This window comes from Saccharibacillus kuerlensis DSM 22868 (genome assembly GCF_000378145.1).
GTDB lineage: Bacteria > Bacillota > Bacilli > Paenibacillales > Paenibacillaceae > Saccharibacillus > Saccharibacillus kuerlensis.
The window spans coordinates 1-57671 of the sequence record NZ_KB899299.1; the positions used below are offsets into that span (position 1 = coordinate 1).

Here is a 57671-nt window from a genome sequence, read left to right on the forward strand (position 1 = left end):
CGGTCGCGTGTTGAAATCGAGAAAAGGGATTAAATTTTATTGGAATTTTCTCGATTTCAAAGGCGAACGCTGGCGCTCCTTCACTGAATTTCCTCTTCCACTCATTGGATTCTCACAAAAAAAGACTTTCTCAACACGTTGAGCCTTTTGAACAAGGCTTTTTCTATGCATTTCGCAACTGTTTGATAGCCTTACTTCCGCAATGAACGCAAGCGATACCTGTATCGAATTGTGTTTCACGGATTTCACCGACCATATTCTCTAAACCTGTTTAGCTTCGGGGAATAAAGTATTCTTAAAAGGAACGTAAATATCTTTCTTTTCGTAATCCCCTTAATCATGCTTTTAAGGAGGAGACTTCATGGAAGGAATTCTGCTGATCATTTTGTTTATCGTAAATGTGCCGTTGGTGAGTCTGTTATCGCGGGTTTTGTTTCGTGACAAAGAAGACATGAGCCAAGCCGTCAAAGATACGTATACGCCCAGTTGGTACGCTGCGCTTAAAGGACGTTATTGGAGTCATAAAATGAATGAAGCACAGATTACGCTAATGCTTGGGCTGTGTGCAGCTGCTATCGTAGGCGAATACGTATTGATTCTCAAGCTGTTCGATTGGCTCGGAATAACAGGAGGCTGATAAATAGTGGGATGACGAACTAATGCAAAAGTTCGACTGGCCGTAACCAATCGCTTCCAGCACCGAGGTTGACTTGCCTACTCCCGCCCTCTAGCATAGAAGGCAGTAGTCACATCAAATAATGCAGCAGTCACATAAAAGCAGTGGCAGTATAGAGCAGGGCAGCCTTGGACGCAGCCGGGAGGGGTTCGGAATGATCAACCACATGACAATGCTTGGATTTCAAATGCAGGATGAAGAAGACTTTTTGAAATTGGCTGACCATGCCTATAAGAACGGTACGCTTATACAGACACCGCAGGGCGCTTACGTACAGTTTCAAGCCGGAGGCGGCGCGGAGCTGTGGCTTCAGCTTAACCGCGAAGGCGTAGCGATCGGCATGCATCCGCATTTTACCGGAGCCGGTCTAATGCAAATTGGTATCGAAGGCGAGCTGCAGCATGAAGAAGCGAATGAGCTGGACGGTACATTCTATGCTTGGGCGGGAGCGAAGCCAGGCCATCCGGGAGAAGGTTTGTATGCATTCCTGTTTGATGTGCCGGATCGGGACCGTTACGGTTCAATCACCACCTCGATGATTCGGCAGGTTCAGCTGTCGGCGTTCGCGCATGAGCTGAAAGTCTTTTCCAATGAAGCCGATTATTTTGCCTATCAATTGGAGCGTTCGGCGGGCGGATTGATTCTGACAACGGAGACATTCGAGTCGACCGGCCTGAATGATCAGGGCGGCGAACCGGGTTCGACGGCTGCTTTTACGGGACGCGTGCTGCGAGCCGGCTGGGTCAGGAACGAAATGACCGGATTGTACTTCCAATGGGCACTGGTGCGTACGCTCGGCGGCGACATCGACGTGGTGGCGGACGAGCGGTTGGTCGGCGAGCGTGAGATTCAGGAAGGCGATATTTTGAGCGGCAGCTTTTGGCTGAGCGGACGGCTGGTCATAGAAGAGTAGACGAACAGAAAAATCCGGGACGTGAAAAGGAGAGCGAAATGGATGGAAACGATCGGCGTCATCCCGATTTTGCGTATCTTCGACGAAGCTCTGGCCAAACAGTTTTACGTGGATTATTTGGGCTTCAAGATTGACTGGGAACATCGCTTTGAAGCGGATATGCCGCTGTATCTCCAAGTCTCCAAAGGACCGATCACGCTGCATTTGTCCGAGCATCATGGAGACTGTACACCTGGTTCGGCGATTCGGATTGGAACCCCGGACATAAGAGAGCTTCATCGCGAATTAACGGCCAAGCCTTATCGGTTCCTGAATCCGGACGTGGAACAAATGCCGTGGGGCGGATTGGAAGTTATACTGATCGATCCGTTCGGTAACCGCGTGATCTTTTACGAGCCAAGTTAAAAGGCACAGCCGGATTTGTATACGCATACATCTTGAACAGCGAAAGGACGATGAGCGATGACCCAAGCCCATACTCCTGCAGCGATGAAAGCCGCCGCTATGCACAATCTGCGCGAGATTACGATTGAGGACGTTCCCGTGCCGGAGATCGGTCCGAACAAGGTGCTGATCAAAGTAATAAGCCAATAAATCCGCCTTCGATAAAGGAGAAACGAAATGAATCAATCGATCGTACATATCGCACTTGTCGTAAACGATTATGATGAAGCTATCGAATTTTACACGAAAAAATTACATTTTACGCTGGTGGAAGACATTTTTCAGCCCGAGCAGGATAAACGTTGGGTCGTTGTGGCGCCGCCGGGATCAGCAGGAACGACCCTTTTGCTGGCTCGTGCCTCAAAGCCGGAACAGGAGCCTTTTGTCGGTAATCAAGCGGGCGGACGGGTATTCCTTTTTCTGAATACGGACGACTTCTGGAGAGATTATAAAGAGATGAAGGAGAACGGTATCGAATTCGTGCGTGAGCCTAAAGAAGATTCGTATGGAACGGTTGCCGTATTCAAAGACTTGTACGGAAATTTGTGGGATCTGCTTCAGCTGAAAGGGGACCATCCCATCATGCGGCGCATGAAGTGAAAATCAACAGACAGAAAAAAACAATTCTCAAAAGAGAGAATATCCATGCCAAGCCGCAAATATGAATGGCGAAGATGATCTATCCCTTAAAAGGAGACGATACAAGTGTCGAACACGGTTGAAGAACGACTGCAGGAACTGGGAATCGTACTGCCTGAAGCAAGCTCACCGGCCGCAGCCTATGCAAATGCGGTCATCGTGAACGGATTGATGTTCGTTGCGGGCAAAGGACCAGCCGGCGGTCCGCAGGGCAAATTGGGACGCGAATATGATACGGAGCAGGGATTCGAATTTGCCCGGCAGGCCGGAATTGAGATTCTGGCCGTACTCAAAAGTGAACTGGGTTCGCTGGATCGGATCAAACGCGTGGTCAAGCTTCAGGGATTCGTCAATGCGACGGCGGAATTCGACGAGCATCATAAAGTGCTGGACGGCTGCTCCAAACTGATGACCGACGTATTCGGCGAACGTGGACTGCATGCGAGATCCGTATTTGGTGCAGTGTCGGTTCGTAACAATCTGCCGATTATCGTCGATTCGATTTTTGAAGTGGAAAGCGAGGGAGAAAACTGGTGACGAAACAGATGGAAAAACAAACATACTCGACGGGTTCTCCCTGGGAGCCGATTGTCGGTTACAGTCGTGCAGTGCGCGTGGGTCATACGGTAGAAGTTGCAGGCACAACGGCAATGAAGGACGGCGAAGTGATCGGAGTGGATGACGCTTACCGGCAGACGAAGGAGATTTTACATACAATCGAAGAAGCGCTGGAGAACGTAGGTGCCAAGATGGAACATGTCGTCCGCACGCGAATGTTCGTAACCGATATCTCGAAATGGGAAGAAATCGGCCGTGCCCACGGCGAAGTGTTCCGCGATATTCGTCCGGTGTCGACGATGGTCGAAGTCAAAGCGCTTATCGATCCCAAGCTCATGGTGGAAATCGAAGTTCAGGCCATTGTACCGGAAGCGGAGGAATTCTACCCATGAAAATCGCGTTTCTGATCATCGACATGCAGACCGTACAGTTGGAAGGTGTGCCGCAGTCCAAAATCGACGGAGTTTGCGAATATATCAATTACGTATCCCGTATGATGCGTACGGCGGGACATCCGATCATTCATATCCAAGATATTGAGGGTATGACAGAAGAGACACGCGAAATCTACAGTACGATTGAAGAGGTTTCCATGGAGCAATCCGATCTTTTCGTGACCAAGGAATACTCGAACGCTTTCTGGAAAACAGAGCTGGGAGATCTTCTTGCAAAGAAGGGAATCGAGCAGTTGATCCTGGCGGGATTTGCAGCCGAACACTGCGTGCAGTTTACGTACAACGGGGCGATCGAACGGGACTTAAGTCCGGCACTGCTGCAAAATGGCATTCTCAGTCGGCATGACGACGCAGTCGCCGCTGCTTACCGGGACCGCAATCTTATCTCGTATCCGGTGGTGGAGTGGCTGACGAAGGAAGAGACCCTTCAGCCGTAAAGCCTAAACCATAAAGCTTGAATGCCGTATGGAATCCTTTCCGATTCTCCTCTGCAGCATGTCTATATTCTCTTATGAATTTGTCCGATTGGCTTCCTTATTATGACTTTAAAATTGTCTGCAATGAGTGCGAGAAGACAGGGTTTATATGCCGAACAGGAGGGATATACTCATGCGTTCAACAATGGTAACGGAACTGCGCTGCGAATATTTGAAAAATCCGATGGGACTGAACGTCCCGCATCCTCGCCTAAGCTGGAAACTGCTGACGGATCGACGCAATGTGCGGCAGATGGCTTACCGGATTCAGGTGTCGCTGGGAGGCGAGAACTTTGCCGAAGAGCAGCTGGTCTGGGACAGCGGCCGGGTGGAGTCGGATGAGAGTGTGCACGTCGAGTATGGCGGAGCGAAGCTGAAGTCCGCTGCCCGCTATATGTACCGCGTTCGTGTATGGGACGATCAGGGCGAGGAGTCACCTTGGAGTGATAGCGCTTTCTGGGAGACGGGATTGTTAGAAACCGACGACTGGCAGGCCGGGTGGATTACGCCGTCGGCGGATGCGATCGAACCGCAGACCAAGGAAGCTTTTTATCTGCGTAAAGCCTTCGAGTTGAACGGAAAAAGAGTCGTTCACGCAGCCGTATTCGCAACTTCGCTTGGCCTTTACGAGCTGGAGCTGAACGGTGCAAGAGTCGGAGACAGCTTGTTTACGCCGGGCTGGACGAGTTACAACCATCGACTGCAGGTTCAGGCTTACGATGTAACGGAGCAGCTGCTGAACAGTCAGGAGCACGTTATCGGAGCAGTCCTCGCGGATGGTTGGTACAAAGGCCGGTTGGGCTGGCAGGATCGCAGCGGCATCTATGGCGATCGGAGAGGCCTGCTGCTGCAGCTTCATGTCCGCTATGACGATGGGACAGAGCAGATTATAGCGTCGGACGAATCTTGGGAAGCGTTCGCGGACGGTCCGATCAGGATGTCCGGCATTTATGAAGGAGAAACGTATGATGCTTCGCGTGAAATTCCGGGCTGGAGCACACTGGGATTCGATGACTCGGTCTGGCATCCCGTAGAGACGTTGGAGCAGTCCAAAGACATGCTGATTGGAGAGCAGAGCGAGCGGGTCAAGGTGACGGAAATCATCAAGCCGGTATCCCTTATCCATACCCCAGCCGGAGAAATTGTATTAGATATGGGACAAAATATGGTTGGCCGCATGCGCTTCACGGTTCAGGCTCCGGCAGGTGCGAAGCTGACGCTGCATCATGCGGAAGTGCTGGACAAGGAAGGCAATTTCTATACCGGCAATCTGCGGACCGCCGCGCAGGAAGTGACATACTTGTGCAAAGGCGGCGGAGAAGAATCGTATCAACCTTCGTTTACGTTCCAAGGATTTCGTTATGTGCGTCTTGCGGGGTTCCCGGAACCGATTGATCTCTCACACTTTACGGGCGAAGTTATTCATACGGATATGCAGCCGACCGGCTTTTTCGAATGTTCGCATCCGCTGATCAATCGGCTGCAGCAAAATATTGTCTGGGGGCAGCGCGGCAACTTCCTCGATATTCCAACAGACTGTCCGCAGCGGGACGAGCGGCTTGGCTGGACGGGGGATGCGCAGGTGTTTATTCGCACGGCGGCGTTCAATTACGGCATCGCGCCCTTTTTCACCAAATGGTTGAGAGATTTGGCGGCGGAGCAGCTGCCAAATGGCGGTGTACCTTTTGTTGTGCCGGACATTTTGGACGAAGGTTCGCATTCTTCGGCGGCTTGGGGCGATGCGGCAGTGATCTGTCCATGGACCCTTTATCAGTACTATGGCGACAAACGCATTCTGGAGGAACAGTACGACAGTATGACCGGTTGGGTGGAATACATTCGTTCGCAGGGCGATAATGAGCTAATCTGGAACACCGGATTCCACTTTGGCGACTGGCTGGGATTGGACGCCAAAGAAAACAGCTATATTGGCGCAACACCGCGCGACTTGATCTGCACTGCCTTTTTCGCGTACTCGACATCTCTAGTATCCAAAACGGCCGCTGTTCTCGGTAGGGAGGAAGATGTCGAGAAATATGGTGATCTGCACCGGCGTATTGTACAGGCATTCGCCGATGAGTTCATTACGCCAAACGGCCGGCTGGCTGCTCATACACAGACTGCACATGTACTGGCGCTTATGTTTGATCTGGTCGAAGGAGAAACGCGGAAGCGGTTAGCGGACACGCTGGCGGAATACGTGCGCAGCGAGAACATGCATCTGACGACCGGTTTTGTAGGAACGCCGTATTTATGCCATGTGCTGTCGGAAAACGGCTACCACGATATTGCCGTGCAGCTGGTGCAGCAGGAGGAATATCCTTCCTGGCTCTATTCAGTTAAGCAGGGTGCAACGACGATCTGGGAGCATTGGGACGGCATCAAGCCGGACGGCTCGTTCTGGAGCGACGACATGAACTCGTACAACCATTACTCGTACGGAGCGATTGGCGATTGGCTGTACCGGGCAGTAGCAGGTCTGGATATCGATGAGAAGATTCCCGGCTGCAAACGCCTCGTGCTGCGACCGAATCCGGATTCCGGTTTGACGTACGCCCGCGCGCAGTACGATTCGCTGTACGGCAAAGTGTTCAGCGGCTGGAGTAAGCGGGAAGACGGAAGTGTTGTTTACGAGTTCCAGCTTCCTCCGAATATGACGGCACAAGTCCGCCTTCCCGCTGCGGCAGGAAAATCCGTACGTGTTGATGAGCGCGATCCGGCGGAGGTGCTCATGACGGCCCCTATGCAGCAGGAAGACGGAATCGTAATGTTGGAACTAGGATCGGGACGATATACGGTAAAGGTAGGCTGACAAGACCTGCGCATTCAACGAACAGCCCTTGTACCTTGTACAGGGCTGTCTTTTTATGAAGAAATGACGATATGGAAATACGGTATAAAAGTTGATAAAAGGGATGAAGCGAGAAGACAGCGGTCAGACATAGATGCTGGAATCAACGATTGAACAGGTAGTGGAACGGAAGTGAAATGAAAACAGGCAGGTACTGCGCAAAACGCAGCCTGCCTGTTTTTGCTGCTATTCCTGCTGCCAGCTTACCCGGATCTGCTGGGCCATCGCTTCGGCAATCTGCTCCGGATTCTGCGCATCGACCGCTATTGTATAGTGGTTATCGGCATAGACGATTTTACGGCTGTTGAACAGTTCTTCGATCTCTTCAAGCGATTTGCTCTGCAAAAGCGGTCGGGTGCCGATCAATGCTTCGAAGCGCTTCAGCCACTCTTCCCACTGCAGGTCAAGGTGGTATACAATGCCGCTGCTCAAGCAGGCCTGCCGAATTTCGTCCTGCATAAACGATCCGCCTCCCAGGGACACAACCTTAGAACGCGAATTGTGGCACAGTTTGGTCAGATAATCTTTCTCTATCTGCCGAAAAGCGGGCTCGCCCATACACTTGAAAATTTCCGTCACCGGCATGCCGTATTTCTGTTCGATCTCCTGATCCGCATCAAGGAAAGGCCGATCAAGCTTGTTCGCCAGCAGCTGGCCGATTGTCGTTTTGCCCGCTCCCATAAAGCCGATTAGAATGATATTTTTCTCACTAAGAGGAATTTCGGTATTCATCGCAATCATCACCGTGCTCCTTTGCCGCTTTAAATGGAATAAGTATATTTATTATAGGATGTGGAATTTGTCTGGGCAAGGAAAGGATTGCCGCTTGCCCAAAACTTTTGGTGGAGATAGAGGTCCAATCGGTTGTGCCGGAGAAGGATTGCAGAATAAAGAGCAGCAGCAAAGAGCCGTTTCCCTTAAGAGGAAACGGCTCTTTATTATCATTCTATTGTGCAGTAATGAGAATTCGTTTATTTACTCTCGGATTTCTCTCTGGCCACTTCGTCAGACACTTCCGTAAAGCGTCCCAGCAGCGTCCGGAATTCAGGGGAAGATTTCAGACGGTATTTGGCAGCCGTCACTTCCTTGCCAATCTTGATGGAGTAGGCGCCTTCCGGTAGTGCCGCGAACATGTCTTCATCTGTACGGTCATCACCAGCACCGAAGACGAAGTCATATTCGCCTTGATTCAGGATTAGATGTGCGCCATGCCCTTTGTTGACGCGAGTATCCTTCACTTCGATAACCTTATTGCCGTCCAAGACGCCAACTGTCATCGATTGTGTCACCGACATAAGGGCTTCCTTCAGCTCGTTGCGCTTCAGGGCTGCGATCTCCGGTTCGGATTGACGGTAGTGCCAAGCGATCGAATAATCTTTCTCTTCGATCAGGGAACCCGGCGTACGGTCGGTATACGTCTCCATAATCGGACGAATTGTTTCTTTCCACTCGTTATCCATGTTGAGTGTCATGACCCATTCTTCGCCCGGTACGCGCAGCCATAGGCCGTGAGCGGCGACGATGTGCACATTCAGATCCCCAAGCCATTTATTCGCTGTGATGCGATCGCGGCCGGTAATAATGACGACCGTATTTTTTGGATCTTCGGTCAGCTTTTGGAGCAGCTGCTTAAGTTCCTTATCTGGACGGGCTTGATCCGGTGTCGGCTTGAATCCGACCAATGTACCGTCATAGTCAAGGAACAGTACGCGATTTTCCGCTGTCCGATAGGCAATCTCGAGATCTGACGAACCGGATGTCAGATTAGTCAGCGGTTCTGTAGCAATACGATCTTCCGGTGCGGCCCAGAGTGTATTGAGGAACTCCTCGGCCCAGAATTTGACGTTGTAGCGCGAAAGACGGCGGTGCATATTTTTGTTGCGGTCCATTTTGTCGTCTTCCGGCATCTCGAGCGCCATCTTGATTCCGTTCGCAATCGCTTCGTGATCGTTCGGATTGACGATAACGGCTTCACCAAGCTCGCTGGCCGCGCCGGCTGTTTCGCTCATGACCAGCATGCCTTTGTTGTCGGTACGAGCCGCGACATACTCCTTCGCTACGAGATTCATACCGTCGCGCAGAGGCGTTACAAGCAGCACGTCACTGTTGCGGTAGAAGGCAATCAATTCATCCTGCGAAACGGTACGGAAGAAGAACCAGACCGGCATCCAGCTGAATGTACCGTATTCGCCGTTCACTTCACTGACCAATTCTTCGATCTCGCGCTTAAGGTTATCGTATTTCTCGATGCCTACGCGGGACGGTGCGATAATCAGGTTCAGACGTACCTTTTCATGATACTCCGGGTATTTGGCCAGAAAATGCTTGAATGCCTTGATGCGATCCGGAATGCCCTTTGTATAATCGAGTCGGTCTACGGAAATAATATTGCGCAGGTCTTTCGTGCTTTCAATGAAATCGAGCGATTCTTGCGAAATGTTCTCTTCAGTCGGCGACTTGGAGAAGTAATCGTAATCGATACCCATTGGGAAAGCGTCAACTTGAGTGAGGTGTGTTTCGAACTGGATTTTGTACAAGTTATGTTCATGGCCGAGCAGACGACGAACAGTGCTCAGGAAGTGGCGCACGTAATCGTAAGTATGGAATCCGATCAGGTTCGCGCCAAGCAGACCTTCCAGCAGTTCGTTACGCCAGATCAGCAGGCGATAGGTTTCGAACGATGGGAACGGAATGTGTAGGAAAAAGCCGATCTTGACGTCAGGATGTTTTTCCCGAATCATTTGCGGCAGCAGCATCAACTGGTAGTCGTGAATCCAGATGGTGTCTCCTTCTTCAATCAATGGATCGACTGCGTCAAAGAAAGTACGGTTAACGCGCTTATACGCTTCCCATGTCTTTCTGCGATATTCAACGGCGCTCGTAAAGTAGTGGAACAGCGGCCAGATTGTTTCGTTGCAGAAGCCATAGTAATACATTTCAATATCTTCCGACGTCAACGGTACAGAGAGACATTTATAATCATTTTTGAGAGTGGACGCGACGGAAGCAACTTCTTCTTCGCTCAGATCGTCCTTCGCAACGCCCGGCCAGCCGGCCCAAATGGTGTCGCCCTGCTCATGATAGTTTTTAAGTCCGGTAGCCAGACCGCCTATGCTTTCCTTATAGTCCAGGCCGGATTCGCTCTTGCTTACAGTAACGGGCAGGCGATTGGATACAAAAATTGTTTTACTCATAGAATGGACCAGCTCTCCTTCTTTTATGAAAATTAATGAAAGAATTTGCATTTTCCTCAACATTTCTTTCACTTATTACCCTAAATCGGTCGCAAAGACTCAAATTCGGGATAAAGCGGCACTCTAGGGCAGGTAAAACGAGCTTTCTGTAACGTTTTCCAGGCAGGATTCGTTTAATAGATGAAATTCTAAGAAATTTAGGTGAGAGGAGCTATATCATGCGGAGAAGTATGCAAATTGTGCTGGCATTCATTCTGCTTCTGATGCCAATAAACATGTTGCTGCCATCGGAAAAAGCATTGGCCTGCAGCTGCATAATTCCCGAAAGTGCGGAGAAGGCAAAAGAGCAGGCAGCAGCCGTTTTTACGGGAACGGTGCGAAGTATTGGAGAATTTGAAAGCGATAGAAAAGAAAAGTATTATGCCGTTACGCTGGCTGTCGACGAAAGCTGGAAAGGTGTGAATGAATCGGAAATCGTCGTTTATACCCGTTGGAGCAGCTGTCAGTTCGACTTTGAGAAGGGCAAGCGTTATCTGCTGTATTCATATGAGAACGATGGACGATACGAAGTCGTGAACTGCGGACGATCGGGCGAGATTCATCAAGAGAATGCCGGAGCTGCCGCAGATCTCGAAGAACTCGGAGCGGGTACGAAATTTGAAGCGCCGCCGGAGAGTGGGGGAGAGGCAGACAGAGGAATAGACGGTGGTACAGTTATAAGATGGATCGCAATCTCGGTTGTAGCACTGGTGCTTGCGGCTGCGCTTGGGTTATGGCTAAGACATAAACGAAAAAAAGGGAGCTTTTGATCTGAATGCTCAAGGTTAACCGCTTCTGAAAAACGGCATCAGCCGGATGGATTAAATCGTACTGTTCGCTGGAGGGTGAAAACAATGAAACAAATTATCGCAATGGGCGGCGGAGGATTTTCGATGGAGCCGGAGAATCTGCTGCTTGATCGGTACATATTGGAACAATCGGAGGCAGAGCGGCCTAGGATCTGCTTTGTAGGAACGGCAAGCGGAGACTCGCCGGGTTATATCGAGCGTTTCTATACAGCCTTCGGCAGTTTATCGTGCGAACCGACACATCTGTCGCTGTTCAAACTGCCGGAAGGCAGCTTGGAGGATTTTGTACTGAATCAGGACATCATTTACGTCGGCGGCGGCAATACCCGAAGCATGCTGGCGCTGTGGCGGGAATGGGGATTGGATCGAATTCTGCGCCGGGCTTACGAAAAAGGCATCATCCTCGCGGGTCTGAGTGCCGGATCAATCTGCTGGTTTGAGCAGGGCGTAACGGATTCCGTTACCGGTCAACTGGGCGTCATTGAAGCGCTCGGTCTGCTGCCGGGCAGCCACTGCCCACATTATGACGGTGAAGCGGAGAGGCGGCCCGCTTATCGGGAAATGCTAGAGAAGGGTGAGATCGAATCAGGCATTGCAGCCGATGACGGCGCTGCCCTTCATTACCGGGAAGGGGAGCTGTACCAGGTCGTATCCTCCCGAGAGCAGGCCGCAGCGTATCAGGTAATCAACCGCAGCGGAAATGTCTGTGAAGACAAGTTAGAGTCTGTGTTTTTAGGTGTGAACCTTTAAATTCCTGTCCGCTGCACCTTACTTGAAATTCTAACGAATCTACATATCGCTATTTGCCGATTTTTAGCTGTTTTAAGAATCTAACGAATCCTCACATCTCTATTTGCCGCAATTAGGTCGATTTAAGGCTGAATTGGCTTAAATAGCGTGACTACGATTCGTTAGAATGCGCAAAGGCCATCTGGAGAGCAAATAGCGTGATTACGATTCGTTAGAATACGCAGAGGCCATCTGGAGAGTCCATAGCATGACCACCATTTGTTAGAATGTACAGAGGCCATCGGGCGAGCGAATAGGAGGATCGTGATTCGTTGGAATCGTCAGGCTGTGGAGATGTTCTCGAGGAAATATTCTCAAAAAGAAAAAGAAGCCCGGCTTACCGCCCGGCTTCTTTTTCTTTTTCGCCCGATTGCGAAGCTTCCGTTCCGAAAAAAGGATCCCCATCTCTCAGACGGTCCACGAATCCCTGCAGCCACATGTAATACTGTTCTGCATGCTGCAGCTTATGCAAATCGCGCAGTGCCTGCTCGCGTTCTTCCGGCGTCGTCTGCTGCGCAAGTACGATTTCCGACAAATCCGGCGTGACCTCGCGAATGCTTGACAGCATGACATCGACTTCCCGCTGCAGCTTGGCGCCGAAGAAGCTGCGAAACGTGTGGAAGAAGTCCGTTTCGGCAATGTACTGATCCTTGCGGTCTTTTTTCTCGTCAAGTTTGTAAATCATCTGCGACTCGGTCAGCGCACGCACCGCATAGCTCATATTGCTCTTGCTCATGTTCATATAATCTTTCATTTCTTCCAATGTCATCGGACGATCTTCGAAATACATAATGCCGTAGAGTTGGCCAAATGAATGATTGACCCCGTACAGATCCATCGTCGTTGCGATCGATTCGATTACTTTCTCCCGCAGTTCGCGCCTTTTCGGCGATACGGAAGAACCGGTTTCCCGGGCGGATTCATTTTCCACACTGTCACCTCTGAAGCGAAAATTCGAATTTGGCTTACCTATTGAGCAGGTATGTGTTCGGTGATTGGAACAATTTGTATCCGATTTGTTCTGTCCATATTTTACACGATTCCCTGACAATTTAACACCGGGATAATCCCCATTTTTCAATTCGAATGTACAATCATGTTTGTACGAAAGAATAGATAAGCGGAATTAGTACCACAAAAAATCCGTTTTTCAAAAAAAATTGAACATAGAGGAGTTGAGCGTTTGCGTCTGAAAACGTTCCGTGAAGGAGAAGCGGTTCTGTTCACCCTACCGGCTCTGATCCCGCTGTTGATCTTCTGGCTGGGTCCGCTTGGCTACATTGTTTACCTCAGCTTTACCGAATGGGACTTTATGAGCCCAGAGAAACTGTTTGTCGGTCTGGAAAACTATACATATCTGCTGACGCACGCCGACTTCTACCAGGCACTCAAAGTGACGCTGATGTTCGGACTCGGTACGGTGATTCCGATCATCGTCGGCGGTCTCGCGCTCGCGCTGCTGATGAACAGCAAGCTTCGGTCGACCGGCATATTCCGCGCCATGATGTTCTCGCCGTGGGTTACGCCGACCGTCGCCGTATCGATCGCTTGGTCGTGGATCTTCGAACCGGAAGTCGGTCTTGCCAATCTGGCGCTCGGCTGGTTCGGTATTTCGCCGCTCGGCTGGCTGCAGGATCCGAATTGGGCGCTTGTCGCCGTTATGATCGTTACGATATGGAAGTCAATCGGCTGGTCAATGGTGTTCTATCTGGTCGCGCTGCGCAACCTGCCGGCGGATCTAATGGAAGCTGCTTCGATCGATGGAGCGGGAGCTTGGAACAAGTTCCGTGGAATCACGCTGCCGCTGATCTCGCCGACTACGCTGTTCCTGTCGATCATCCTGACGATTCAATCGCTCCAGGCCTACGACCAGATCAACGTGATGACGCAGGGCGGTCCTGCGGGCTCAACGCGTACACTGCTGTACATGTACTACCAGTCGGCTTTCGAGACCTTTAACGTCGGCGAAGCCTCGGCGATCGCCGTTATTATTATTCTGATCTGCGTACTGCTGTCGGGACTGTCGTTCCTGCTCAGCCGGCGCCTGGTACATTACTCATGAACATAACTGAAGCGAGAAAAGTGGAGAAGAAACGGGAGCTGGGCCGGGGTGCCGGAGGAGAAACGACGGGGAAATTCGTTCCGCTCGGCGAACGGTTGAGCCGGATCGCACGTTATATCCTGCTGGCCGTCATTAGTCTGGCCCTGGCGTTCCCTTTCTATTGGATGGTGACAAGCGGCCTGAAAACGAACGATGAAATTTGGCAGTTTCCGCCGACGTTCTGGCCGGAGTCGATCAATTGGAGCAATTACAGCGATGCGTGGAATTCGGCACCGTTCGCCCGTTACATGTTCAACAGTATTTTTGTGGCGATTTCGATCTGTGTACTGCAGGTGATCAACGCCAGCATGATGGCGTATGCGCTGACACATATGAAGTTTCGGCTTAAGGGCGCTTTTACAGGGATTATCTTAGTCGGCTATATGATTCCGAGTACGGCCGTATACCTGCCAAGTTATATGATCCTGAACGAGCTGCATCTGCTGGACAGTTATGCGGGACTGATCTTATCCAACTGTGTGAGTGTATTCGCGATCTTCCTGCTGCGCCAGGCCTTCCTGCAGGTGTCGCATGAGCTTGTCGAAGCCGGTCAGCTGGACGGCGCTTCGCATTTCCGGATTCTTTGGACCATTATGGCGCCGCTGATCCGTTCCTCGTTCGCCGTTATGATCCTGATTACGTTCATCGACCAGTACAATAACTATTTCTGGCCGATGCTGATTACAAAAGATCCTGATCTGCGGCTTGTATCCGCGGGTCTGCGCAGCTTCTTTGTAGAAGGTGGAGCCTACGGGTTGGCTTGGCCGCAGATTATGGCCGCCAGCGCCTTTACGATTGCGCCGCTGCTGATCTTGTTCCTGTTCGCGCAGAAAACGATCATGCAGAGCGTCAACATATCGGCCGGCGTCAACAAGAGCTGATTTAACCCGCTTCAGATTCAACTGACATGGACTCTATCAAAATCAGACTCAACCCACACCAGATTCACCTAACATCAGATTCAAACTATGCCTGTATACAAGCAATGCCATTCCACTACCCCCATTGGAGGAGACTATCGAATGACACAAGGAACGAACAACGCACGTTTTGCTGGGAAATCGCCGCTTGGCCGCAAATGGAACTGGAAAGGCGGCATGTCGATGCTGCTCGCGGCAAGCTTCACGCTGCTGTCCGCCTGCGGTTCGCCGTCAGCTGAGACGCCGGCTGCTTCCGCAAGCGCCACACCTGCGGCAGCCGAGTCTGGGAAGCCAGTCGAGATCGAGTTCTGGTACGGTCTGGGCGGCAATCTGGGCGATAACATGAAAGCAAAGATTGAGGCGTTCAACGCTTCGCAGGACGAAGTGATCGTCAAAGGCATCGCTCAGGCGGATTACACGGAAACGGAACAGAAGCTGCAGGCGGCAATCGCATCGAACAGCGTACCGGCGGCGGTGCTCAGCTCGAATATTGATTGGGCGCGCAAAGGCTATTATGCTTCTCTGGACGAATTGATCGCAGCCGATCCGGAGTTCAAGAGCGAAGATTTCGTTCAGACCTTCCTCGAACAGGGCAAAGTGGACGGTAAGCAGGTCTTCCTGCCCATGTACGGCACAACACAAATCATGTACTACCGTCAGGACGCTTTTGAAGAAAACGGTATTGATCCGGCCAGTCTGACGACGTGGGAAGCACTCGGCGAAGCGGCTGCCAAAATGACGAAGAAAGAAGGCGGCAAGACAACGTTCTACGGCTGGGAACCGATGTGGGGCTATGAGAACATGGTCGATGCCGTGTACAGCAAAGGCGGCAGCATTCTGAGCGAAGACGGCAAAACGGTAACGATCGATTCGCCGGAATGGATTGAGACGTGGGAGCAGTTCCGCAAATGGATTCACGAAGATCAGATCATGCGTATTCACTCCGGCGGGCAGGGCTGGGAGTATTGGTACAAAACGATTGACGACGTGATGAAAGGCAAAGCAGCCGGTTACACCGGTTCCAGCGGCGACCAAGGCGACCTGGACTTCGGCATTGTGGCAGCGATGCAGCAGCCGGGTTGGGAAGGTGTCGGGGAAGGCAGACCCGTCGCCAGTGCAATTCAAGCGGGCATCCCGGCCAAAGCGACTCCTGAGCAGCAGCAGGCGGCATTCAAATGGTTCACGTACTTCATGGAGCCGGAAAATACTGCCGATTGGTCCATGAAAACAGGTTATATCGCAGTGCGTCAATCGGCTCTTGAAGATCCTGCATTCAAGGAGTTTAGCGAAAAGAATCCGCAGATCAGCGTACCTCTGCAGCAGGCTTCGCACGCATCGGCTCCATTCCAGGACCCGACCGGCGGGAAGATCGGCGACGCGCTCAAGGTTGCGGCCGATCAAGTGCAGATTAACAATGTGCCGGCCGAGCAGGCGTTGAAGGAAGCGCAGGCTAAAGCACAGAGCGAACTGGATCGCGTAACAAAGTAAGTCGATCTTGGGCAGCGTAGACTTATCGAGCGGCGCAAGGGAGATAAAGGCGGTTCGAGGTGCGGTTCACACGCATACGGGACTGCTCCTGATTTATCAACCGCAGGGAGGGCGCATACTGCGCCGCCCTGCGGTTTTCTTTTAACGACCGCCAAGAGATGGGAAAGCGAACGGCTGCTGATTTGTAGAAGAATGAACATTGTAGGAGCATGAACATAGAGGAGATACAAATGGAGAACATGAATAGGGACGGCTGTAAGCTTGGGGAGGAACCGAATATTTTGCAGGCGGATGCCATTTTGTTTGACAAGGATGGAACGCTGCTCGATTTCACTTACATGTGGGGATTCTGGACTGACCGTGTAATTGAAAGTTTCCGTGAAAGGCTTGCCGAACGGGGGCTTACAATTGCGGATAAGGATCTTCCATGGATATGGGGAACGGAGCATGACGCAGCGGGCTTTATGAACGGGTATGACAAGCGGGGACCGCTGGCGATGGGAACAATGGATGAGATGTATGCTGTACTGAACTGGCACGGTTATCGGGCGGGATTGTCCTGGGCTGAAGCGAAAATGATGGTGCGCGATTGTCTGGAACATGCGGAGAAAGAGATGGAAGCTACTCGTCCTGCACGGCTGCTGCCGGGAGCCGGGGATTTCCTGGATCGCTGCCGCAGCGCCGGTGTTCGGATGGGAGTGGTCACGGCCGATGAGACGGAAAGTGCACGGAGGCATCTGCGTTGGCTGGAGATCGAGGAGTATTTTGACGTTGTAATCGGCACGGATATGGCGGAGCGCGGCAAGCCGTTTCCGGACCTGTGCCTGCTGGCATGTGAACATCTTGGCGTAATGCCGCATAGGGTAGTTGTGATCGGCGATACCGACGGCGATATGGAAATGGGGCGTGCGGCCGGGGTACTGCTTAAGGTCGGAATTGGCGAGGAAGGCGTGCTTAAGCTGGCAGACTTTACCGTACCCTCTTTCGAGTCGCTGCTGGAGAATGGGGTGAACGGATGAGTCAGAACACAGGCGCCGGCTGGGGACTGTTGGCGCTGGCGATCATTCTGGAATTGAGCGCAACAATCTTGATGAAGGTATCCGGAGGTTTTACTAGGCTGTGGCCTTCGGTATTCATGTTTGTATGCTATGGCGCCAGCTTTACGCTGCTGAACTTTTCGGTGAAACATATTCCTCTCGGTGTCGCCTATGCGATCTGGTCGGGCGTCGGGATCACGATGATCGGCATTGTCGGGCATTACTTTTTCGAGGAGCGGTTGAAGATCACTTCGCTGCTCTGGATGAGTTTTATTTTGATCGGTATTGTCGGGTTGAAATGGAGCGAGTCTTGAAAGCTGAGATCCAGCATCCGAATCGATGGACGCAAGATAAGTGCAAGATAAATGTAATAGAAGCGATGCAGAAGAATAGGATTTCAACACGGGAGGGGAAATGAAACAAATGGAACGATACGAGGAAAAGCCGCTGGCGACTTTTCAGGTCATTACGGATACGCATATTCGGGACGATGCCGGTCATATTCATAATCGTCATTTCGAAGCGGCGCTGGAAGATATGGCTGATTTCTGCACAGATAGTCTGGGCATTATGCACGTGGGGGATGTGACCGATCGCGGAATGGCAGCGGAATACCGAGAGTTCAGTCGGATCTGGGAGTCGCGTCCGTCGAATCTGCCGCATCTGTACGTCACGCTCGGCAATCATGATATCGGAGCAGTGCTGTGGGAAGAGGGAGGTACGCCCGTTGATTTGACCTCTCTGTCGGGCTTTGAGATCGAAGACGCGCTGGACGGACGGTTAGTGGAGGGATGGAAAAGAGACCGGTTAAAGGATAAGGAAGAATCAGAGGATTGGAAAAAGAATGCTGCTGGGGATAGCGGCATGTATACCGGTAGCGATATCAACATTGATACCGAAGCCAATGCCGAGACCGATATTGATATCAACATCGATACTGAAACCGAAACCGAAACCGAAACCGACTCTGAAGAAAGCGCGAACCCGCAGAATGCGGCTGAATCTATCGCCGCCGCTGCCGCCGAAGCGGGGCTCGATCTGTCCGGCTTGGCGGCGCGGCTGTCCAGTACAGGAGAAGATGCCCTTCGGACCCGGGAGCTGTGGGAACGCCGGATGCGCCGCTTTGCCGAAGCGACCGGAGAAGCTGCGCCGTATCACGATCACTGGCTCGGCGGTTATCACTTTATTTTTCTTGGCAGTGAGACTCCGCATCCGAAAGACTGCGATCTATCGGCCGCACAGCTGGAATGGCTGAAGGAACGTTTGGCTGAAGAAGCTTCGCCGGATCGGCCGGTGTTCGTCTTCCTGCACCAGCCGCTGATGGATACCGTGGCCGGCTCGATGCAGGAGCAGGGCTGGTATGGGGTTAATCAGGATGCTGAGCTGAAGAAAGTGCTGACCGAATGTCCGCAGGCGATTCTGTTCTCCGGACATACGCACTGGCAGCTAGAAGCGAAGCGGACGATGTACGATGGACAAGGCGTTATGCCCTCCATGTTCAACGCTTCATCGGTCGGCTATCTCTGGACAGATCAGGACGACCATCTGACAGGCAGCGAAGGGCTGCAGGTTGAGATTTATGAGAATCGAGTCGTTGTACGCGGACGGGACTTCGTACGGCGTTCCTGGATTGAGAGAGCAGAATACACGGTGACTTATCCGGTGAGAGTCCCGCTGCAGGCTGATCCGCGTTCTTGATTGTTATCGCGCGATCGGAATGAATGCTTCCCGCCGCTATTAGATTTTCATTTTCAACAGGACTTTCTTATCCATTAGAGCCTTCTCGAAAGAGCCTTCTCGAAATTCCAAGACCTTTCGCTTCCAGCGGAAGGTCTTTTTGGGCTTCGGCAAACTTTCTCGCCTGCCACCGGGAATGTGTCTTGTTATATGGTAAAAGAATGCGGTAACGTTATAGATCTAAAGTGTGACTAAAAGTCGGTATGTACAGATAAATCGAAGGAGGACAAAGCAATGAAGATGTATATCACAGATGCATTTGCCGAAAAGGCTTTCCAGGGCAATCCAGCGGCTGTTTGTATATTGGATGAAGAACGTCCGGACTCATGGATGGGACGGGTTGCAGCGGAGATGAATTTGTCGGAGACGGCTTTTTTGTTAAAAAAGGAAAACGGCTATTCGCTGCGCTGGTTCACGCCGGAAGCGGAAGTCGATCTATGCGGACATGCGACATTGGCAAGCGCACATGCACTGTGGGCCGAGCTTGGCGAAACGTCGGAGAAACTGGCATTTGATACGCGCAGTGGCATCTTGACAGCAGTGCGTACCGAAGACGGCATCGAATTGGATTTTCCGCTTGAGCCGGTACAGCCCTGCGAGGCGGAGCCGGAACTGTTGGCGGCTCTCGGCTTAAGCACATCGCCCGCCTATGCCGGTGGCAATCGGATGGACCGGCTTGTTCTGCTTCCGGATGAAGAATCGCTTACCGCCCTGAAGCCCGATTTTTCCATGCTGCGGAACGTACCGGCAAGAGGAGTGATCGTAACGGCCCCATCCAGCAGACCGGGCATCGACTTTGTCTCCCGCTGCTTCTATCCGGGGATCGGAATCGACGAGGACCCGGTCACCGGTTCAGCGCACTGCGGCTTGGGTCCGTTCTGGAGTGAGCGTCTCGGACGCAGCGAGTTAACTGCGCTGCAGCTGTCCAAGCGGCAGGGGCTGCTGAAGCTGCACGTCGGATCGGAACGAATTCGGATTGCAGGCCGCGCTGTGACCGTGCTGCGTGGAGAGCTGGCCTGATCTCTTGGATTTCGCAGCTGAGATCTGGCTATTCTGCACGCTTACCTAAAGCAAAAAGAGCGTTTGATTGAAACTGGAATAACTTAAATTTGAAGGCGGGAATTTCTGGAGACGGACATCACCGCCTTCTTTTTCGTGTAAATATAGGATTGAGGATACAAGCAGTTGTCAGATTAGGGTCCTACACCGCATGAACCGTGTAAAGGGAGGCAATATCACAATGAGCGAATGGTATGAAGAGAGTTTTGGCGAAGATTATTTGAGGGTGTACAATTATCGGGACGAACAGGGCGCAGCGCATGAAGTGCACGAGATGATCTCCTGGCTGAAGCTGGAGAAGGGCGCGAAAGTGCTGGATCTATGCTGTGGAATGGGACGGCATTCGCTATCACTCGCGGAGAAGGGCTACGAAGTTACCGGTATGGACCTTTCCGATGTGCTGCTGGACGAGGCGAAGAAGGAAGACGGAGCGGATCGGATTCGATGGGTGCAGGGCGACATGCGCGAACTGCCTTTCGAAGACGGGGAGTTTGATGCAGTAGTCAATTTGTTCACGTCTTTCGGTTATTTCGAAGAAGATGCCGAACATATTCGGGTGCTGAAGGAAATTCAGCGTGTGCTGCGTCCGGGCGGACAATTTATTATCGATTTTATGAACCCGCCGCATGTGAAAAGTCATCTGAAGCCTTATACCGAGCGCGAGGAAGAAGGGCTGAAGATCGAAGAACGCCGCACGATCGAGGATGGATTTGTCAAAAAGCATATTACAATCATTCCGGAAACGGAAGATGGCGGAGAGCAGCGCGAATACGACGAGCGTGTTAAATTGTATACACTGGAACGTTTTACGGATATGCTGGATGAGGCGGCTTTGAAAGCCGAAGACGTACGCGGAAGTTACGATCAGAACAAGTATAAGGCGGATTCACCGAGGATGATTTTTGTCGGAAAAAGGTTCTAAGCAGGCAGGCCTCGGGTATATAGCACTATTATGCTTGCTTAAGAGGTGTATATAAATGTCAACAAAAGAAGATCTTAATCGAAAAATTGAAGAACTGGAGCGCGAAAACCGGAACTATAAAATAGAAATGGATCGGCTGGAGCACCTGCTTGGCGAAGAACGCAAGGCACGTCAGGAAGCCCAGCAGGAATCGAAGAATAAGGCACACTTTGTAGCGGTGCTTAGTCATGAGATTCGTAATCCGCTTAACGGCATTGTCGCTATGAGCGATCTGCTGCAGGAAACCGAACTGACGGAAGAACAGCAAAACTATATGGACATTATTCAGAGCAGCAATGAGTCGTTGTTGGAACTCGTTAACGGCATTCTCGATATGAGCCGCCTGGAAGCGGGGAAAATGACTGTAGCCTATAACCCGTTCGATCTGATCAATACGGTTGAAAACTTAATTTATACACTTGCTCCTCAAGCTTTCGGTAAAAATGTTGAAGTTATTTTGAAAGTCGAATCGGAAATTCCGCTGTTCGTTGTCGGAGACGCATTGAAAGTACGGCAGATTTTCCTGAATTTGATGCAGAACGCAATCAAGTTTACGCATGAAGGAGAAATTTCGTTCGAGCTCAAACGTATTCCTACTCTGGAGGAGAACAATATTTCGGTTAGTTTTGTCATTCATGATACTGGTATCGGGATGTCGGAAAAGCAGCTGAAGCACATTTTCGACGTCTACACCCAGGTGCATGAATCATCGCAGCATACTTATGAAGGAGCCGGACTCGGCATGTCTATTACGAAAAACCTGATTGAGCTGCTGGGCGGAGAATTGGAAGTATCAAGCGAAGAAGGTAAGGGAACAACGATCGAGGTCATGCTGTCATTCGAGCGCTACACGGACCTGCCTTCCATTCCGTTTGAGAATGACGTATTAGAAGGCATGCGCTTCCTCGTTGTAGATCGGCAGGCGACCAGTCGAAACACGATTGTCGGCATGCTGGAAGGTTGGGGCGCTCACGCGGAATCTTCTGAAGAAATGGACAAAGAGTTGGTAGAACGGGTTGGTATGGGCTCGTTTGACGTTGTGTTTATTGACGGGAGTACGCTTAAGCGCAATGAAGTATTTCGTGAGTTGCAGCAAATTCCGGATCTGAATCTATTTCTGCTTGCATGGCTTGGCGAAAAAATAGAAGATGGAGAACGAATCTTTTTCCGGTCGATTGTGCCCAAGCCGATTCGCAAGCTGCATATGCTAAACGCGATTTTGGCCATGGAAAAAAACGATAGATATTTAATTCGCGATTCGGATCGCAAAAAATGATGGGTTCTACGGCATATACGTTCTGATCAGTGAACGGTAAGGAAGGGACGAGAGGCTGCAGATGAGTCAATCACGAGTGACAGATTACGGCGAACTGACACGGGCACGGATGAGCATGTCTTTTCCGCTGCGTTGGGTCAACAGCTATATGCTGCCGGGAGAAGAGGGATGGACGATTGTCGATCCCGGCCCGCGTTCGGCGGAAAATGAAGCAGCCTGGGATGAGGTGCTGAATGAACTGGGCTTCTCTTACGAAGAAATATCTTCGATTGTACTAACGCATCATCATCCAGATCATTATGGTTTGGCCGGCTGGCTGCAGGAGCGAAGCGGAGCGCAGGTCTGGATGTCGAAGGCTGCAAGCGAAGCGGCTCGGCGCAATTGGGGAGGCACAGAGTTCCAGCCGGAAGGGAGCTTTGATGCGGCGACGATCGATCTGTATCGTCGTCACGGCATGGGTGACGATCGTTTGGCTCAACTCCCGGAGCATCTGTCGGGTTTTCGAACACAGATCGAGCCTCAGCCGGAGATTACGATCATCGAACCGGGACTGCCGATTCGCTTCGGCGGGCGTCTGTGGCGGCCGATCGAGACAGGCGGTCATGCGGAAGGACATTTGTCTTTCTATGAGGAGGAGACCGGCCTAATCCTATGCGGCGATGCGGTACTGCCGCGTATTTCGCCGAATATCTCCTACAGCCCGGGCGGCGATCTCCATCCACTGCGTTCGTATCTGAACGGGCTGCGGACGCTTGGAGCGCTGCATGTAACCCAGGCATTTCCCGGTCATCGCGATCCGTTCAAGAACTTTACGGAACGGACGGAGCAGCTGCTCGAACATCACGAGCAGCGCTTGGACCGGATGGAGGAGCTGCTGCGCAGCGAACCTCGCAGTGCCTATGAGATCTGCACGACTCTGTTCGGCACTTCGCTAGGAATTCATCAGCTGCGTTTCGCCTTGTCGGAGACTCTCGCGCATCTGGTAGAGCTTGCGGATCGCGGCCGGGCGTACTGTAACCAAGAGGGAGACGTCATCACATTCGGTTCTTTGACCGTGAACCAATCACCTTAACGTGAACCAATTACTTTAGCCCCCGCTGCTCAAACAGTACGTTTTCGCCGGACTCGAATGAAAAGGTTGTTAAAGAAATCACGACGAAGCCCGTTCTCTTTTTAGAGAACGGGCTTTCAACGTGTCGAGAAACTCCAATTCAAAGTGAAGCGGATGTGCGAAGGGAGAAATTCAGTGAAGGAGCGCCAGCGTTCGCCTTTGAAATTGAGAAAAAACCAATTCAAAGTTTAATCCATTTTCTCAATTTCAACACGCGACCTAAAGCTTTTCGAAGAAAGGCACATCGTAAGCATCAGCTAACGAATTTCTCTCGCAGCCATTGAGTTTGCACAGCGAATAGGACTTTCTCGACAGCCTGTCCGTTCTCTTTTAGAGAACGGGCTTTTTGATTTGTGTGTAAAAAACATAGGTCGGATTCAAAGGATATCGATCAAGCCCCAAAAAAGATTATTTTAAAAATTAAAAATAGAGTGATCCAAATTCATGAACCCTGCGTTTCACCCAATGTAAGCGAGAGAAACAAGGGCAAACAAAACATAGAAGAACACCTAATCACCAAAATGATACACACACACACAACTGGAGGGATTAAGATGTTTAAAATGTTCAATGTAAAAAATCTCGAAACAAAGAAGTTCAATGTTAAGAAGTTGGCTGTTCCGGTACTTGGCTTGGCTCTGATTGTTCCGACAGTAGCAGGATTCGCTCCGGCACAAGCTTCGGCAGCAGCAACGAACATTGCAGCAACAGCAGCGCAAATGTCAACCATGAAGGCATCGGCTGCAACACCTGCAGTCGAATTGAGATCGGCGCTGGACCTTCTCCTTTCCGAACATTATCAACTGGCGGTCAACGCGATGATTACAGCGTATGAAGGTTCGCCTGACGCGGCTGCCGCATATGCGGCGCTGGATCAGAACGCGAAAGACATGCTTCCGGCGATCGAATCGCTGTATGGCAAAGAAGGCGCAGCCGAATTCGGACGCATCTTCAACGCCCACAACAAAGCGACCGACGATCTGGTAAAAGCACAAAAAGCCGGCAATACTGCAGCTGTGCAAGCAGCTGAAGCGAATCTCGAGAAATTCATTAAAGAATTCTCCGCATTCCTGGGTACAGCAACAGGCGGCAAACTGCCTCAGGCAACAGCTGAGCAAGTACTTCGCCTTCACGAAGGCCAAGTGCAAGAAGCTTTCGATAAGCATGTAGCAGGCGACTTCAAGGGAGCTTACACTTCTTACCGTACAGGCCTGAGCACTATGTTCACGATCAGCGAAGCGCTGTCGACCGCAATCGTGACGCAAATGCCGGAGAAATTCCAGAACACGAAATCGGATACGCCTGCAGGTGATCTAAGATCGGCGCTGAACTATCTGTTCGCTGAGCACTTTGCTCTGGCTACTCTGCAAATGAAAGAGCAGTATAACGGTATGAGCGCAAGCAGTAATGCACTGGTTGCAGCAGAAGCGGCTAACACCAAAGATTTCAAAGCTGCGATTGCTTCGGTCTACGGTGCAGCAGGTGCGGACCAGTTCGAGAAGCTCTGGACGACTGACCACATTAACGTACAGGCTCAATATGTAGCAGCTGTGAAGAGCGAGGATCAGGCGGCAATTACAGCAGCTAAGGCTCAAATCACAAAGTTTACAAAAGAAATGGCGGCATTCCTGGCTGCGGCAACCGAGAACCGCATTCCGGAAGCCGGAGCGCTTGAAGGACTGACCGCGCACGAGAACCAAGTGCAGCAGGTTCTTGATCAATACGCAGCCCAAGATTACACAGGTTCTTACAAAACGGAACGCGAAGGTTACGCTCTGATGTTCGGTGTAGGCAAACTGCTCAGCGGCGCACTTGTCGACCAGTTCAATTCGAACTTCCAAGAACCTGCAATGACTCCGGCAAAGCCTGATCCGGCGAATCTGAACATCATGACGGTTAAACTGCAGGTGGGCAGTCCAAACCTGACACTTAACGGCAAAACGACCAAGATGGATACAATGCCTCGTGTCTGGAGCGGCACAACTTATGTACCGCTGCGCTTCCTGAGCGAAGGCATCGGTGCGGACGTGAAATACGATAACAAGACCAAAGCCGTAACCGTTAAAGCAGGCAGCGATACGCTGAAATTCTGGCTGAACAAAGACTTCATGGAAGTTAACGGTAAGAGACAGCCGGTAGGACACAAAGTATTCGCGGATGAGAACGGCAGAACAGTGGTGCCACTGCGCTTTATCACAGGTCTGCTGGGTTGGGACATTGCCGTAAACAGCAGCAATTGGACAATCACACTCACTAAATCGATGTAAGACATTTAAGGTATAATTGCCAACAAAGAGTCAGTACAAGAATAGGCTCGAAAAACGCAATAATTTGCCGCGGCGCCCGCTTAGATTGTGGGAGCCGCGGTTTTATTTCGTTTTACCGCTCGCAAGCAGGTCTTATCGATTTTGACAGCATGTTCAGCCACTGATAGGCTAGCGATAGATAAACAAAACTTCATTAAGAGGAGGAATTCCGATGCTGGAAAGAAAAATTCCGATTCTGGAAAGAAAATCCGACCTTTATGAAGAATGGTATGACTATGACGATTATGTGGACGACGTGCTTCGCGGATACATTGGACCGAAAGACACGGGATTCGAAGAAGTTCGTATTCGAGAAGACGAAGAGGCGGAGAAAAAGTCGGTATAAGCCTTTTGTCCTCTACAGTAAGTTAAAGTAGGACCGCAGAAGGGTTTCCTGGAAAGGGGACCCTTCTTTTTTGATTTTTAAGGTTAAACTGGTATAAAATATCCAAAGAAACGTTTTTCAGATTGTTTTTCGGAAAAGTATGGATAAAAATGTATTTGCGGCTAAAATTTGAATCCTTTAAATTCAAGACAAAAAAGGAGGGGGATTATGGGATTCGAACCTCGAAACGAACTGGAGCGGACTTTGGCTGCCGCGGTGCATGATCCGTCGCGAAGAAAGGAATTTTACGAGGAGCTGCAGTGCTCGGAGATTTATACTCTGCATATGGGTGGAGATGCACCTGGGGAAGATGGCATTTTACAGGAAAAAATGAAGGTGCGTTTGCCCAGTGTAGAGATCGCCGGAAAGACGTATTTGCCCGTTTTCACTTCGCTGCCTATGCTGCAGAACTTTATTGACCGGGAAATGCGTTATCTGTCAATGAATGCGATCGATCTGTTCGGACTTGTGCGCGGTTCGGACGTTTGGCTGAATCCGGGCGGAGAATTCGGAAAAGAATTTTCGGCTTCGGAGATTGAATCGCTTCTCGATGGAAGCCTGCTCGGTGTGCCGGAGAGCTATACGGTCGATTGCGAAACCCAGGTCATGCTCGGCAGTCCGAGTACTGTACCGAATGACCTCTTGAACGAATTAGCGGAAGTGTTCGACAAACTGCCGAACGTCATGTTGGCGTATAACGCACATTACTACAATCCGGCTACCGGAGAACCCCCGCATACCTTGATTGCAGTAGAGGCAAAGGGAAACTGGGAACAGGTCGTTCGGGCGGCGAGCCTTCGTTCTTCGTCAGCCCATGTGCCGGAGCCGCCTGTCGACTTTCTTCGATTGGACGGAACCAGCGGCTTTGAGACCTATTTCGAATCGAACTGCGAACCTTTTTATCAAAAACATAGACGACAAAGTTTATACGCGCGGTGAAATGAATACGGATTTAAGCATCATGACGAAAGACGGCAGCCCACCGGGGCTGCCGTCTTTTTCAAACAAAAATAGAGAGAGGCAAATGTTCAATCGTCTCCCGGTTCCTTGGGCATCTGAATTTCGACTTCGCGTTCACTCTGCTTATTATGCGCGATACGGCTGCTGGCTGCGGCAGCGATCGCGCCGACAATATCGTCGAGAAACGTATGAACCGGACCTTGACTCTTATCGTTCAGCTGTTCCAGCACGCCTGGCTTCAGCTTGTCGATGTAACCGAAGTTGGTCAGTCCGATGCTGCCGTAGACATTAACGATCGATAGGGCAAGAATTTCGTCAACGCCGTATAGGCCTTCGTCGTTCTTAATCATCTCCTGCAGCGGAGACAGCAGTTTGCCTTCTTCCGCAAGTACATCAAGTTGAATACCGGTCAGGACGGCATTTTGTACCTCGCGCTTCTCAAGTACTTTTTCGACATTATGCATACATTCTTCCATTGTTAGATTCGGGTAGTATTTGCTTTGCAGGAAAAGTACCAGTTCAGCAATCTCTTCGAGCTTGATGCCGCGCTTCTGCAGCCACCGTCTTGTCGCTTCAGCTACTTTGCGGCTGTCGAGCGAATAGGCCTGACGTTCAGGCATGCCCATCTTTTCTTCTTGCGTAGTCGGTTTTTCCGGAGTTTGCATCGTCATCACCTCTAATTTGGAATAGGAGTACGGCTTTCTATCTAACCTGTGTACATAATTGGCGTTCATGAATCAAATTTTCTTCATAAGTGTAACAAGGTGTGCGCTCAGCGGCCTATTTTGCTAAAATGAGGGGAACGAAGCGTCGAACAGACGAATACGGGAGGACAACGAAGTGAGCCGAAACGACAGAAAGCCGGATGAGATTCGTCCGGTCAAGCTTGAGATTAATACGAACAAATTTGCAGAAGGCTCGGTTTATATCGAGGTAGGAGATACCAAAGTCATTTGTAATGCGACGGTGGAGGAGAAAGTCCCACCATTTATGAAAGGGCAGGGGCGCGGATGGGTAACTGCAGAATATTCCATGCTGCCTCGTGCGACACATACACGCAATATCCGTGAAGCGGCAAAAGGCAAGCTGGGCGGACGGACAATGGAGATCCAGCGCCTAATTGCCCGTGCGCTGCGGTCGGTCGTTGATCTGCAGGCACTTGGCGAACGGTCGATCACGGTCGACTGCGACGTTATTCAGGCGGACGGAGGAACAAGAACGACTTCGATTACCGGAGCTTTCGTAGCGATGTGTCTGGCACTCGACAAGCTGGAGGCACAGGGCAAGCTCAAGCGCTATCCGGTGACCGATTTTCTGGCTTCGGTCAGCGTAGGCGTTGTCGACGGCGAGGCGCTGCTTGATCTGCGTTATGAAGAAGATTCTGCAGCGAAGGTCGATATGAACATTGTCATGACGGGCTCCGGTGAGTTTGTCGAACTGCAGGGGACCGGTGAGGATCGACCTTTCAGTCGTCAGGAGCTGAACGAATTGTTGGAGCTTGGTGAGACGGGAGTACGTCAGATGATCGCCATTCAAAAAGAAGCGCTTGGCGCAAGTTCACTGAAGATCGGCAATCATGGAACCGGAGGGTTGGCATGAGCGAAGGACAAAGCGTAACCGGTAAAGACATTATTGTTGTGGCAACGCGCAATATGGGCAAAGTACGCGAATTCCGGCATGCATTTGCTGCACTGGGCAAAGAAGTGCTCAGCCTGCACGAATATCCGGAAGCGCCGGAAGTCGTGGAAGACGGCTCTACTTTCAGGGAAAATGCATTCAAGAAAGCCAAGCAAATCGGCGATTTCCTGAACCTGCCTGTACTGGCGGACGATTCAGGATTGTGCGTGGAGCTGCTGGACGACGCGCCGGGCATCTATTCGGCTCGCTACGCGGGCGAACACGGCAACGATGCCGCCAACAATGCCAAGCTGCTGGAGGAATTGATTCGAATTCGGCAGGGTGACGATACGGAACAACCGCTGCTCAGTCCAGCCCGATTCGTCTGTGCACTGGTGCTGTACGATCCGGCATCGGGACGCAGTGTCGAAACCGAGGGCGAGGTTGCAGGCTGGATTACGTCGGATACGGCGGGGGCAGGTGGATTCGGTTACGATCCGCTGTTCTATGTGCCGCAGTACAAGCGTACGATGGCGGAGCTGAACGTTGAAGAGAAACAGCGGATCAGCCACCGCGGCGAAGCGCTACGCCGCCTCATGGAGAAATTGAACTAAAAAAAGGACGACGAAGAGCAATCTTCGTCGTCCTCACCGTGTCGAGAAAGTCTTAATTAAAGTGAAGCAGATGTGCGAAGAGAGAAATTCAGTGAAGGAACGATAGTGTTCGCCTTTGAAATCGGGAAAATTCCATTAAAATTTGATCTCTTTTCCCGATTTCAACACGCGACCGGAACGAATTTCTCTCGCAGCCCTTGAGCTTATATAACGAATAGGACTTTCTCGACAGCCTGAGGACGACGAAGAACAATCTTCGTCGTCCTTTTTTTATCTGCTCTGCATTATTTTTTTTGCATTTGCTTTTCGCTTACAGCGGTTGGCTGATAAGGGAAAGAGAATCGTCGCTTGCAGAATCGTCGCTTGCAGATCCGAACGTCCAGTCTTGTACAGGAGAGAGAATATCCCGCTGCAGGCCGTTGACGAAAATTTTGCCTTCAAACATACGCTGTACATATACGCTTTTCCCAGCCCGGAGAATACACGGAGCACCGCCGGCACTGCCTACAATAGATGCTTTGATTCGTTCTTGGGCTTCCAGTAAGGAACCTCTGCAGGCCGAGGAAGGGTGGGTGAAGCTGATGCAGCCGGTCGAGTAAAGATCACTCTGCATCACACCTTCCCGATAGATGACGATATCGCCGTTAGACTTGATTGTACTGGTCTGACATCGGGATAGTTCGATCGAAGAATCGCCTTCCCGCATATTAATGATAAACGAATGCTCGCGTTCTAGATTTAACTGTAGACCAATCAGCAGTTCCTCATTCAGCATATCGATCATCTGGACCGGAGAGAGCATCAGGTTCAGTGTGTCGGCAAATTCGTTTGATGCGGAGCCGGTACTGCGCTGCACGGTTACCAAGACTTGAAGCAGTTCCCGGATCTGCGGCTGGATCGTTTTGAACTTGGTCTTGAGCAGCAGCAGTACGGCTTGACCGAAGCGGACGGACTGCCCTCGTTTATCGATCTCTGCAAAAAGAGTGCGAGCCGCCTGCAGCAGCAGGGATATGTCTTCTTGCAATTGGACGGATAAATGGTGCAGCCGGTTGAAAGCAACTCCGAAGCTTCCGGAATACAGCCGGCTGCCAATTGTACTGCCTTGTACGACAATGCTTCCTGCAGCCGTAATGGTTGCCTGATAGACACCGCCGGAGACATAGACATTGCCGAGCGACTCGACGATCATATTCTCGGTAACATTTCCCTGAATGGTTACGTCGCCGGAGAATACGATATGCCCGGTCTTCAGATCGACATCGCCCGCGACCACGTAAGCATCGGAAACGTCCAGATACTGAATCGCCCCTTCCGTTATGCAGGGTCGTCCCGATTTCAGCGCCGCAAACGTTCCGTCTTCTCGTGCTTCGACATGCTGCCGGGCACGCAGATCAATCTCCCTGACAGGCGGAGGCGGAATCGGATCGCCGTATATATCGTACCCCGGTATTCCCGGATTGCAGGGGTGCAGACGAGCGAGCAGATCGCCGGGCTGGACGGAAGGGATATGTAAGTGATTGCGATAATCGAGAGCACCGTCAATTTCTTTGAAGGCGTTTTCTATTTTTTTGCCGAACAAAATCTCGAGTATGGCGTCGGAGCCCGGTATGGGATGAAGTCCGCAAGCGAAAGATACCGGCTGTCCCTCTGCTTCTTGAAGCGCTCGCACAACAGCAGATACGTCGAGATTTTTGCGGATGCCCATTGAGCCGATCTCGGCCATGATTTCCGCAATTTCGAGCCTACCGATCGGCTTGTTCGAATCCGATACGGCTTTTGGCGACAGGAAGGAAGAAGCGGGACAATCTTCGAGCTTCCAAGCGTACCTAACTTCGCTGAAGACGCGTATCGCGGCATGCATATGATCAGGAGAGATTTCAATTCGGTACAGCGGCTCCAAGTCTCTTTCCCATTCAATCTGATCGCTTGAGCGGACTGGAGTGGAAGAGAGCAGTTCGACTCCGTTCAGCCATATGCGAAGCGGCGGAAGCGGAATCAGAATCGCATACGCACCGTCATCAACAGGATCGGTAACAAGCAGCTGACCTTTTTTGATTTCAATACTTCCGTCTGCGGTTTGCGAATTGGGATTTGCACCTCTAGAATCGTCGCGAACACGATCATCCGATACAAGATCCGTTTTTTCTTTGTCTGGTACAGAACAAGATTCCGACATGCAATAGACCTCCTCTTGGATGAAAATTGTCGAATATTAAAGTCATTAAGCGGCGAAATCGGAAGAAGCCGAGTCACAGGAGAGTCTTATGGAATAAAAATGAAATTAAGGAGGGATGAATATAGAACTATGTAAAAGAGGATAAAAAGTCTTTCAAAGAATAGAATAATACCTTTAGACCTATTTTTCAATATCCTTTTCCAAAAAGCCCGGTTTATTGCATCTCGACAACTTTTCCGGTACATTACGGCGTAATAGAGTGAAGGTATCTCCAAAATTTAAGTATGCAAGATGGGAGAGTGAGGACGATATGCGCAAAATGTTCAGAATTGCCGCGTTCGGAACTTCAATGCTGCTTCTGGCTTCGGGAGCCGCATTAGCCGACGCCGGTGTATGGTCACGCGCAGATCAGGAGTCCGGACGCCAGGCAGCTGTGCAGGGAATACGGGTTCAACTGCCGGGACGGGAGGAAAAGCAGAAGGCGGTGTCTTCCATCGACCCGTTGTCCGGGAGACCTGAAACGCGTGCAGGAACGACAGCGGTCCAGGGAGCGACAAAGACCTTTACGGCCAAACTGACCGCGGACGGATTGAACGAGACGCTGACTTTTCGATTTATCGAATCGGAGGGAGGGATGATCGTACTACCTTCGCCGGATCTCGGATACGAGCTGCATTCACTGCCGAATGGACAGGCGCTGGTCGAGTACGCATCGTCGATCTATAAGTTGGATCCCAAGAAGCGGCAGCTTTCCGTTTTTCTAAAAGGAGAGACGGGCAATTATCGTAAAACCAAACGGACTTCTGCATCTGGCGGCACTCCAAAAATGGTAGTCTGGGGTCAACGTGCTTCGGTCAGTCCCGACGGTACGAAAATGCTGTATTGGACGACACGAAATATTACGGTTACCGGCAGTGAAGACGGAGAGAATTGGATTAAAGATCTGCGTACGGGTGCGGAAAAGAAAGTCTATGGAGCCGGTTATCCCGTACTTGGCTGGGATGCGAGAAATCGGTTCTACCTTGATTTGGGAGATAGCGGTATTGTACAGGTCGACAGTGCAAGCGGAGCATCGGCCAAACTTGTATCCGGCTTTTCCATCTCGGCCGTATCCGGAACGCATTTGCTTTCGCAAGTATCGGACGGATCTCTGAATGTACGTGCTCTGTCGACCGGGCAGACCCAAACATTTCGGGGAGGCGGTCTCAATCACCTTCGCTCCGCTTCAGCTTCCGACGACGGAAAGTGGTTCGCTCTTCTCAATGCACCTGACCGCTCCAGCCGGGTATCCACTTTGATACTGCTTGATGCAAAGACGCTGAAAAGTCGAACGATCGAAGAACCTGCAGGACACTCCATCATTGGGATCACTTGGCAGGATGGCGAAACGCTGCTTGTTCAACTGCGCAATCGGACAACGGCAGAGGAATCGACGTATACCGTGCAGGTAAGCGGGGAGGAGGAAGCATGAACAAGTCCAATCGAGAAAAATCTTCAATAGTAGGCGAATTTGGACAAAAAGCGGGTGGATTTGGACGAAAAGTTGGGTTGACCTCCTGCATGCTTCTTGCGCTCGGTGCCGTATCGACGGCGTCGGCATCTGATTACGGAGCAAGATTTCTTCAGCAGTACGGCGTCAAAGCATCAATTGCTCCCGCAATGACGCCGGCGCGCAGCGATGCGGATGGACTGTTTGAGCATTATTCACTGGTCGAGAGCAAAACTAACCAGCCGCGCAATGTGGTCAGCGGGACCAATCCGCATAATGGATCGGATCTGGCGATGGCTGCAGGCGAGCGTGTATATGCTATTTTACCGGGACGGGTGACTGAGGTTAAACACCATACATCGGCGCAGCTCGGCAGCATGATTATCAATCACGATACGAACGGCGATGGCGTTCCCGACGGCATGTATATCCAGTATGTCCATATTGATCCGGCAGGTTCCGGAAGCTCGGGCATCCGTGTCGGCGATTATGTGACCGAGACAACAGTAATCGGTACGATCGACCGGGCCAAGCGTTATAATCCGCATCTGCATATTCAGCAGGTCAGCCGGGGACGCAGCAGCGCCGCCGATTCGCAGACGATGCCGATGTACCTGTTATACCGCCATACGTCATTGGAGACATGGAATGGGGGCTCGGATCTCGACTATGTGTCCGCCGATTGGCGAGATGGCAACATGCTGTATGTGACCGCTTATTCGGGAACCGATAATCCGCAGACCAACCGATACGAACGAAATCGTCCGGCGGAGATCCAACTGCATTATAAAGTAGGCGAGAAGGGGAAATGGAAGCTGTCTCCGGTTCGCTTCGAATTGTACGATGCCCGTTCGCTGCGCTATCGAATCGATCTGAAGAAGGCATCCGGTGCCAAAAAGGGTCAAAAAATTTATGTCTATGCCGCTTCAATTCGCGCAAACGATCCGACATTCCCCAATTCGGCTTCTTATCGGCACGGACTGTGGCCGCAGTTTTACAAGCAGCCGGATCGGGTACTGTATGCTTCTTCTGCAGCCAGAGCGAATAAGGCTTCAAAAGTATTTACGATAGAATGAGGAAGACAGAACAACTTCATATTTGACGTTCAACCGCTTCATTATAAAGCTGAAAAGCAGAAAGCCGAACCTGGGCGTTGAAAGAAACTCCTACTCAAAAAAGTCGATAAGTTTGCATACACGCCTAGATATAAATAGAAAAAGAGCCTTTCCGTTCCCTTAAAGAGGGTACGGAAAGGCTCTTTTTTTGCAGCGAAAGGAGGAAGAGGTAATTCGCTGTTCAATACGAATGATTAACCGGCAATCGGTTCTTCGTCTTGTGTTTCTGATTTGGGGTCGCGGGAAAGCAGTAATTTTTTCTTGCGGTTTTGCGCCACTGGAAGCGTCTCGGCTTGTTCTGCTTCGGCTCCGGATGCAGTCAATTTCTGCAGATCTGCGATCAGTTTCTCCAACTGGGTAAAGCTGCCGGTCATCTGACCGGTAATATATTTTTGTTCACCCATGCCGGCAAGAATTTCTTCGATAGCGGCATTTGTCTGCTGCGTAATCGCCGAAATTGCTGCTGCCTGATTGGACACTTCCGAAGAAGAGATCTTCATCTTCTCGGATCGGATCTCAACTTCTCCGGCTTGGTCAAGCAGCTTGTGTGTATTTTCATTAATCTCAATCAGAGCTTCTTCGGAGCGCTGAGCGGCTCCCAGGCTGTTCTTGGCAGCTTCGCGACCGCGCAGAACCTGATTCATCAACCGCTCGGTTCCGTTTTGCAGATCGCCGAGAATACCGCCGATCTGTTCAGCGGACTCGCGCGAATGCTCGGCAAGCTTGCGAACCTCGTCCGATACGACGGCAAAACCGCGTCCGGCTTCGCCCGCGCGAGCGGCCTCGATTGCAGCGTTCAGGGCCAGAAGATTGGTCTGACTCGCTATCTCCGAAATCGTAGACAGAATCTGAGCGATCTGCTGGTTCTGTTTGCGGAACAATTCCATATCGCGCGCCGTGTCGTTCATCACCGAGTAGACCTGATCGATATGACTGCGCAGTTCGGACATGCGTCCGGACCCGTCTTGCGTGACATTGGCGGTATGCTCCGATAGATCCCGCATGATCGAAGAATTCTGTACGACCCCTTCGATTTCCCGGTCGCTCACAGACATTTTGTCCGCGATTTCCGTTACGCTGCCGGATTGGCTTTCCGCACCCTGCGCAACCTGGGCGAAAGCATTCGTAACCTCGCCGGTAATCAGCTCGTTTAATGTAACGTTCTCCTTGGATTTACGGGCAAACTGGCTGAGTTCGTCAACCGAAGCTTTGATCTGTTCGAAGATCTGATCGAGCTTCTGAGCATCGGATTTACTTTTCTCACGCTGTTTGGCCAGATCAGCGAACAACTTTTCGTTCAGTATTCCAATTGTGACGGCAATGCCTGCGATCGCCGCAAACAACACGACTGTGAAGATCAGAGTGCTTATCCGGCCTTCCGGTACAAACACTTCCGCACCCCGAAGCCACGAAGTCAACAGAAAGACCGCAGTCAAAGCAGAGTACAAAAGCACATAACGATAACGCGGATACAGAAGCAATAGAATCGCAGGTACGAGAGCTGCAAGTACGTTAATCGTGTTCATAAGAACGACGGCATAACAGCCAAAGAAGAAGAGAGCTGCAGCATACGGCAGAATATGTAACGCTTTTTTGCGAAGTGTAAACCAGGTGAACACTGCTGCAAAAATTCCTATTGCACCTGCTGCAAGCAGTATGGGAAGCGACATATTCAAACCGGCCACTCCTAGAAGCAGAGAAACAGTCCATAAGATCCACATCACAATTTTGTTGCGCTGATACATGATCCGATCGAGATTGCTCAAGTCCTCATTTCCCCTATCTATAAATTATTTTCGCAGTACGTAAGACCTAATTACAATATCGGCAAAAAGCCCCTAACCGTGTAGGGGCAAATGTCAAAAATATTTTCTTTTTCAAAAAAACGACCATAATCAAAACATTGGACTAATTAGTAAGCATTTTGGATCAAGACTCTGAAGGATAGCGAAGTCCCCATTGGTTTCGAGCTTCATCCATCATAGCCATCACTCCGATTGACCAGCCAAGCGTGGAAGGTGTTTCTCCACGGCGTACCCACTCGTTAAAATCGGCAACTTCATAACTCAGCGCATCGTCACGATTTCCGGCTTCGATCGTTTCAGAAGTCCCGTCCGCGTGAGAAATGAAAGCCCGGCTTGCACGAGTAAAGTCTTTAAGCAAAATAGTGCCGCGCTCGCAGACAATTGTGGCCAAATGACCCGTGTCGGCCAGAAAGCTGAGCGACACGGAAGCCGACTCGCCCAGACCGCCATGAAGCATAATCATTGCCTCTTCGTCCACACCGGTTTGGGATTTGCGTACGTCGGTCAGGAAGCGATCCGGACCGCCCGGCATAAACATTTTAACGAAAGATAACGCATAAGTGCCCATGTCGAGCAGAACACCGCCGGCTAAATCGGGATTGAAGAATCGATTCTGTGGGTCATACTCTTTCGGATCGCCGAATGCGACATGAATACTCTTGATCGCACCCAGGTTACCTTGGGCAAGCAGATCGAGCAGTCTGCGGTACAGAGGCATATGATAGACGGTCATTGCTTCGGCCAGAACGAGATTGCGGCTTCGGGCTGCCTCGACCGCTTCCGCAAGCTGCTTGCCGTTGACCGTAATCGCTTTTTCGCAGCAGACATGCTTCCCTTTTTCCAGACAGCGCATGATCAATTCATGATGGGTATTGTGCGGTGTAGCGATATAGACAACGTCAATCAGCTCGTCTTCAAGCAGTTCATCCAAACTGCCGTATACTTTTTCAATGCTGTGTTTATGTGCGAACGCTTCGGCTTTCTTTCGATTACGGGCGCCTACTGCTTCAATGCTTCCGCATACGGAGCGGATAGCCGAAGCAAAATCGTTCGCGATTTGTCCGGGACCGAAGATTGCCCATTTCGGCATGGTGCTGGATTCTTTCATACAAATTCCAACCTTTCTTTATAGGTCGATTCCGTCCTTCGTTTGCAGACGGAATTTAACGCCGGGATCGTTCGCTGCGTGGGGGCAGACCGGACGTTTCATCTGGCATTCCGTCCGTTTGACTTACCGAATCGGTTGTAGGAACGAAGTCGGGATCGGCAGCCCGAACGCTGCCTGTCCGTTCAACGCGTGCTTCTTCGTGTCTTACAGTATCTTCGACGCGCTGGGTACCTTGGACTGTCTGTTTGGTTACGTCGACTTCTCCTGTCACAACATTCCGTTTATTGATCTCGATCTGCTCTTCGCTTACCGGAATCCGAATCGTTTCGGTTTGTCCGACACCCTCATCCGATGAAGTACCGTCCACTGCCCGGCGTTCGATGACCACTTCTTCATGCATAACAGGTACGGTAATGGTCTTCTCTTCACGGACGATTTCTTTGCGAACATTCACTTCGCCCGTGCGAACTTGACGCTTTTCAATATCCAGTTGTTCGGCACGCAGCTGGAGCGTTTCGTCATCGGAAACGGAGGGAGCCGTCGGCGCCTCAGTGCGCGAATTCTGTGCGGAAGCCTCCGAATCATTTCGATCGATCATTGCAGCGGAATTTGTATCCGGTTGTGCCTGACGGGGAGGAGCGGTATTCAAGTTGGACATATTGTCTTCAGCACCTAATGAAGTGTGATTTAATGCGTAATGATGACGGAAGATACGTTCCACTTCATCCCGGTTTTGGTTGTGCGCATCGACAATAACTAACAGACGGCCACTGCTGACATGCTCGTCGTAAGTCTTCGCTTCTTCTTCAGGAATGCCAAGTCCAATCAATCCGCCGACAAGTCCACCTCCGGTTGCGCCGACCGCTATCCCCGCAAGCGTCGTCGCAATCGGTCCAGCTGCCAGCAGGGGTCCAATTCCGGGAATTGCGAGTGCACCGAGACCGGCAAGCAGTCCGCCTACGCCGCCCAGAATGCCTCCGGCGGTTGCGCCTCCTGCAGCACCTTCCGGCGCTTTAGTCCCAGTCCGTTCGCTAATTGCTTCTGCATCTTCATGATTTTTGGCAATAATCGAAATATCATCCTGGCTGTATCCGTGCTGCTTCAAATCTTCGATTGCTTCGGAAGCTTCACGATCAGTCAAAAATACGCCTACCACTTTATCCGTCACCTTGTCGTCCTCCTTGTTTTAGGGGAATAGCTGCAGACTGAAAATCTCGTTATACGCGAACAAGCCCGGGCTGCCTGCCGGGCTTGTTCGAATTTGGGAAGGGAGACCGGATGCTTTGCGGCGCTCCTCGGCCGATTGCGACCTTAACAGATATGCCGCCGCTTACCGGACGAAGAGCTTATCGCCGCAGCAATGAAGTAATTATTCAATATCATACCGATCTTCCATAACTTCCCGATTTATAACTTAAGATCTTCTCGAAGGCGATTGTTCTCTCATCGTTTCGCTGCCTTCGCGAATTTCCGGATTCCCATTCTTGTCGACGCGTGCTTCTTCGCGGCGAAGAGTATCGCGTACTTGTTCGGTTTCCTGCACGTCGCGTTTGTGCACTTCCACTTCGCCGGTTACGACGTTGTGCTTGTTGACTTGAACTTGCTCTTCGCTGACCGGCACGCGAATCGTTTCATCCGTACCTATCGGCTGATCGGTCGGCGAATTGTTGACGGACCGGCGCTCAACTACAACTTCTTCGTGATTGACTGGCACGTCAACTGCTGCCTGCTCGGCGATTACGTCTTTGTGGACTTCAACATCACCAGTACGCACCGTATTTTTCGTTACGTCCAACTGTTCTTCACGAAGCTGCAATTTGCGTGCTTCATCAAGGTTGTCCATATTGGATGAAGTATCCATTGAACGATCGCCAAGCGGCGTGTTATCCATACGGTTGGCGTCAAGGTTTGTTGCGCCCATTGCCGGCGTATCGCGATACATCGTATCTTGGGAAGTCGTATCGTTCATCATTCCACTGTTCATGGAAGGATCGTTGTCGTAACGTCTATTTGTCGAATTGTTATCGCGGAAAATACGGTAAACTTCGCTGCGGTTCGCATCTTCCGTATCTACGATAACGAGGATGTTGCCTTCGTCAACAGCCGCATCGTATTCTTTGGCTTCGTGCTCTGGGATACCCAGACCGATCAGTCCGCCGACCAAGCCGCCGCCGGCTGCTCCGACTGCTGCACCTGCAAGTGTCGTAGCTAATGGTCCTGCTGCCAGAATCGGCCCGATTCCGGGAATAGCCAGCGCGCCGAGACCTGCCAGAAGACCGCCAATACCGCCCAGTACACCGCCTGTTGCTGCGCCGCCGGCAGCACCTTCCGGAGCCATGGTACCTGTTTCGTCTTCAAGCTTGCGCATGTCTTTCTTATCGCGGGTTACGATTGAGATGTCGTCCGTATTGTACCCCGTTCTTTTCAGTTCCTGGATTGCACTGGAAGCTTCTCTTTCCGTATTGAACACGCCTACGATTTTGTTACTCATGATCATGATTCCTCCTCTTTGATTGTCAGTGATTTTAGAGTTTAATTTCGTTGTCGTGCTGTTTTTCGGTGATACTGCTTCAATGCTTCGTTGTTTACTGCCACGATTGATATTTAAACTTCCTAGCGGAATGTAAACACAAAATGCATAATTTAATTAAAAAGTCAATTGTTTTTTTCAAAAGCGTTTCAAACGAAAAAAGGCAGCCTCCGGGGAAGCTGCCTTTACGTTTTTGAGGGATAAACAAGCAGATTACCAGACTGCAATCGAACCGTCCGTACGGGTCTCGGTGCCACCGCAGAGTACGCCGCTTGCAGGATCGCGCCAGATGATTTGACCACGGCCGAACATGCCTTTATCGGGAGCGATTTTGATCTCATGTCCTTTGCGGATCAAGGCCTGTGCAAGGTGAGTAGGGAAATCGGGTTCGACCCAGACTGTTTTCCCGTTCTCCCACATCCAGCGGGGCGAATCGAGTGCGGCCTGCGGATTCAATCCGAAATCGATCGTGTTCATGACAACCTGCACATGTCCTTGAGGCTGCATGAAGCCGCCCATGACGCCGAACGGCCCGATAGCTTCACCGCCGCGCGTAAGGAAGCCTGGAATGATCGTGTGATAACTGCGTTTGCCCGGTGCGAGTGCATTATCATGCTGAGGATCCATAGAGAAATTATGTCCCCGATTTTGCATGGAGATGCCGGTTCCTGGAATAACAATGCCCGATCCGAAGCCCATGTAATTGCTTTGGATAAACGAAACCATATTGCCTTCGCCGTCTGCGGCCGCGAGGTAGACGGTACCGCCGGAAGGAGGGGTGCCAGGGCCTGGCAGCGCGGCTTCTTCGCTAATCAGGGCCCGCCGCGTATCCGCGTATTCACGCGAAAGAAGCCCTTCTAGTGATGTGCGCATATGTGCCGGATCGGCGATATAAGCTTCGCCGTCGGCAAAAGCCAGCTTTATGGCCTCCAGTTGACGATGAAGCGTAGACATACTGTCTTTTTCTCCTGGAGCGAAGCCTTCCAGAATATTCAGTGCCATCAGCGCCACCAGCCCTTGACCGTTCGGAGGAATCTCCCAGACTTCGCAGCCCCGGTAATTCGTCGAGATCGGCTTTACCCATTCTGGCTTATAGGCGGCCAGATCTTCCCGGGACAGGAATCCGTCATGCTTGCCAATATAACTTGCGATTCGCTCGGCCAAGCTACCGCGATAAAAAGATTCGGCATTTGTTGCGCCAATCTCGCGCAGCGCTGCGGCGTGGCCCGGCGAAGCCCACATTTCTCCAGCTCTTGGAGCCCGACCTTCCGGCGCGAATGTACGGAACCATTCTGCATAGGCATCACCGCTGAGCTGGCTGCTGAAGATCCGGTGCGTACGATCCCAATAATAGGCCAGTGCTGCAGGCAGCGGATATCCTTCTTCAGCATAGCGTGCCGCAGGCTCGAGTGTCTGCTCAAGCGGCAGGCGGCCAAAGCGTGCCGACAATTCTGCCCAGGCAGCAGGAGCACCTGGCACCGTAATTGGAACGACTCCGTATTTCGGGATCTCTTCCATACCACGCTCTCGCAGTGCATCAATCGAGAGCGAAGCAGGTGCCGGACCGCTGGCATTAAGGCCGTGAAGCTCGCCTTTTGTCCATACAAGGGCAAAGGCATCTCCGCCAATACCGTTGGAAGCAGGCTCCAGTACAGTCAGTGCAGCAGCCGTGGCGATTGCGGCATCGATGGCATTGCCTCCGGCTTTAAGAATATCCATTCCGGCCTGCGCAGCAAGCGGCTGTGAAGTGGCGACCATGCCGTTTCGTGCATAGACAGGCAGACGATGCGACGGATAAGGCTGATAGAGTGGATCAAAATTCATGCAAATTCATCTCCTGTCTAGTGATTTTATTCAATCTTTCGAGGATGTAAAACGATTTCAATCAGTATAGCATACTTGCTTCTGTACGCTAAAGAGCCGCGCCCAAGCTTGAAGACGACTGCTTTATACATATAAAAGACCGTGCCCAAGCTCGGGATGGTCGTTTTATATACAAGTTAAAAGGCCATCCCCGAATTCGGGAATGGCCTGGTGTCCTGCTCTTAATTCAATGTTTGTTTGATCTTGTTTTTAACGTACATTTGATAAACATGCTGAATAATGATCTTGAGGGTCATGTAGACCGGAATACAGATCAGCATGCCCAGAATGCCCATAATGTCTCCCCCGACAAGTACGACAACAATGACCGTGAAGGGATGCATATCCAGCTGTTTGCCGAATACGAGAGGCTCCAGTACGTTATTTTGTATGAGCTGGGCAATGATAACGATGACAATCGACCAAAGCGCCATGCTCGGAGACTCGATCAATCCGATGATTCCGACGGGAACCGCTGCTACGAATGCCCCGATAAACGGAATAAAATTCAGGAAAAAAGCAATAATAACGAGAAGCAGTGAATAAGGAAGTCCAATAATCAAAAATCCGATATACAGAATGATACAAAGACCGAAGTTAACGATTACTCGACCCGCTATGAAGTTGCTGAGTGACGTATCGATATCGTCCAGCATTACACGTCCGTCTTCCTTGAAACGCTCCGGGAAGATTTTCATAAGCTGGGGAGTAACCCGGTTATCGTCACGCAGCAGGAAGTACAGCAGGATCGGAGCGGTAGCCAGCACCAGCATGAAACTTGAGATAAACGAGAACATACTGCTGATATTTTCCGAAACCCAGGTAATGGCAGTATTCAAATATCCGGTCAGACGGGAAAGCATCTCTTCGTTATTGTCCGGAACAAATCGTGCAAATGCCGGCGTATTCTGGAGCTGCTGGATTTGGTCGATAATACTCTGTGTAATGTTTGGCGCGTTATCGATTAGCGTGTTTACTTGTTCGCTGAGCGGTGGCCATACCCATAGTGAGCAGCCTACCAAGATCAACAAACCTACCAAGAAGATGGTCATAACCGAAACATTTCTATTCCAGCGATGACGTTCTAGGTAGCGAATCACCGGACGCAGCGGATAATAGAAAAAAGCGGCGATCAGCAGAGGAACAACCAGCAGGCTGACCAAGGAAACGATCGGATCAAAAATGAATTTTACCAAGGAACCCAGGAAAATAATAAGTAGAACCAAGGCAATGCCTGCTCCCACTACAAAAAAGCGATTTCTTAACATAAATGTCCTCCTTACATGCTTACGTGAGTTCCCGCTCATGCACAAATCCTGATGCCCGGGACCGGGATTTTTATACATATGTAGAAACGAAAACTTGCGGCTATATCCTATTTAAACGAAAGCTGCCAAGTTTACACTGCTAATAGGAAGAAACACAAAAAAGCGAGCTGCATATCATAAATTTCAAAAAAACCGACAAAATTAATAGGAATTATACTAAAAAATATTGACTTTCTTTAGGTAAGAGTTTAGAATTCAATCTTGCACGACCTAAATGAGACCAATCAGCTTATGCACAAACTGGTGTCTCAGGGTCATCATTATTCATTTGGAGGAATTCAACGATGAAAAAAGCAACTTTGCTAAGCCTAACTGCCATACTGATGGTTTTAATGCTTGCTGCCTGCGGAAACAATACTCCGACGGCTGCAAATAATGAAGGGGCATCCGAACAAAGCGAGACTGCCGCGGCGAACTCTCTGGAAAAAATCAAAGCGGAAGGCAAAATGGTAATCGGTACGGAAGGAACTTACCCTCCGTTCACTTACCATGACGCAAGCGGCAATCTGACCGGCTTTGATGTGGATATCGCCCGTGAAGTCGCCAAGCGAATCGGTGTAGAAGCTGAATTTGTAGAAGCACCTTGGGACAGTCTGCTGGCCGGTATCGACGCCGGACGCTTCGACTCCGTCTTCAACCAAGTCGCTATCCGTGACGACCGCAAAGAGAAATATGATTTTTCTGATCCATATATCTCTTCCGGTGCCGTTCTGATTGTGCGCGAAGACAATACGGACATCAATTCGCTTGAAGATCTGCAGGGCAAAAAGTCCGCACAGTCGTTGACCAGCAACCTGGCTGACATCGCAAAAGAGAACGGCGCGGAAATCGTACCAATTGAAGGTTTCAACCAGGCGATCGATCTGCTGAACTCCAGCCGTGTCGATGCGACGATCAACGATAACTTGTCATTCCTCGATCTGAAAAAGCAAAAGCCGGACATCGCATTGAAAGTCGTTGCTGAAGCGGAAGACGCTTCGCAGAGCGGTGCCGTATTTGCCAAAAACAATCCGGAACTGGTCGAAGCTGCGAATAAAGCGTTGGCCGATATGCACAGCGACGGCACTTACAAGACGATCTCCGAGAAGTACTTTGGAGAAGACGTTTCTAAATAACGGTCGGCTTTGAGCAGCTGAGGCTGCTTAAAACGATCCGTAAAAGGTCGGCTTTGAGCAGCTGAGGCTGCTTAAAACGATCCGTAAAAGGTTGGCTTTGAGCAGCTAAGACTGCTTAAAACGATCTGCAAATAGTCGGCTTAAGCCGCACGGGGCTATCCCGAATTCGTACAGCGAATTCAGGGACAGCCCCGCTTCGTTTGTCGGGTAAGCCCGGCGGCTTGTCAGAATGATTGGCTCTGTCCGATGCTTTTTGACCAAGCATGCGCAGTCGGAAAGATTGCTGTATGCCGAGCCTGATTTCGCCCAAAGAGAGGGGTATAACGAAAATGGACGATCGTAAAATTCAGATTTTAATAGATTCCTTATGGCCGATGATCAAGGCCGGCCTGCAGTTTACCATTCCGCTGACACTGATCGCATTTGCGCTGGGATTGGTGCTGGCGATCGTTGTCGCTCTGGTGCGGTTGTGGAAAATCCCTGTACTTAGCCAGATTGCCGGCATTTACGTATGGATCATTCGGGGTACGCCGCTGCTTGTACAGCTGTTCATCATTTTCTATGGCCTTCCGACAATTGGAATTAAGTTTGATCCGTTTATGGCCGCGATTATCGGTTTTACGCTGAACATGGGTGCCTATAATTCCGAAATCGTACGTGCCGCCATTCAGTCGATTTCAAAGGGGCAGTGGGAAGCGGCCTATTCGCTCGGCATGACTCGTGGTGAGGCGCTGCGGCGCATCGTACTGCCGCAGGCCACTCGCGTATCAGTTCCGCCGCTTTCCAATTCCTTTATCAGTTTGGTTAAAGACACCTCGCTCGCCTATACCATTACCGTGGTCGAGATGTTCCAAGTATCCAAGCAAGTTTCAGCGGTTACCTATGAGCCTCTGCTTATCTATTGTGAAGTTGCTGTACTGTATCTGGTTCTGTGTACCGTACTTAATGCGCTGCAAAACGTGATGGAGAAGCGGTTGGCCCGTTTCTCGACCCGCTAATCCTGTCCGAGAGGAGATAAGTCCATGATTGAAATTCGCAATTTGCATAAATCGTTCGGATCGCTTGAAGTGCTTAAGGGCGTCAACCTGTCGCTGGAAAAAGGGAAGGTGCTTGTCATCATCGGACCTTCCGGTTCCGGCAAGACAACACTGCTGCGCTGCATGAATCTGTTGGAAATGCCGAATGCCGGTTCTTTGAAATTGGGCGATTCGAATCTGAGCTTCGATGGTGGACGCAAGCCGGGCAAGAAAGACGTGCTGAAGCTGCGTCAGAACACCGGCATGGTCTTTCAATCTTACAATCTGTTTCCGCATAAGACGGCAATCGAAAACGTGATGGAAGCGCAGGTTGTCGTTCAGAAGCGGAGCAAGGAAGAAGCGCGCAGCCGTTCCGCCGAGCTGCTTGCCAAAGTTGGATTGTCCGGCAAGGAAGATGCTTATCCGCATGAGCTGTCCGGCGGGCAGCAGCAGCGTGTAGGCATTGCCCGGGCGCTCGCGACCAACCCTGAAGTGATGTTGTTCGATGAACCGACATCCGCGCTCGATCCCGAGCTGGTCGGCGAAGTGCTCAAAGTCATGAAGCAGCTTGCCGCCGAAGGGATGACGATGGTCGTGGTAACCCATGAAATGAAGTTTGCCGCCGAAGCGGCTGATACGGTCGTGCTGATGGGCGACGGCGTCATTTTGGAGCAGGGACCGCCGGCACAGGTGCTGAATCGTCCTTCCGATGGCCGTGCAGCAGAATTTCTGAATCTACTGACGGAAAAAGAACGTTAAACAAAAATAGTTTTCGAAAGAGATAAGAATCAATACAAGAAAAGTTGAAGCTGCCTCTAAGGCGGCTTTTTTTTCATTTATTCAAGTTTGCTCTTTACAAATCAAGCTTTTTTGTCGAAAAACAACAAAGACAACAAGAAGCCAAAATAAAAGGGGCAAGCAAAAATGAAAAGAAGATTCAGACTTACCTTTTTTGTAAAAAATATGCTGATGATCACAATCGGAGTTCTTCTCGTTGGTGGCATGCTGACCGGCATTACGGTAAAAATGCAGCAAAAAATGGCACTGGACAGTGTACGCCATCAATACTCTGGATTCGCCAACTATATCAAGGAGAAAATCAGCGCGGAATTGATTATTGAAGCGGCGGCAGATCCAAAGCCGGACAACAAAGTCGGCCTCGAACTGACTGCTCTGCTTAGCGAAGTATCCGACCTGAATCCGAACGTAGCGCAGGCCTATGTATTCAGTGCCGAAATGGAAGGCAATGCCCAGCAGGTTGTTGGCACGCCGAAGCATCTCATCGAAGACGGTATGCTGCCGGGCAGCATGTATGAGAATCCGCCCATGATGCAGAAAGCTCTTAAGCATGTGGTTGAACAGAATACACCGGCTAATACGGAGGTCTATACCGATGTTTATGGAACTTGGGTCAGCGTGCTAGAGCCCGTAACCGATGATTCCGGCAAGGTAATTGCCGTTCTGGGACTGGATATTAGTGCAACGGATATCGCAGCCAACACATCGCAAATTTTGCAGACGTCTCTGCTGGTTCTGGCAGTATGCGCGGCATTTGTCCTGATGATTCAATTTATTCTGATGCGCCGTATGATGAGGCCGGTTCGTGATTTGTTCAAAGCGATCAAACAAATGAGCGAAGGTGATCTAAACGTTGAACTTCATACGGAGCGTAAAGATGACTTCGGCGATCTAAATCGTCAATTTGCTGCAATGTCCCATGAACTCAAGAATGTAATTTCCGGGGTGCAGCATCGTGCCCAGCAGGCAGCAGAATCTTCGGCTGCTTTGAAGAGCGGAGTCGAGCAGAATGTACGTATTCAGGATGGAGTGCTTGAGACTGCAGAGCGAGTAAGCCGCGGTGCTCAGACACAGGAAACTGCAGCGCAGGAAACAGCCAGAATTATGGAAGAGATGACCCGCGCTATTCACGAGATCGCTCTTGCAGCCCAGCAGGTCTCGGAATCGGCTTCGGATATGAAAGAGGAAGTGGGAGTCGGCGGAACATCGATCGGCCGTGTTAGCGATCAGATGTCGGCGATCAGCGCTTCGGTCGGACGTTCTTCAAAACGCATTCGTCAGCTTCAGGAACGTTCCCGCGAAGTTGAAGGCATTGCGGAGCTGATCTCCGGCATTGCTTCCCAAACGAATCTCTTGGCACTGAATGCCGCAATCGAGGCGGCAAGAGCCGGGGAGCACGGCAAAGGGTTCGCGGTCGTTGCCGAAGAAGTACGCAAGCTGGCAGATCAGTCGGCTCAGTCTGCAGGTCAGATTTCGGGAATTCTCGGACTTATGATCAAAGATACCGACGAAGCCGTCGTCCTGATGGAAGAAGGCATCCGGGAAGTACAAACCGGTTTGGAACTGTCGCAGCAGACCGGTGATGCATTCCGCCGCATTGAAAAGGCCATTGACGGCGTATCGACGCAGACTGAAGATATGTCGGCTGTTACGGAGCAGATGTCCGCAAGCTCCGAAGAAGTATCCGCTTCGGTGTCCGAGCTGGCAGGGATTGCGAAAGATTCGGCCGGAAGCGCTATCGAAGTTACTCAGGCGTCGCAAATTCAGCGCGAATCGCTGGACAGCGTTTCTTCTTCTTCGGAAGACCTGAACGCGATGGCCGTGGAGCTCAGCAAGCTGATCGCGAAATTCAAGATTTGATTCGAAAGCGCAGGACGATTCCGAAGGATAAAAAATGCTTATCGAGACGCAGTAGCTTGAAGACTCCCTTAGGGGAGTCTTTTTCGCTGCCAAAATGCCCGAAATGTTGCAATCCTGCTATTGCCGACAATGTTGTTACCGCTTACAATAAGTGAGCTTGCTTTGTCGTCTTTTGCGGCGGCAGCCAAGCACTCAACCGAGAGGGAGGAAACTCCGATGCCCCGAACAAACCTTTTTACGAAAATGATTCTGATTCTGATCTTGATGTGGATTCCGGTCGCGCTGCTGTACGGCTACTCCAATAAAACGACAACCGAAGTGTTAAAGCAGGAGTTGGGCGAATCGAACAGCAACCAGCTTGGTTTTTTTCAAAGTCAGGTCAATACCGATATCGAAATGCTGTCCTCGTGGCCCAATTTGCTCATTCACGACCCAGATATCGAAAGCTTCCGGAAGCTGTACGTCAACGGAGGATACTTTAATTTGGACGAGATCAACCTGGTCAAACGGATTCAGAACAAGTTGAGTATTCAGGAGAGCTCGTCGAACTGGCAAAGCCGGCTGTCCTTGTATTCGCCGTCGCTCGGACGGGTTATTTTCGAAAATGATGCCCGGTCTTACGATCCCACCGCCCTGCAGGAAGAGATCAAGCCGGGCTGGCAGGTTCGCAGGGACAAGGACGGAGACGAGGACATTTTTCGGTTTTCGTGGTTTACGGTGGCGCCCTACGGCATTGCCGATCCGGCGCTGAATGCGGAAACGATCATCGAGCTCGAATTCGACAGCCGCAATATCCAGAATATGCTGGACAAGTTCAAGACCGACGGGCGGCACGATCCTTTTTACTACAGGCAGGATATGGGCGTCATCTACAACCGGACGTCGGATCGCGATTTGACCGGTCGGCTGCTGGAGAACCTTAACGCTTCGCCGCTGCCAGACAGCGACAACCTGACGGTAGGGCTGGACGGCGAGCCTTATATGGTCAGCATCGCCCTCTCCAAAGAGACGGGCTGGTATTTGATCGATTACATGCCGATGGCCGACATGCTGACGCCGATTCGCAAATCGAACCTGCTGTTCTACTCGTCGATTCTCACTCTACTCGTGATGGGATCGGTCGCGGCCTATCTGCTTTACGTGCAGGTACAAATTCCGATCCGCCAGCTGATCCGGGGGTTTCAGCGGCTGGAGCAGGAAGAATATTCGGTACGCATCAGGCCGAAGGGAAAGAACGAATTCAGCTTCCTGTCCGAACGATTCAACCAGATGGTCGGACAAATCCAGAATTTGTTCGAACACGTCTATCTGGAGCAGCTGCATGTTAAGGAAGCCCGATTGAAGCAGTTGCAGTCGCAGATCAATCCGCATTTTTTCTATAACTGCCTGTCATTCGTGACCAGCATGGCCAAGCTCGGACGCATGGATGCCGTCGTGGCGATGTCGCACAGCTTATCGCGTTACTACCGCTATACGACCCGGCAGGAGAGGGAATTGGTGCCGCTGCGGGAAGAAACGGAGTTCGTGCGGCATTATCTGGAGATCCAGAAAATGCGCATGAACCGGCTGGATTACATGATCGAACTGCCGGAGGACATGCTGAATTTGTACGTACCGCCTCTTATTCTGCAGCCGCTTGTCGAAAATGCCGTAATCCATGGAATCGAGCCGCAGGCCGAAGCGGGATTGATCCGGATTTTCGGATCGCTTGAGAACGGCGGAGTGTCGCTGACGGTCGAAGACAACGGGAGGGGATTGGATCCGGCAGGAAGAACACGGCTGGAACGCCGGTTGGCTGAACCTATGAGCGAGGAGACGGGATGCGGATTATGGAACGTGAACCAACGGCTGCAGCTGCGCTGCGGACGCGAAGCCGGGGTGCGCACGTCGGAATCGACGTTAGGCGGCCTGGCCGTGACGCTGAACTGGAACGAAGGAAAGCCGGAAGCTGCGGAAGGCGATAAAGGAGCCGAATGGCGGCAGTCGGTATAAAAGCAATCGAGGGAAGGAGAGAGCGGAATGATCGAAGTGCTGCTCGTCGACGATGAGACCTATGTGACGGAGAGTCTGGAGCTGACGATTCCTTGGGAGGAGATCGGGGTAAGCGCGGTTCGCCGCGCCGCTTCCGGCGCGGAGGCGCTGGCTATTATGGAAGAGGAGGCGGTTGATCTGGTCGTAACCGACATCCGGATGCCCGGCATGGACGGCCTGCAGCTGATCGAAGAGATCGGACGGCGCTGGCCGGGCGTACGCTGCATCCTGCTGACCGGACACAGCGACTTTGCCTATGCGAAAAAGGCGATTCAGCTGAGAGCTAGCGATTACGTGCTCAAGCCGGTGGACGATGACGAATTTGTCGCGGCCGTATCCGAAGCGATCGATTCGCTGCGGGAAGAGTGGGACGAGTTCGACAAGGTACATAGGCTGCTCTACAGCCGTAAGTCGGATTACAAAGTGCTGCGCGAAAACCTGCTGCACGAGCTGATGCTCGGCCGGGAACTGGGCGGCCAGGCGCTGGACGAACAGCTGCGCGCGTACGAGCTGCCGCTGCGTGCGGGAGCGCCGACGCTGATGCTGTTGGCAAAGCTGGAAGGGCGATTTGCGGCGATGGATGCGCAGTCGCTCGAGTTGATGGACTTCGCGGCCGGAAATATCGCGGAGGAGGTGCTGCGCGGCCAGCCGCTTTGGCACGGCAGTGGTCCGCATGGCTGCCTTGTCTTAATGCTGCAGCCGGGCGAAGACGGAGGAACAAGCGGTCTGGAAGAGACGGCGCGGGGAGCAGACCGGCGGCTGGATACGCTGCGGGAGCATATCCGTCTCTATTTAAAGGGAGAGATTTCGCTGGCGCTCTCCAGCGTATTCGAGCTGGGAGGCATCGGCCCGGGCGCGGCTTACCGCAAGACGCTAGGCTCGCTGTATGCCGCCGGCGGAGAAGGACGTACCGTTTACGATTCCGTGTCGGTGGGTGCCGTTCGGCACACCGCCGGAGAAGGACGGGGCGGTGTAGCCGAACGCATGTATGCGCCGCCGACGCTGCTGCATCTGCTGGAATCGCATCAATGGAACGAAGCAAGAACGAAGATGGAAGGCGTGTTCGACGCTGCAGAAAAGGCGGGACTGGCTGGGCCTCCCATGTACGAGATCTATTTGTGGATCACGAACGGATTCCTGTTCATGTCGCACCGCGAAGGCCAGCCGATCGGCGAGATCGGCGGCGAAGAAGGCTTCGATCCCGTGCTGGCCCGCGGACTCGTACAGCACCCGAGTCGGCTGCGGAGCTGGGCTCTTCGTCTGCTGGAAGGCTTCGCCGAACAGATGTCGCAGGGCGGCGGCGAAGGCCGGAGCAAGGTTATCAGCCGGGTACGCCAGTTGGTCGGCGCGGGACTCGACAGCGACCTGTCGGTCAAAACGCTGGCCGACCAGGTCTACCTGCACCCGGTGTATCTGTCGAAGATCTACAAAGCCGAAACCGGCGAAGCTCTCGGCGATTATATCATTCGCATGCGCATGGAACGCGCCGCCCATCTGCTGAAGCATTCCTCCAAGAAGATCTATGAGATTACTAGCGAGCTGGGTTATCAGAACCCCCAATACTTCAGCAAGATGTTCAAAAAACAATACGGCATGACGCCTAATGAATTTAGAGAGTCGGGTTGAAGCGCTCAGCCGACGGGAAAGGCTCGATTCCCGGTCGGCTGATTCGCGTTTTGGCCGCCTTGGTTGCAAAAGGTGCAGGAATGTTGCAAACGCGACATAGGAAGTGCAGCCGACGGATTCTATAATAAAGAGGCAGGGAAGAACACACGAGGGGGAAACGACATGAAGGCGAAATCCAGCAAAAGATGGCTGCCGCTGATGGCTGCCGGCGTAATGCTGGCAAGTACGCTCGCAGGCTGCTCCGGAAGCAAGACGGAAGAAGGTTCGACAAGCGCTGCGCCAAGAGTTGAAAACGCATACAAAGAAAAATACGATCCGCCGGTCACGATCTCGACGGCATGGGGAATCGACCCTGAACTGAAATTCAAAAACGGCGAGACGATCGAAAACAGCGTCGCGACCAAATGGGCGAAGGAGCAGTTCGGCATCGACATCAAGTCGCTGTGGTCGGTAACCGACACGAACGGCGCGTTCGGCACCAAGCTGCGCTTGGCGATGTCGTCGGGGCAGGACATGCCGGACATTCTGACGATCGGCACGGCCGACAACCAGATTGCCCAGGATCTGATCGACTCGGGCATGTACGAGGAAGTCGGCCCGCTGTTCGACGAATACGCGTCCGACACTTGGAAAGAAGCGATGAATCAAGATCCGAACGTCTGGAACGCCTATATGCGGGACGGCAAGCGCATGGGCATTCCCGTTCTGGACTACGCGTATAACCACGATTATGTGCTCTGGATCCGCCAGGACTGGCTGGACAAGCTCAACTTGAAAGCGCCGAAGACGATCGACGAACTCGAGACCGTCATGGACGCATTCAAAAATCAGAATCCCGACGGCCTTGCACCGGATAAAGTCATCCCGCTCAGCATCGGATTCAAAACTTCGATGAATACATGGATGGGCGATCCGTCCTGGATCTTCGGCGCTTACGGAACGCTGCCTCAGCAGTGGAACGTCGGGGAAGACGGCAAGCTGGTCTACGGCTCGATTCAACCGGGCATGAAGGAAGGCCTGCAGAAGCTCGGGGAATGGCTGCAAAAAGGCTATATTCCGCAGGAGGCGGCGCTGTGGGATGAGAATAAAACGGCGGAGCCTGCGTTTGCCGGTACAGCCGGCATTATTCCGGGGCCTTATTGGATGAGCGGATGGCCGCTTAAAGACACGGTCAAAAACGCGCCGAACGCCGTATGGAAGCCGATCGAAATTCCGACCGGTCCCGACGGCGAAGCGATGCGCCACGGCACTGCATTCACCAACGGCGTCACACTGATCAAAAAAGGCATGGAACATCCGGAAGCCTTCTTCACGTACCAGAACTACCTGTTCGACAACTATGCGAATCCTGAACCAGGCAGCCCTTACGATAACGGCCTCTTCGAAGGATACGATTATCAATTGGATGCCGAAGGCAAGCAGCTGCCGATCGACGATATCGACGGCGGATACGTCAACAGCGTCCGCTACCTGCTCGTTCGCGACGGGGCACGCATTCCGGATGCACAGATGAAGGCGCTCCAGAGTTTGGCCGAGGGCAACGAGCCAAAGACCAAGCTGGAAAAAGACGTGGCAGTCAATTACGGTCCGGAGACGCCGGAGGCGGCCGAAGTTCTGCTTGCACAGGATGATATTTCGTACAAAAACATGTTCACGGGTCCGACGACCGAAACGATGAAAACGAAACTGGATTACTTGAACAAAATGGAAAATCAAACGTTCAACGAAATCATTTACGGCAAAAAACCGGCAGACGCGTTCGACGAGTTCGTCAGCACCTGGAAAGCGGGCGGCGGCGATCAAATTACGCAGGAAGTCAACGACTGGTACGACCAAGTTAAAAAGTAAGCGAAGATTCCCGGATTCCGATCCGCGCCACCAGACGGCGGGTTGCGGACGGAGCGAGGGGATCCGGGATTCTGCGGCAAATACGGAAATCGAAGGCGGCGGGGATTGTCCTGCGGCCTTTGTTTTCCCATGCCCTTTTTTAGTCGAAGGAGGCGTTCCGTTTGAAAAATTTGAGAAAAACCTGGCCTTTTCACCTGATGCTGCTGCCGGCGATGATCTTCCTGATCGTATTCAGCTACATCCCGATGGGCGGGATCGTGATGGCCTTTCAGGATTACAAGCCGTGGCTCGGCATCGGCGGCTCTCCATGGGTAGGATTGGACAATTTCCGCTACCTGTTCGAACGCGAAGACAGCGTGCAGGTAATCTGGAATACGCTGTTTATCGCCGTACTGAAACTGATCTTCAACCTAATTGTTCCGTTCGCGTTCGCGATTTTGCTGAACGAGATTCGCAAAACGGCGCTGCAGCGCGGCGTCCAGACACTTGTCTACCTGCCGCATTTTCTGTCCTGGGTCATTCTGGGGGGCATTCTGATCGATTTGCTTGCCACAGGAGGTCTGGTCAACCGATTCCTTGGAGTCTTCGGCCTCGGCCCTTACTTCTTCCTGGGCGACAACGATTGGTTCCGCTTCACGGTAATCCTGTCGGATATCTGGAAGGAGTTCGGCTACAGCACGATCATCTTCCTGGCGGCGCTCGCGAGCATCGACCCTTCGCAGTACGAAGCCGCGGAGATCGACGGCGCGACCCGCCTGAAGCAGACGCTGCACATTACGGTCCCGTCGCTGATTCCGATTCTGATGGTCGTCGGCACGCTCGCGCTCGGCAACGTGCTGAACGCCGGTTTCGACCAAATCTTCAACCTGTACAACCCGCTCGTGTATGAAAAAGGCGACATCATCGACACGTTCGTTTACCGGACGGCAATCCTGAACGGCGAAATGGGCTTCGGCACGGCAATCGGATTATTCAAATCGATCATCAGCATGATCCTGATCCTGATCTCGTACCGTCTCGCTTACAAATGGGCCGGATATCGCATTTTCTAATTCGACGGCCGCGCCGCCGCGCGGCTTGAAAGAGGGGTTTCCATGTATTATAAAACGACAGGCTACCGCATTTTCAACGTGTTCAACATCTGTTTTCTGGTCTTCCTGGCCGTCCTGTGTATCATTCCGCTGATTCATGTGCTGGCCGTTTCGCTCAGCGCCAAGTCAGCCGCGGACGCAAATCTGGTCAGCCTGTGGCCGGTCGGCTTCTCGCTTGAAGCGTACAAGAAGACGGCCGCCAATCCGCTGTTCCTGCACTCGCTCTGGGTATCGGTGCTGCGCACCGTAGTCGGTACGGCAATCACGCTGTTTATTACGTTCCTGGCGGCTTATGCCCTGTCCAAGGAAAACAGCGTATTCCGAGGCCGCAACGTCTATTCTTGGATTTTTGTGTTCAGCATGATCTTCAACGGCGGGCTGGTTCCCTTTTACATCGTGATCCAAAAGCTGGGGCTGATCAATACGTTCTGGGTGCTTGTTCTGCCCGGCGCGGTCAATACGTTCCTCGTCATCCTGATGCTAAACTTCTTCCGCGGCATTCCGAAAGAGCTGGAAGAAGCGGCGTTGATCGACGGAGCGGGTCATTTCCGGACGCTGTTCAGCATTTTCCTGCCGATCTCCATGCCTTCGATCGCGACCGTGGCGCTGTTCAGCATGGTATTCCATTGGAACTCCTGGTTCGACGGCCTGCTGTATCTGAACAATGCCAAAGATTTTCCGCTCGCGACTTTCCTGCAGACGGTTATCATCCAGCAGGACATGAGTTCCATGAGCGTCGATCCGAAGGAAATGGAAATGATCTCGCAGACGACGGTCAAGGCAGCGCAGATCTTCATCGGCAGCGCGCCGATCCTGATCGTCTATCCGTTTCTCCAAAAATACTTTGTCAAAGGCATGACGGTAGGCTCGGTGAAAGGCTGAGCCGGCTGCACAAAAGGATAGAGATATGCGTACCGGAGGCGTTTCCGGGTGGAGAATCTGCGGTCGCCTTTGAAAAGCGATTCCCCGCATTCGGCTTATCTTATACAATCGGAGGGAATCGGTTTTCGGCAGCGATGCCAACCAAGCTTCCTACAAAAAAGGAGAGTGAAACAATTGACCTACGTTTACCCGCCCGTGAGCGGCAAAGTTCCTCACATGCTGCACGGAGCCGACTATAACCCGGAGCAGTGGCTCCGCTACCCGGAAGTGCTGGAAGAAGACATTCGCTTGATGAAGCTGGCGAAATGCAATGTCATGTCCGTCGGCATTTTCTCGTGGGCCATGCTGGAGCCAGAAGAAGGTGTATTCACATTCGATTGGCTCGATCAGGTATTGGACCGCTTTGCGGCGAACGGTATCTATGCCCTGCTTGCGACGCCGAGCGCGGCGCGTCCCGCCTGGATGGCGCAGAAGTACCCGGAAGTGCTGAGAACCGAAGAGAACCGCGTCCGCAATCTGTTCGGCTTCCGGCATAATCACTGCCCGACATCGCCGGTATACCGCGAGAAGACCCGGATAATCAATACAAAGCTGGCGGAGCGCTACTCCGATCATCCGGCCGTCATCGGCTGGCATATTTCCAACGAATTCGGCGGCGACTGCCACTGCGAACTGTGCCAAGCGGAGTTCCGCCGCTTCGTGCGGAACAAGTACGGCACATTGGACGAGCTGAATCATGCTTGGTGGACGACGTTCTGGAGCCACACGGTGACGGACTGGTCGCAGGTGGAATCGCCCGCGCCGCATGGCGAAAAGCAGGTGCACGCGATGAATCTGGATTGGCGCCGCTTCGTTACGCAGCGCACGGTCGATTTTATCCGTCACGAAACGGCGCCGCTGAAGGCGGTCAATCCCGACCTTCCTGTCACAACCAACTTCATGGAGTTTTTCGAAGGCTTGGATTATTGGAAATTCGCGGATGTACTCGATTTCCTGTCATGGGACAGCTACCCGACCTGGCACGACGCAGATGAGGATTCCAACCAAGCGGCAAAAATCGCCATGATGCACGATATTGTGCGTTCGATCAAGAGAGGACGGCCTTTTCTGCTTATGGAGAGTACCCCGAGTCTGACCAACTGGCAGGACGTAAGCAAGCTGAAGCGTCCGGGTATGCATCTCTTGTCGTCGCTGCAGGCTGTGGCGCACGGTTCCGACAGCGTTCAGTACTTCCAGTGGCGCAAAAGCCGCGGGTCGAGCGAGAAGCTGCACGGCGCGGTTGTCGATCATGTCGGCCATGAGCATACGCGTGTGTTCAAAGACGTCACGGATGTGGGCAGTGCCCTCCAAGGCATGGATCGGATTGTCGGAACTTCCGTGCCTGCGGAAGCAGCCGTCATTTTCGATTGGGAAAACCGCTGGGCGGTCAACGATTCGCAGGGACCCCGCAACATGGGCGTGAAGTACGAGGAAACGGTGCAGAACCATCATGAAGCGCTGTGGAAGCTGGGCGTGCCGACGGACGTGATCAACATGGACGCCGACTTCTCCACATACAAGCTGATTGTCGCGCCGATGCTGTACATGGTTCGCGAAGGCGTAGGCGAGCGTATGGAACGCTTTGTTGAAAACGGCGGCATGCTGGTAGTCACGTACTGGTCGGGCATCGTAAACGAGACCGATTTGTGCTTCCTTGGCGGATTCCCGGGACCGCTGCGCAAAGTCCTCGGGATCTGGTCGGAAGAGCTTGAAGGGCTGCATGACCGCGACCGGAACGGTCTGCGTCTGAACGGAGCCGGGGATCTGGGGATGTCCGGCGAATACGAAATCGCCGAGCTGTGCGACTTGATCCATCTGGAAGGCGCGGAGAGTCTGGGCGAGTACGCTTCCGACTTCTACGCGGGAAGACCGGCGCTGACCGTGAATCGCTTCGGTAAGGGCGAAGCCTATTATTTGGCTGCCCGCACGGGCGGCACGTTCCATGACGACTTCTATGCTGCGCTGGTACGGCATGCTGGCGTCGTTCGGACGCTGGACGCGAAGCTGCCGGCCGGCACGTCGGCGCATCTGCGCACGAACGGCGAGAGCGACTTCGTGTTTGTGCAGAACTACACGCCGGAGAGCGTAACGATCCCGCTGGACGGCCGGGTCTACCGCAATTTGGAGAGCGGAGAGCAGGTCGGGTCGGAGCTTGCGCTGGCGCCGTATGACATTCGCGTGCTGGAGCGCAAACGTGGCTGATCCTTTTCCAAGCTGAGCCGAGTCTCCTTTCCAGGCGGCTTAAAGTTCGTCTTCACTCGGCGATTCGGCTTCCGGCCCGGTGCCCGCGAACGCCGTTTGCGGCTTGACAGCACTGAAACAAGTCCGATCGAACCCTTTTTCCGTTTCGGAAGGAGGGTTTTTCTTCGTTGTCCGGGTCTGCGGGGGATGTCCAGGGTAATAGCATTGGAAGCAAGACCAACCTGCTACAGAAAGGTGAGGATAGATTTGAAAGCAATCGTGATTGAAGAGTTTGGTGGAACTGACAAGCTGCTTGAGCAAAATGTACCCGAACCGAAGATCGATGCGAACCAGG

Annotated in this window: 50 protein-coding genes (1 of these 50 running past the window's edge); 39 read left to right on the forward strand and 11 right to left on the reverse strand. The window is 51.8% G+C overall.

The annotated features are described in order from the left end of the window. Positions 1-361: 361 nt before the first annotated feature. From F456_RS0117135 to F456_RS22915, 9 genes are all read left to right on the forward strand, one after another. Positions 362-637 carry a hypothetical protein gene (locus F456_RS0117135; protein ID WP_018978281.1) on the forward strand — a complete coding sequence of 92 codons (276 nt, stop codon included), beginning with the start codon at positions 362-364 and terminating at the stop codon, positions 635-637. Between the two features lie 193 nt (positions 638-830). After that, positions 831-1589 (forward strand): hypothetical protein, encoded by a 759-nt coding sequence (locus tag F456_RS0117140; protein ID WP_018978282.1) that lies wholly within the window; start codon positions 831-833, stop codon positions 1587-1589. 42 nt (positions 1590-1631) lie between these two features. Beyond that, the gene (locus tag F456_RS0117145) at positions 1632-1994 is read left to right on the forward strand and encodes a glyoxalase superfamily protein (RefSeq protein WP_018978283.1); all 363 of its coding nucleotides are present in this window, start codon (positions 1632-1634) and stop codon (positions 1992-1994) included. Between the two features lie 57 nt (positions 1995-2051). Then, positions 2052-2183, forward strand: a complete 132-nt coding sequence (locus F456_RS24910) for a hypothetical protein (RefSeq protein WP_018978284.1) — start codon at positions 2052-2054, stop codon at positions 2181-2183. A gap of 27 nt (positions 2184-2210) precedes the next feature. Then, a complete protein-coding gene (locus tag F456_RS0117155; RefSeq protein WP_018978285.1) occupies positions 2211-2633 on the forward strand; it encodes a VOC family protein in 423 nt (140 codons plus the stop codon). Positions 2634-2738: 105 nt separating this feature from the next. Beyond that, positions 2739-3209: a RidA family protein gene (locus tag F456_RS0117160; protein ID WP_018978286.1), complete on the forward strand. Its 471-nt coding sequence runs from the start codon at positions 2739-2741 to the stop codon at positions 3207-3209. An 8-nt stretch (positions 3210-3217) separates the two neighbouring features. Continuing rightward, a complete protein-coding gene (locus tag F456_RS0117165; RefSeq protein ID WP_026293948.1) occupies positions 3218-3622 on the forward strand; it encodes a RidA family protein in 405 nt (134 codons plus the stop codon). Continuing rightward, complete coding sequence (locus F456_RS0117170) at positions 3619-4122, forward strand: cysteine hydrolase family protein (RefSeq protein ID WP_018978288.1); 504 nt, start codon at positions 3619-3621, stop codon at positions 4120-4122. The genes F456_RS0117165 and F456_RS0117170 overlap by 4 nt, the downstream gene beginning before the upstream one ends. Before the next feature lie 172 nt (positions 4123-4294). Then, complete coding sequence (locus F456_RS22915) at positions 4295-6973, forward strand: alpha-L-rhamnosidase (protein WP_018978289.1); 2679 nt, start codon at positions 4295-4297, stop codon at positions 6971-6973. Positions 6974-7198: 225 nt separating this feature from the next. Here the strand turns inward: F456_RS22915 and F456_RS0117180 are convergent, their stop codons facing one another. Then, entirely contained in the window at positions 7199-7753 is a 555-nt protein-coding gene (locus tag F456_RS0117180; RefSeq protein ID WP_018978290.1) for a shikimate kinase, read from the reverse strand. 230 nt (positions 7754-7983) lie between these two features. Beyond that, a complete protein-coding gene (locus F456_RS0117185; protein ID WP_018978291.1) occupies positions 7984-10206 on the reverse strand; it encodes a bifunctional alpha,alpha-trehalose-phosphate synthase (UDP-forming)/trehalose-phosphatase in 2223 nt (740 codons plus the stop codon). 218 nt (positions 10207-10424) lie between these two features. Between F456_RS0117185 and F456_RS23750 the strand changes: the two genes are divergently transcribed. Together F456_RS23750 and F456_RS0117195 are read left to right on the forward strand one after the other, a co-directional pair. Continuing rightward, entirely contained in the window at positions 10425-11015 is a 591-nt protein-coding gene (locus F456_RS23750; protein WP_018978292.1) for a hypothetical protein, read from the forward strand. 84 nt (positions 11016-11099) lie between these two features. Further along, positions 11100-11804: a Type 1 glutamine amidotransferase-like domain-containing protein gene (locus tag F456_RS0117195; protein WP_018978293.1), complete on the forward strand. Its 705-nt coding sequence runs from the start codon at positions 11100-11102 to the stop codon at positions 11802-11804. Between the two features lie 376 nt (positions 11805-12180). Here the strand turns inward: F456_RS0117195 and F456_RS0117200 are convergent, their stop codons facing one another. Continuing rightward, positions 12181-12774 carry a GbsR/MarR family transcriptional regulator gene (locus tag F456_RS0117200; RefSeq protein WP_018978294.1) on the reverse strand — a complete coding sequence of 198 codons (594 nt, stop codon included), beginning with the start codon at positions 12772-12774 and terminating at the stop codon, positions 12181-12183. A 252-nt stretch (positions 12775-13026) separates the two neighbouring features. Between F456_RS0117200 and F456_RS0117205 the strand changes: the two genes are divergently transcribed. The 13 genes from F456_RS0117205 to F456_RS0117270 all read left to right on the forward strand — a co-directional run bounded on the left by F456_RS0117205 (position 13027) and on the right by F456_RS0117270 (position 27163). After that, positions 13027-13905: a carbohydrate ABC transporter permease gene (locus F456_RS0117205; protein ID WP_018978295.1), complete on the forward strand. Its 879-nt coding sequence runs from the start codon at positions 13027-13029 to the stop codon at positions 13903-13905. A gap of 20 nt (positions 13906-13925) precedes the next feature. Further along, a complete protein-coding gene (locus F456_RS0117210) occupies positions 13926-14825 on the forward strand; it encodes a carbohydrate ABC transporter permease (protein ID WP_018978296.1) in 900 nt (299 codons plus the stop codon). 216 nt (positions 14826-15041) lie between these two features. Further along, positions 15042-16352, forward strand: a complete 1311-nt coding sequence (locus tag F456_RS0117215; protein WP_229675768.1) for an ABC transporter substrate-binding protein — start codon at positions 15042-15044, stop codon at positions 16350-16352. Between the two features lie 230 nt (positions 16353-16582). Next, positions 16583-17371 carry an HAD family hydrolase gene (locus tag F456_RS0117220; protein WP_018978298.1) on the forward strand — a complete coding sequence of 263 codons (789 nt, stop codon included), beginning with the start codon at positions 16583-16585 and terminating at the stop codon, positions 17369-17371. Beyond that, positions 17368-17703: a DMT family transporter gene (locus F456_RS0117225; protein ID WP_018978299.1), complete on the forward strand. Its 336-nt coding sequence runs from the start codon at positions 17368-17370 to the stop codon at positions 17701-17703. The genes F456_RS0117220 and F456_RS0117225 overlap by 4 nt, the downstream gene beginning before the upstream one ends. Before the next feature lie 100 nt (positions 17704-17803). After that, positions 17804-19087, forward strand: coding sequence for a metallophosphoesterase family protein (locus F456_RS24915; RefSeq protein ID WP_083923736.1), 1284 nt, complete (start codon positions 17804-17806; stop codon positions 19085-19087). Positions 19088-19360: 273 nt separating this feature from the next. Then, positions 19361-20146, forward strand: a complete 786-nt coding sequence (locus tag F456_RS0117240) for a PhzF family phenazine biosynthesis protein (protein ID WP_018978302.1) — start codon at positions 19361-19363, stop codon at positions 20144-20146. A 220-nt stretch (positions 20147-20366) separates the two neighbouring features. Next, complete coding sequence (locus tag F456_RS0117245) at positions 20367-21107, forward strand: class I SAM-dependent methyltransferase (RefSeq protein WP_018978303.1); 741 nt, start codon at positions 20367-20369, stop codon at positions 21105-21107. Between the two features lie 55 nt (positions 21108-21162). Next, complete coding sequence (locus F456_RS0117250) at positions 21163-22422, forward strand: ATP-binding response regulator (protein WP_018978304.1); 1260 nt, start codon at positions 21163-21165, stop codon at positions 22420-22422. Positions 22423-22483: 61 nt separating this feature from the next. Beyond that, complete coding sequence (locus F456_RS0117255) at positions 22484-23494, forward strand: MBL fold metallo-hydrolase (protein WP_018978305.1); 1011 nt, start codon at positions 22484-22486, stop codon at positions 23492-23494. 593 nt (positions 23495-24087) lie between these two features. Next, on the forward strand, positions 24088-25800 hold the full coding sequence (locus tag F456_RS0117260) for a copper amine oxidase N-terminal domain-containing protein (protein ID WP_018978306.1): 1713 nt from the start codon (positions 24088-24090) through the stop codon (positions 25798-25800). Between the two features lie 211 nt (positions 25801-26011). Continuing rightward, positions 26012-26185: a hypothetical protein gene (locus F456_RS24415; RefSeq protein ID WP_018978307.1), complete on the forward strand. Its 174-nt coding sequence runs from the start codon at positions 26012-26014 to the stop codon at positions 26183-26185. 207 nt (positions 26186-26392) lie between these two features. Continuing rightward, the gene (locus tag F456_RS0117270) at positions 26393-27163 is read left to right on the forward strand and encodes an enhanced serine sensitivity protein SseB C-terminal domain-containing protein (protein WP_018978308.1); all 771 of its coding nucleotides are present in this window, start codon (positions 26393-26395) and stop codon (positions 27161-27163) included. 89 nt (positions 27164-27252) lie between these two features. Here F456_RS0117270 and F456_RS0117275 read toward each other — a convergent pair whose 3' ends face one another. Then, entirely contained in the window at positions 27253-27810 is a 558-nt protein-coding gene (locus F456_RS0117275) for a phosphatidylglycerophosphatase A family protein (protein WP_373290957.1), read from the reverse strand. 214 nt (positions 27811-28024) lie between these two features. Here F456_RS0117275 and rph point away from each other — a divergent pair, with 214 nt between their 5' ends. After that, complete coding sequence (gene rph, locus F456_RS0117280) at positions 28025-28783, forward strand: ribonuclease PH (protein WP_018978310.1); 759 nt, start codon at positions 28025-28027, stop codon at positions 28781-28783. Next, positions 28780-29415, forward strand: a complete 636-nt coding sequence (locus F456_RS0117285) for an XTP/dITP diphosphatase (RefSeq protein WP_018978311.1) — start codon at positions 28780-28782, stop codon at positions 29413-29415. Before rph ends, F456_RS0117285 begins: the two co-directional genes overlap by 4 nt. Positions 29416-29725: 310 nt before the next feature. On the opposite strand, the gene F456_RS0117290 is transcribed toward F456_RS0117285, so the two are convergent. Next, entirely contained in the window at positions 29726-31591 is a 1866-nt protein-coding gene (locus F456_RS0117290) for a FapA family protein (protein ID WP_018978312.1), read from the reverse strand. A gap of 310 nt (positions 31592-31901) precedes the next feature. On the opposite strand from F456_RS0117290, the gene F456_RS0117295 reads away from it, so the two are divergent. Both F456_RS0117295 and F456_RS0117300 read left to right on the forward strand, forming a co-directional pair. Beyond that, positions 31902-33062, forward strand: a complete 1161-nt coding sequence (locus F456_RS0117295; protein ID WP_018978313.1) for a WD40 repeat domain-containing protein — start codon at positions 31902-31904, stop codon at positions 33060-33062. Further along, positions 33059-34156: a M23 family metallopeptidase gene (locus F456_RS0117300; RefSeq protein WP_018978314.1), complete on the forward strand. Its 1098-nt coding sequence runs from the start codon at positions 33059-33061 to the stop codon at positions 34154-34156. Before F456_RS0117295 ends, F456_RS0117300 begins: the two co-directional genes overlap by 4 nt. A 233-nt stretch (positions 34157-34389) precedes the next feature. Here F456_RS0117300 and F456_RS0117305 read toward each other — a convergent pair whose 3' ends face one another. From F456_RS0117305 to F456_RS0117335, 6 genes are all read right to left on the reverse strand, one after another. Further along, positions 34390-35961 carry a methyl-accepting chemotaxis protein gene (locus F456_RS0117305; RefSeq protein WP_018978315.1) on the reverse strand — a complete coding sequence of 524 codons (1572 nt, stop codon included), beginning with the start codon at positions 35959-35961 and terminating at the stop codon, positions 34390-34392. 163 nt (positions 35962-36124) lie between these two features. Beyond that, positions 36125-37108 (reverse strand): Gfo/Idh/MocA family protein, encoded by a 984-nt coding sequence (locus F456_RS0117310; protein ID WP_018978316.1) that lies wholly within the window; start codon positions 37106-37108, stop codon positions 36125-36127. A 55-nt stretch (positions 37109-37163) separates the two neighbouring features. After that, positions 37164-38276, reverse strand: coding sequence for a YsnF/AvaK domain-containing protein (locus F456_RS0117315; protein WP_018978317.1), 1113 nt, complete (start codon positions 38274-38276; stop codon positions 37164-37166). A 246-nt stretch (positions 38277-38522) separates the two neighbouring features. Continuing rightward, complete coding sequence (locus F456_RS25090) at positions 38523-39599, reverse strand: YsnF/AvaK domain-containing protein (RefSeq protein ID WP_018978319.1); 1077 nt, start codon at positions 39597-39599, stop codon at positions 38523-38525. A 252-nt stretch (positions 39600-39851) separates the two neighbouring features. Next, positions 39852-41462 (reverse strand): gamma-glutamyltransferase family protein, encoded by a 1611-nt coding sequence (locus tag F456_RS0117330; protein WP_018978320.1) that lies wholly within the window; start codon positions 41460-41462, stop codon positions 39852-39854. Between the two features lie 221 nt (positions 41463-41683). Continuing rightward, positions 41684-42769: an AI-2E family transporter gene (locus F456_RS0117335; protein WP_018978321.1), complete on the reverse strand. Its 1086-nt coding sequence runs from the start codon at positions 42767-42769 to the stop codon at positions 41684-41686. A 344-nt stretch (positions 42770-43113) separates the two neighbouring features. Here F456_RS0117335 and F456_RS0117340 point away from each other — a divergent pair, with 344 nt between their 5' ends. The 11 genes from F456_RS0117340 to F456_RS0117390 all read left to right on the forward strand — a co-directional run. Further along, entirely contained in the window at positions 43114-43944 is an 831-nt protein-coding gene (locus tag F456_RS0117340; RefSeq protein ID WP_018978322.1) for an amino acid ABC transporter substrate-binding protein, read from the forward strand. 329 nt (positions 43945-44273) lie between these two features. Further along, on the forward strand, positions 44274-44942 hold the full coding sequence (locus F456_RS0117345; protein WP_018978323.1) for an amino acid ABC transporter permease: 669 nt from the start codon (positions 44274-44276) through the stop codon (positions 44940-44942). Between the two features lie 24 nt (positions 44943-44966). Then, a complete protein-coding gene (locus F456_RS0117350) occupies positions 44967-45719 on the forward strand; it encodes an amino acid ABC transporter ATP-binding protein (RefSeq protein ID WP_018978324.1) in 753 nt (250 codons plus the stop codon). A 165-nt stretch (positions 45720-45884) separates the two neighbouring features. Then, positions 45885-47618, forward strand: a complete 1734-nt coding sequence (locus tag F456_RS0117355) for a methyl-accepting chemotaxis protein (RefSeq protein WP_018978325.1) — start codon at positions 45885-45887, stop codon at positions 47616-47618. Between the two features lie 216 nt (positions 47619-47834). Then, entirely contained in the window at positions 47835-49610 is a 1776-nt protein-coding gene (locus tag F456_RS0117360) for a sensor histidine kinase (protein ID WP_018978326.1), read from the forward strand. Positions 49611-49637: 27 nt separating this feature from the next. Then, positions 49638-51275: a response regulator gene (locus tag F456_RS0117365; RefSeq protein WP_018978327.1), complete on the forward strand. Its 1638-nt coding sequence runs from the start codon at positions 49638-49640 to the stop codon at positions 51273-51275. 162 nt (positions 51276-51437) lie between these two features. Further along, a complete protein-coding gene (locus tag F456_RS0117370; RefSeq protein ID WP_018978328.1) occupies positions 51438-53123 on the forward strand; it encodes a type 2 periplasmic-binding domain-containing protein in 1686 nt (561 codons plus the stop codon). Between the two features lie 197 nt (positions 53124-53320). Beyond that, positions 53321-54175, forward strand: coding sequence for an ABC transporter permease (locus F456_RS0117375; protein WP_373290956.1), 855 nt, complete (start codon positions 53321-53323; stop codon positions 54173-54175). A 42-nt stretch (positions 54176-54217) separates the two neighbouring features. Further along, positions 54218-55096 (forward strand): carbohydrate ABC transporter permease, encoded by an 879-nt coding sequence (locus F456_RS0117380; protein WP_018978330.1) that lies wholly within the window; start codon positions 54218-54220, stop codon positions 55094-55096. Between the two features lie 174 nt (positions 55097-55270). Continuing rightward, positions 55271-57337: a beta-galactosidase gene (locus F456_RS0117385; RefSeq protein ID WP_018978331.1), complete on the forward strand. Its 2067-nt coding sequence runs from the start codon at positions 55271-55273 to the stop codon at positions 57335-57337. A 246-nt stretch (positions 57338-57583) separates the two neighbouring features. Next, positions 57584-57671, forward strand: the start of a protein-coding gene (locus tag F456_RS0117390; RefSeq protein WP_018978332.1) for an NADP-dependent oxidoreductase. It continues 839 nt past the right edge of the window; only the first 88 of its 927 coding nucleotides appear in the window; the start codon lies at positions 57584-57586; its stop codon lies beyond the right edge, outside the window.

Excerpts from the sequence above, each read along its gene's own strand:
- F456_RS0117135 (WP_018978281.1), top strand. The coding sequence starts at position 362 with ATGGAAGGAATTCTGCTGATCATTTTGTTTATCGTAAATGTGCCGTTG.
- F456_RS0117140 (WP_018978282.1), top strand. The coding sequence starts at position 831 with ATGATCAACCACATGACAATGCTTGGATTTCAAATGCAGGATGAAGAA.
- F456_RS0117145 (WP_018978283.1), top strand. The coding sequence starts at position 1,632 with ATGGAAACGATCGGCGTCATCCCGATTTTGCGTATCTTCGACGAAGCT.
- F456_RS24910 (WP_018978284.1), top strand. The coding sequence starts at position 2,052 with ATGACCCAAGCCCATACTCCTGCAGCGATGAAAGCCGCCGCTATGCAC.
- F456_RS0117155 (WP_018978285.1), top strand. The coding sequence starts at position 2,211 with ATGAATCAATCGATCGTACATATCGCACTTGTCGTAAACGATTATGAT.
- F456_RS0117165 (WP_026293948.1), top strand. The coding sequence starts at position 3,218 with ATGGAAAAACAAACATACTCGACGGGTTCTCCCTGGGAGCCGATTGTC.
- F456_RS0117170 (WP_018978288.1), top strand. The coding sequence starts at position 3,619 with ATGAAAATCGCGTTTCTGATCATCGACATGCAGACCGTACAGTTGGAA.
- F456_RS22915 (WP_018978289.1), top strand. The coding sequence starts at position 4,295 with ATGCGTTCAACAATGGTAACGGAACTGCGCTGCGAATATTTGAAAAAT.
- F456_RS0117180 (WP_018978290.1), bottom strand. The coding sequence starts at position 7,753 with ATGATTGCGATGAATACCGAAATTCCTCTTAGTGAGAAAAATATCATT.
- F456_RS0117185 (WP_018978291.1), bottom strand. The coding sequence starts at position 10,206 with ATGAGTAAAACAATTTTTGTATCCAATCGCCTGCCCGTTACTGTAAGC.
- F456_RS23750 (WP_018978292.1), top strand. The coding sequence starts at position 10,425 with ATGCGGAGAAGTATGCAAATTGTGCTGGCATTCATTCTGCTTCTGATG.
- F456_RS0117195 (WP_018978293.1), top strand. The coding sequence starts at position 11,100 with ATGAAACAAATTATCGCAATGGGCGGCGGAGGATTTTCGATGGAGCCG.
- F456_RS0117215 (WP_229675768.1), top strand. The coding sequence starts at position 15,042 with ATGTCGATGCTGCTCGCGGCAAGCTTCACGCTGCTGTCCGCCTGCGGT.
- F456_RS0117220 (WP_018978298.1), top strand. The coding sequence starts at position 16,583 with ATGGAGAACATGAATAGGGACGGCTGTAAGCTTGGGGAGGAACCGAAT.
- F456_RS0117225 (WP_018978299.1), top strand. The coding sequence starts at position 17,368 with ATGAGTCAGAACACAGGCGCCGGCTGGGGACTGTTGGCGCTGGCGATC.
- F456_RS24915 (WP_083923736.1), top strand. The coding sequence starts at position 17,804 with ATGAAACAAATGGAACGATACGAGGAAAAGCCGCTGGCGACTTTTCAG.
- F456_RS0117240 (WP_018978302.1), top strand. The coding sequence starts at position 19,361 with ATGAAGATGTATATCACAGATGCATTTGCCGAAAAGGCTTTCCAGGGC.
- F456_RS0117245 (WP_018978303.1), top strand. The coding sequence starts at position 20,367 with ATGAGCGAATGGTATGAAGAGAGTTTTGGCGAAGATTATTTGAGGGTG.
- F456_RS0117250 (WP_018978304.1), top strand. The coding sequence starts at position 21,163 with ATGTCAACAAAAGAAGATCTTAATCGAAAAATTGAAGAACTGGAGCGC.
- F456_RS0117255 (WP_018978305.1), top strand. The coding sequence starts at position 22,484 with ATGAGTCAATCACGAGTGACAGATTACGGCGAACTGACACGGGCACGG.
- F456_RS0117260 (WP_018978306.1), top strand. The coding sequence starts at position 24,088 with ATGTTTAAAATGTTCAATGTAAAAAATCTCGAAACAAAGAAGTTCAAT.
- F456_RS24415 (WP_018978307.1), top strand. The coding sequence starts at position 26,012 with ATGCTGGAAAGAAAAATTCCGATTCTGGAAAGAAAATCCGACCTTTAT.
- F456_RS0117270 (WP_018978308.1), top strand. The coding sequence starts at position 26,393 with ATGGGATTCGAACCTCGAAACGAACTGGAGCGGACTTTGGCTGCCGCG.
- F456_RS0117275 (WP_373290957.1), bottom strand. The coding sequence starts at position 27,810 with ATGGGCATGCCTGAACGTCAGGCCTATTCGCTCGACAGCCGCAAAGTA.
- F456_RS0117285 (WP_018978311.1), top strand. The coding sequence starts at position 28,780 with ATGAGCGAAGGACAAAGCGTAACCGGTAAAGACATTATTGTTGTGGCA.
- F456_RS0117290 (WP_018978312.1), bottom strand. The coding sequence starts at position 31,591 with ATGTCGGAATCTTGTTCTGTACCAGACAAAGAAAAAACGGATCTTGTA.
- F456_RS0117295 (WP_018978313.1), top strand. The coding sequence starts at position 31,902 with ATGCGCAAAATGTTCAGAATTGCCGCGTTCGGAACTTCAATGCTGCTT.
- F456_RS0117300 (WP_018978314.1), top strand. The coding sequence starts at position 33,059 with ATGAACAAGTCCAATCGAGAAAAATCTTCAATAGTAGGCGAATTTGGA.
- F456_RS0117310 (WP_018978316.1), bottom strand. The coding sequence starts at position 37,108 with ATGAAAGAATCCAGCACCATGCCGAAATGGGCAATCTTCGGTCCCGGA.
- F456_RS25090 (WP_018978319.1), bottom strand. The coding sequence starts at position 39,599 with ATGAGTAACAAAATCGTAGGCGTGTTCAATACGGAAAGAGAAGCTTCC.
- F456_RS0117330 (WP_018978320.1), bottom strand. The coding sequence starts at position 41,462 with ATGAATTTTGATCCACTCTATCAGCCTTATCCGTCGCATCGTCTGCCT.
- F456_RS0117335 (WP_018978321.1), bottom strand. The coding sequence starts at position 42,769 with ATGTTAAGAAATCGCTTTTTTGTAGTGGGAGCAGGCATTGCCTTGGTT.
- F456_RS0117340 (WP_018978322.1), top strand. The coding sequence starts at position 43,114 with ATGAAAAAAGCAACTTTGCTAAGCCTAACTGCCATACTGATGGTTTTA.
- F456_RS0117345 (WP_018978323.1), top strand. The coding sequence starts at position 44,274 with ATGGACGATCGTAAAATTCAGATTTTAATAGATTCCTTATGGCCGATG.
- F456_RS0117350 (WP_018978324.1), top strand. The coding sequence starts at position 44,967 with ATGATTGAAATTCGCAATTTGCATAAATCGTTCGGATCGCTTGAAGTG.
- F456_RS0117355 (WP_018978325.1), top strand. The coding sequence starts at position 45,885 with ATGAAAAGAAGATTCAGACTTACCTTTTTTGTAAAAAATATGCTGATG.
- F456_RS0117360 (WP_018978326.1), top strand. The coding sequence starts at position 47,835 with ATGCCCCGAACAAACCTTTTTACGAAAATGATTCTGATTCTGATCTTG.
- F456_RS0117365 (WP_018978327.1), top strand. The coding sequence starts at position 49,638 with ATGATCGAAGTGCTGCTCGTCGACGATGAGACCTATGTGACGGAGAGT.
- F456_RS0117370 (WP_018978328.1), top strand. The coding sequence starts at position 51,438 with ATGAAGGCGAAATCCAGCAAAAGATGGCTGCCGCTGATGGCTGCCGGC.
- F456_RS0117375 (WP_373290956.1), top strand. The coding sequence starts at position 53,321 with ATGCTGCTGCCGGCGATGATCTTCCTGATCGTATTCAGCTACATCCCG.
- F456_RS0117380 (WP_018978330.1), top strand. The coding sequence starts at position 54,218 with ATGTATTATAAAACGACAGGCTACCGCATTTTCAACGTGTTCAACATC.